The sequence below is a fragment of the Nostoc sp. genome, from assembly GCF_036919815.1.
GTDB lineage: Bacteria > Cyanobacteriota > Cyanobacteriia > Cyanobacteriales > Nostocaceae > Nostoc.
The window spans coordinates 1-57,671 of record NZ_JBALCE010000097.1; the positions used below are offsets into that span (position 1 = coordinate 1).

The 57,671-nt window shown below is 43.3% G+C and carries 44 protein-coding genes and 3 pseudogenes (1 of these 47 running past the window's edge); 28 read left to right on the forward strand and 19 right to left on the reverse strand.

What is annotated here, in order from left to right; translation table 11 throughout:
- Nucleotides 1-21: 21 nt before the first annotated feature.
- From V7K15_RS22975 to V7K15_RS23015, 9 genes and pseudogenes are all read left to right on the forward strand, one after another.
- Complete coding sequence (locus V7K15_RS22975; RefSeq protein WP_334909118.1) at nt 22-4,605, forward strand: PAS domain-containing protein; 4,584 nt, start codon at nt 22-24, stop codon at nt 4,603-4,605.
- A 78-nt stretch (nt 4,606-4,683) separates the two neighbouring features.
- Nucleotides 4,684-5,328 (forward strand): response regulator transcription factor, encoded by a 645-nt coding sequence (locus V7K15_RS22980; RefSeq protein WP_334909121.1) that lies wholly within the window; start codon nt 4,684-4,686, stop codon nt 5,326-5,328.
- 336 nt (nt 5,329-5,664) lie between these two features.
- Nucleotides 5,665-6,204 (forward strand): DsbA family protein, encoded by a 540-nt coding sequence (locus V7K15_RS22985; RefSeq protein ID WP_334909123.1) that lies wholly within the window; start codon nt 5,665-5,667, stop codon nt 6,202-6,204.
- A gap of 267 nt (nt 6,205-6,471) precedes the next feature.
- Nucleotides 6,472-7,410, forward strand: coding sequence for an NAD-dependent epimerase/dehydratase family protein (locus tag V7K15_RS22990; RefSeq protein ID WP_334909125.1), 939 nt, complete (start codon nt 6,472-6,474; stop codon nt 7,408-7,410).
- 52 nt (nt 7,411-7,462) lie between these two features.
- Nucleotides 7,463-9,022 (forward strand): GMC family oxidoreductase, encoded by a 1,560-nt coding sequence (locus V7K15_RS22995; RefSeq protein ID WP_334909210.1) that lies wholly within the window; start codon nt 7,463-7,465, stop codon nt 9,020-9,022.
- A 79-nt stretch (nt 9,023-9,101) separates the two neighbouring features.
- Complete coding sequence (locus V7K15_RS23000) at nt 9,102-9,509, forward strand: hypothetical protein (RefSeq protein WP_334909127.1); 408 nt, start codon at nt 9,102-9,104, stop codon at nt 9,507-9,509.
- Nucleotides 9,510-9,595: 86 nt separating this feature from the next.
- A pseudogene (locus tag V7K15_RS23005) lies at nt 9,596-10,246 on the forward strand (nitroreductase).
- A gap of 33 nt (nt 10,247-10,279) precedes the next feature.
- A complete protein-coding gene (locus V7K15_RS23010; RefSeq protein ID WP_334909129.1) occupies nt 10,280-10,561 on the forward strand; it encodes a hexameric tyrosine-coordinated heme protein in 282 nt (93 codons plus the stop codon).
- 45 nt (nt 10,562-10,606) lie between these two features.
- Nucleotides 10,607-11,065: a hypothetical protein gene (locus V7K15_RS23015; RefSeq protein WP_334909131.1), complete on the forward strand. Its 459-nt coding sequence runs from the start codon at nt 10,607-10,609 to the stop codon at nt 11,063-11,065.
- Nucleotides 11,066-11,087: 22 nt separating this feature from the next.
- Here the strand turns inward: V7K15_RS23015 and V7K15_RS23020 are convergent, their stop codons facing one another.
- The gene (locus tag V7K15_RS23020; RefSeq protein ID WP_334909133.1) at nt 11,088-11,270 is read right to left on the reverse strand and encodes a type I restriction-modification system subunit M N-terminal domain-containing protein; all 183 of its coding nucleotides are present in this window, start codon (nt 11,268-11,270) and stop codon (nt 11,088-11,090) included.
- Between the two features lie 418 nt (nt 11,271-11,688).
- Between V7K15_RS23020 and V7K15_RS23025 the strand changes: the two are divergent.
- Nucleotides 11,689-13,200 (forward strand): annotated as a pseudogene (locus V7K15_RS23025) (IS5 family transposase).
- Nucleotides 13,201-13,241: 41 nt separating this feature from the next.
- Here V7K15_RS23025 and V7K15_RS23030 read toward each other — a convergent pair.
- The 6 genes from V7K15_RS23030 to V7K15_RS23055 all read right to left on the reverse strand — a co-directional run bounded on the left by V7K15_RS23030 (nt 13,242) and on the right by V7K15_RS23055 (nt 19,775).
- On the reverse strand, nt 13,242-13,427 hold the full coding sequence (locus tag V7K15_RS23030; RefSeq protein ID WP_334909135.1) for a hypothetical protein: 186 nt from the start codon (nt 13,425-13,427) through the stop codon (nt 13,242-13,244).
- Nucleotides 13,428-13,429: 2 nt separating this feature from the next.
- A complete protein-coding gene (locus V7K15_RS23035) occupies nt 13,430-13,819 on the reverse strand; it encodes a hypothetical protein (protein WP_334909137.1) in 390 nt (129 codons plus the stop codon).
- A 571-nt stretch (nt 13,820-14,390) separates the two neighbouring features.
- Nucleotides 14,391-15,086 carry a class I SAM-dependent methyltransferase gene (locus V7K15_RS23040; RefSeq protein WP_334909139.1) on the reverse strand — a complete coding sequence of 232 codons (696 nt, stop codon included), beginning with the start codon at nt 15,084-15,086 and terminating at the stop codon, nt 14,391-14,393.
- A gap of 207 nt (nt 15,087-15,293) precedes the next feature.
- Complete coding sequence (locus V7K15_RS23045; protein WP_334909212.1) at nt 15,294-16,409, reverse strand: iron-containing redox enzyme family protein; 1,116 nt, start codon at nt 16,407-16,409, stop codon at nt 15,294-15,296.
- Nucleotides 16,410-16,677: 268 nt separating this feature from the next.
- On the reverse strand, nt 16,678-18,516 hold the full coding sequence (locus V7K15_RS23050) for a peptidoglycan D,D-transpeptidase FtsI family protein (RefSeq protein WP_334909141.1): 1,839 nt from the start codon (nt 18,514-18,516) through the stop codon (nt 16,678-16,680).
- Nucleotides 18,517-19,124: 608 nt separating this feature from the next.
- Nucleotides 19,125-19,775, reverse strand: a complete 651-nt coding sequence (locus V7K15_RS23055; RefSeq protein ID WP_334909143.1) for a hypothetical protein — start codon at nt 19,773-19,775, stop codon at nt 19,125-19,127.
- A gap of 503 nt (nt 19,776-20,278) precedes the next feature.
- Here V7K15_RS23055 and V7K15_RS23060 point away from each other — a divergent pair.
- From V7K15_RS23060 to glgB, 3 genes are all read left to right on the forward strand, one after another.
- On the forward strand, nt 20,279-20,488 hold the full coding sequence (locus tag V7K15_RS23060) for a hypothetical protein (protein WP_334909145.1): 210 nt from the start codon (nt 20,279-20,281) through the stop codon (nt 20,486-20,488).
- A 530-nt stretch (nt 20,489-21,018) separates the two neighbouring features.
- Nucleotides 21,019-21,351 (forward strand): hypothetical protein, encoded by a 333-nt coding sequence (locus tag V7K15_RS23065; RefSeq protein ID WP_334909214.1) that lies wholly within the window; start codon nt 21,019-21,021, stop codon nt 21,349-21,351.
- Between the two features lie 179 nt (nt 21,352-21,530).
- Complete coding sequence (gene glgB, locus V7K15_RS23070) at nt 21,531-23,822, forward strand: 1,4-alpha-glucan branching enzyme (protein WP_334909147.1); 2,292 nt, start codon at nt 21,531-21,533, stop codon at nt 23,820-23,822.
- Nucleotides 23,823-24,424: 602 nt separating this feature from the next.
- On the opposite strand, the gene V7K15_RS23075 is transcribed toward glgB, so the two are convergent.
- The 3 genes from V7K15_RS23075 to hetZ all read right to left on the reverse strand — a co-directional run bounded on the left by V7K15_RS23075 (nt 24,425) and on the right by hetZ (nt 29,231).
- On the reverse strand, nt 24,425-26,737 hold the full coding sequence (locus V7K15_RS23075; protein ID WP_334909149.1) for a transglutaminase TgpA family protein: 2,313 nt from the start codon (nt 26,735-26,737) through the stop codon (nt 24,425-24,427).
- 318 nt (nt 26,738-27,055) lie between these two features.
- Nucleotides 27,056-28,033, reverse strand: a complete 978-nt coding sequence (locus V7K15_RS23080) for a PatU (protein ID WP_334909151.1) — start codon at nt 28,031-28,033, stop codon at nt 27,056-27,058.
- On the reverse strand, nt 28,026-29,231 hold the full coding sequence (hetZ, locus tag V7K15_RS23085) for a heterocyst differentiation protein HetZ (RefSeq protein WP_334909153.1): 1,206 nt from the start codon (nt 29,229-29,231) through the stop codon (nt 28,026-28,028). The genes V7K15_RS23080 and hetZ overlap by 8 nt, the downstream gene beginning before the upstream one ends.
- A 205-nt stretch (nt 29,232-29,436) precedes the next feature.
- On the opposite strand from hetZ, the gene V7K15_RS23090 reads away from it, so the two are divergent.
- Nucleotides 29,437-29,910, forward strand: coding sequence for a hypothetical protein (locus tag V7K15_RS23090; RefSeq protein ID WP_334909155.1), 474 nt, complete (start codon nt 29,437-29,439; stop codon nt 29,908-29,910).
- A 413-nt stretch (nt 29,911-30,323) separates the two neighbouring features.
- On the opposite strand, the gene V7K15_RS23095 is transcribed toward V7K15_RS23090, so the two are convergent.
- Nucleotides 30,324-31,400, reverse strand: a complete 1,077-nt coding sequence (locus tag V7K15_RS23095) for a PIN/TRAM domain-containing protein (protein WP_334909156.1) — start codon at nt 31,398-31,400, stop codon at nt 30,324-30,326.
- A 320-nt stretch (nt 31,401-31,720) separates the two neighbouring features.
- On the opposite strand from V7K15_RS23095, the gene hemW reads away from it, so the two are divergent.
- From hemW to V7K15_RS23110, 3 genes are all read left to right on the forward strand, one after another.
- The gene (hemW, locus tag V7K15_RS23100) at nt 31,721-32,902 is read left to right on the forward strand and encodes a radical SAM family heme chaperone HemW (RefSeq protein WP_334909158.1); all 1,182 of its coding nucleotides are present in this window, start codon (nt 31,721-31,723) and stop codon (nt 32,900-32,902) included.
- A gap of 10 nt (nt 32,903-32,912) precedes the next feature.
- Nucleotides 32,913-33,800, forward strand: a complete 888-nt coding sequence (locus V7K15_RS23105) for a UTP--glucose-1-phosphate uridylyltransferase (protein WP_334909160.1) — start codon at nt 32,913-32,915, stop codon at nt 33,798-33,800.
- Between the two features lie 116 nt (nt 33,801-33,916).
- Nucleotides 33,917-35,038 carry a THUMP domain-containing class I SAM-dependent RNA methyltransferase gene (locus V7K15_RS23110; RefSeq protein ID WP_334909162.1) on the forward strand — a complete coding sequence of 374 codons (1,122 nt, stop codon included), beginning with the start codon at nt 33,917-33,919 and terminating at the stop codon, nt 35,036-35,038.
- Between the two features lie 209 nt (nt 35,039-35,247).
- On the opposite strand, the gene sds is transcribed toward V7K15_RS23110, so the two are convergent.
- The gene (gene sds, locus V7K15_RS23115) at nt 35,248-36,219 is read right to left on the reverse strand and encodes a solanesyl diphosphate synthase (RefSeq protein WP_334909164.1); all 972 of its coding nucleotides are present in this window, start codon (nt 36,217-36,219) and stop codon (nt 35,248-35,250) included.
- Between the two features lie 948 nt (nt 36,220-37,167).
- Here sds and V7K15_RS23120 point away from each other — a divergent pair.
- Nucleotides 37,168-37,362 (forward strand): hypothetical protein, encoded by a 195-nt coding sequence (locus V7K15_RS23120; RefSeq protein ID WP_334909166.1) that lies wholly within the window; start codon nt 37,168-37,170, stop codon nt 37,360-37,362.
- Nucleotides 37,363-37,450: 88 nt separating this feature from the next.
- On the opposite strand, the gene murI is transcribed toward V7K15_RS23120, so the two are convergent.
- The 5 genes from murI to V7K15_RS23145 all read right to left on the reverse strand — a co-directional run bounded on the left by murI (nt 37,451) and on the right by V7K15_RS23145 (nt 45,309).
- Complete coding sequence (murI, locus tag V7K15_RS23125; RefSeq protein WP_334909168.1) at nt 37,451-38,317, reverse strand: glutamate racemase; 867 nt, start codon at nt 38,315-38,317, stop codon at nt 37,451-37,453.
- A gap of 129 nt (nt 38,318-38,446) precedes the next feature.
- Nucleotides 38,447-40,342: an N-acetylmuramoyl-L-alanine amidase gene (locus tag V7K15_RS23130; protein ID WP_334909170.1), complete on the reverse strand. Its 1,896-nt coding sequence runs from the start codon at nt 40,340-40,342 to the stop codon at nt 38,447-38,449.
- A 308-nt stretch (nt 40,343-40,650) separates the two neighbouring features.
- Nucleotides 40,651-42,543, reverse strand: a complete 1,893-nt coding sequence (locus V7K15_RS23135) for an N-acetylmuramoyl-L-alanine amidase (protein WP_334909172.1) — start codon at nt 42,541-42,543, stop codon at nt 40,651-40,653.
- Nucleotides 42,544-43,330: 787 nt separating this feature from the next.
- A complete protein-coding gene (locus V7K15_RS23140) occupies nt 43,331-44,809 on the reverse strand; it encodes a cation:proton antiporter (protein ID WP_334909174.1) in 1,479 nt (492 codons plus the stop codon).
- Nucleotides 44,810-44,895: 86 nt separating this feature from the next.
- Nucleotides 44,896-45,309: an EVE domain-containing protein gene (locus V7K15_RS23145; protein ID WP_334909176.1), complete on the reverse strand. Its 414-nt coding sequence runs from the start codon at nt 45,307-45,309 to the stop codon at nt 44,896-44,898.
- 227 nt (nt 45,310-45,536) lie between these two features.
- On the opposite strand from V7K15_RS23145, the gene V7K15_RS23150 reads away from it, so the two are divergent.
- The gene (locus V7K15_RS23150; protein ID WP_334909216.1) at nt 45,537-46,277 is read left to right on the forward strand and encodes an SIMPL domain-containing protein; all 741 of its coding nucleotides are present in this window, start codon (nt 45,537-45,539) and stop codon (nt 46,275-46,277) included.
- A gap of 73 nt (nt 46,278-46,350) precedes the next feature.
- Here the strand turns inward: V7K15_RS23150 and V7K15_RS23155 are convergent, their stop codons facing one another.
- The gene (locus tag V7K15_RS23155) at nt 46,351-46,713 is read right to left on the reverse strand and encodes a single-stranded DNA-binding protein (protein WP_292793708.1); all 363 of its coding nucleotides are present in this window, start codon (nt 46,711-46,713) and stop codon (nt 46,351-46,353) included.
- Nucleotides 46,714-47,085: 372 nt separating this feature from the next.
- Here V7K15_RS23155 and V7K15_RS23160 point away from each other — a divergent pair, with 372 nt between their 5' ends.
- The 3 genes from V7K15_RS23160 (at nt 47,086) to mreD (ending at nt 49,644) form a co-directional block, all read left to right on the forward strand.
- On the forward strand, nt 47,086-48,093 hold the full coding sequence (locus tag V7K15_RS23160; RefSeq protein WP_292793711.1) for a rod shape-determining protein: 1,008 nt from the start codon (nt 47,086-47,088) through the stop codon (nt 48,091-48,093).
- Between the two features lie 91 nt (nt 48,094-48,184).
- Nucleotides 48,185-48,991, forward strand: coding sequence for a rod shape-determining protein MreC (gene mreC, locus V7K15_RS23165; RefSeq protein WP_334909178.1), 807 nt, complete (start codon nt 48,185-48,187; stop codon nt 48,989-48,991).
- 14 nt (nt 48,992-49,005) lie between these two features.
- Complete coding sequence (gene mreD / locus V7K15_RS23170) at nt 49,006-49,644, forward strand: rod shape-determining protein MreD (protein WP_334909180.1); 639 nt, start codon at nt 49,006-49,008, stop codon at nt 49,642-49,644.
- 814 nt (nt 49,645-50,458) lie between these two features.
- Here the strand turns inward: mreD and msrB are convergent.
- The gene (msrB, locus tag V7K15_RS23175; RefSeq protein ID WP_334909182.1) at nt 50,459-50,953 is read right to left on the reverse strand and encodes a peptide-methionine (R)-S-oxide reductase MsrB; all 495 of its coding nucleotides are present in this window, start codon (nt 50,951-50,953) and stop codon (nt 50,459-50,461) included.
- Nucleotides 50,954-51,787: 834 nt separating this feature from the next.
- Between msrB and ssuD the strand changes: the two genes are divergently transcribed.
- The 6 genes and pseudogenes from ssuD to V7K15_RS23200 form a co-directional block, all read left to right on the forward strand.
- The gene (gene ssuD, locus V7K15_RS23180; RefSeq protein WP_334909184.1) at nt 51,788-52,948 is read left to right on the forward strand and encodes an FMNH2-dependent alkanesulfonate monooxygenase; all 1,161 of its coding nucleotides are present in this window, start codon (nt 51,788-51,790) and stop codon (nt 52,946-52,948) included.
- Between the two features lie 27 nt (nt 52,949-52,975).
- Nucleotides 52,976-53,614, forward strand: coding sequence for a beta-class carbonic anhydrase (locus tag V7K15_RS23185; RefSeq protein WP_334909187.1), 639 nt, complete (start codon nt 52,976-52,978; stop codon nt 53,612-53,614).
- On the forward strand, nt 53,611-54,177 hold the full coding sequence (ssuE, locus tag V7K15_RS23190; RefSeq protein ID WP_334909190.1) for an NADPH-dependent FMN reductase: 567 nt from the start codon (nt 53,611-53,613) through the stop codon (nt 54,175-54,177). The genes V7K15_RS23185 and ssuE overlap by 4 nt, the downstream gene beginning before the upstream one ends.
- 212 nt (nt 54,178-54,389) lie before the next feature.
- Nucleotides 54,390-54,576 (forward strand): annotated as a pseudogene (locus tag V7K15_RS30080) (DUF7219 family protein); the annotation flags it as partial.
- A 421-nt stretch (nt 54,577-54,997) separates the two neighbouring features.
- Nucleotides 54,998-56,374 (forward strand): FAD-binding oxidoreductase, encoded by a 1,377-nt coding sequence (locus tag V7K15_RS23195; RefSeq protein ID WP_334909192.1) that lies wholly within the window; start codon nt 54,998-55,000, stop codon nt 56,372-56,374.
- A gap of 49 nt (nt 56,375-56,423) precedes the next feature.
- A protein-coding gene (locus tag V7K15_RS23200; protein ID WP_334909194.1) for a (Fe-S)-binding protein crosses the window boundary here: on the forward strand, nt 56,424-57,671 show its 5' portion. 108 nt of this gene lie beyond the right edge of the window; only the first 1,248 of its 1,356 coding nucleotides appear in the window; the start codon lies at nt 56,424-56,426; the stop codon falls past the right edge of the window.

Consider the following 57,671-nt stretch of genomic DNA (forward strand, 5'->3'; position numbering starts at 1 on the left):
ATCTTTGGGCAGTTTGTGCGGGTGTTTTGTTCAGAGTCACATCCCCTTGCGATCTTTTTAGATGATTTACAGTGGATAGACTCAGCAACGCTGAAGTTAATTGAGTTGATGCTGCTGGATGAGCAAACCCAATCCCTATTTTTAATTGGAGCTTATCGAAATAATGAAGTAAATCCAACCCATCCGTTGATGTTAACGCTGGAGAGATTACGAAAACAAGGAGCAGTGCTTCAAGAAATTATCCTGACACCCTTAACGTTAGAACCTTTGAGTCAGTTAATTGTCGAGACGCTAGATCACAATACTGACACTGTTCATTCTTTAGCTGAGTTGGTGTTGCATAAAACCGAAGGCAATCCTTTCTTTGTGAATGAATTTTTGAGGACGCTGTATAGCGAAAATCTTTTGATATTTGATGTTGAAAATTTAAGCTGGCAGTGGAATATTGCTCAGATTAAAGCTCAAAATATCACTGATAATGTTGTAGAGTTGATGCTTGGCAAGTTGAAGCAACTACCAGAACAAACACAGCAAATTCTCCGTCTAGCTGCTTGTGTTGGGGCTGAATTTAATTTAGATACGTTATCGATTATTTGTAAGCAATTACCTAAATCAGTTTTTCAGGATTTACTGGTAGCAATCCAAGCAGGATTAATTCAACCTCTCTCTGAATTAGATGAGGAATTGTTAGTTCAAGAGTATAAGTTTTTGCATGATCGCGTACAGCAAGCCGCCTACGCCTTAATTGATGAAGCGCATAAGCAAATTGTTCATTTACAAATTGGTCAGAATCTGCTGGGAAATACTTCACTAGAGCGGATAACAGATAGGCTGTTTAAAATTGTCGATCATCTGAATCAAGGGTTTGAGCTTGTTACCGACCAATTAGAACGCAATGAAGTTGCCAAATTGAATTTGATGGCAGGTCAGAAAGCAAAAACTGCGATCGCCTATAGTATGGCGAAAAAATATTTAGCTACAGCAAGAGTTTTGCTGGCAGCTTCAAGCTGGCAAACAAACTATGAACTGACATTAGATTTATATATAGAAATAACAGAAGTTGCGTATTTGTGTGGCGAGTTTGAGCAAGTAGAATATTGGGTGGCGATCGTTGTCCAAGAAGCTAAAACTATCCTCGACATCGTAAAAATTTACGAAGTCAAAATTCAAACCCACATGGCGCAGAGCCAGCCATTGAAAGCAATTAATACTGCATTACAAGTTTTGCAGCAACTAAGGATCAGTTTTCCCAAAGAGCCAAGTAAGCCAGATATTCAGCTGGAATTAGACACAATTACATTACTTCTGGGTGAGAAGCCGATTGTGGACTTAAGGTATTTACCAGCAATGACCGAGCCGGACAAGTTAGCAGCAATGCGAATCCTATCAAGTATTATGATTGCTGCCCAAATAGCTGCTCCTGATTTGATGCCGCTACTGGCATCGAAACAGGTCAACTTGTCAATTCAGTATGGCAACACGTTTACCTCTGGTTTTGCCTATGCCAACTTTGGGTTAATTCTTTGTGGAATGGTGGGAAACATTGAGTCAGGCTACCAATTTGGGCAGCTTGCTCTCTTGCTGTTGTCACAGTCTAATACTCATTCACTCAGAGCTAAAACATTTTTCATTGTATATGTCTTCATTATTCACTGGAAAGAACATATTAGAGAAACATCTCAGCAATTACCAGAGGGTTATCAAAGTGGGTTAGAAACTGGAGATTTAGAGTTTGCCGCCTATTGCGCTCACACTTACTGCCTGCAATCCTTTATTGCCGGAAAAGAACTCGGGGAACTTGAAAGCGAGTTGAGAACTTATGGTGAAGCAATCCATCAAATCAAACAGGAAACACCACTCGCCTGGAATCAAATATTTCAGCAGTCTGTCTTAAATTTGATGGGATGTTCGGCCAGTCTAACTCATCTAATTGGCGAAGCTTACAATGAGGAGAATAGACTGCCACAGCATGAAACAGATGGAGCTGTAATTTTTCTAGTAAACTTCAACAAACTTTTTCTCTGCTATCTATTTTCTGAGTATTCTCAAGCAGTTGAAAATGCTAGGAAAGCCCAAAGACATTTACTAAAAGCAAGAGGGACAGCCCTTTTTCCTTTATATTACCTCTATGACTCTCTGGCAAAGCTCGCAACCTACCCCGAAAGCAGCGATCAAGCACAGGCGGAAATTCTCAAAAATGTTAGTGTTAGCCAAGAGAAAATAAAGCGATGGGCAGATTACGCGCCAATGAATCACTTGCATAAATATCATTTGCTCCAAGCAGAGATTGCAAGAGTTTTATGTCACTTTTTTGAAGCAGAAGAATTTTACGAACAAGCAATTCTTGGAGCTAGACAAAATAAATATATCCAAGAAGAGGCGTTAGCATACGAATTGGCTGCAAAACATTATTTGGTCAGAGGTCGGGAAAAGTTTGCCCAAACTTACATGAAAGAAGCTCATTACTGTTATGAGCGTTGGGGAGCGATTGCAAAGGTCAAAGCTTTAGAAGCTCGCTATCCACAGCTATTTCCTCAGTCATCAACTGTGGCTTACACGCCAATTTCCAAAGTTTCTAAAACGACTTCTAACAACTCACCTATCGCTTTTGATTTAGCGGCAGTTCTAAAGGCATCTCAGGCGATTTCTAGTGAAATTGAGCTGGAGCAATTACTCAACTCCTTGATGAAAATCTTAATTGAAAATGCTGGTGCACAAACAGGATTTATAATTTTGGAAAATTCAGGAAAATGGTTTATTGAAGCTGCTTGTCAAATAAATGATAGTAATAGTGAGAATTTCTATACTACGCAAGTATTACAATCTATCCCAACTGCAAATTATTTACCCGAATCAATTATTAATTATGTTATTCATACTCATGAATGTGTCATTTTAAATGATGCGATTCGTGAAGGCAATTTTATTAATGAACTATACATTCAACACCATCAACCTCAATCAATCTTATGTATGCCACTGCTGAATCAAGGTAAGCTCGTCGGCGTATTGTATCTAGAAAATCAACTAGCGGCTGGGGCATTTACACCAGAGCGAACGCAAGTTTTAAATCTTTTATCGACACAGGCAGCGATCGCCATTGAAAATGCCAAACTCTACTCAAAGCTTTGCGCTAGCGAAAGTAAAATGGCTCAATTCTTAGAAGCAGTGCCGGTAGGAATTGGAGTCGTGGATACGCTCGGTCGCCCTTACTATGCCAATCAACAGGCAATTCAGCTATTAGGTAAAGGCATTGTTCCTGGTGCGACACCAGAACAACTTGCAGAAATTTATCAACTTTATCTGGCGGGAACAGATCGACCATATCCCATTGAAAACCTTCCAGTGATGCGGGCGTTGAAAGGCGATCGCACAAGAATTGACGATTTAGAAATTCGCCAAAACAATGCAATCATCCCGGTTGAAGGTTGGGGGACACCCATTTTTGACGAACAGGGCAAGGTGATTTATGCGATCGCAGCTTTTCAAGACATCACCAAGCGCAAACAAGCAGAGCAACTGTTAGCCAATTACAACCGCACCTTAGAACAACAGGTAGTAGAAAGAACAGCAGCTTTACAGCAAAGCGAAGGCACACTGCGCGAGAGAGAACAGGAGTTACGTCTGATTACCGATGCTCTACCTGTATGTATCTTTTATACAGACGCTAATCAGTGTTATCGGTTTGTCAACCAGACCTGTGAGGATTGGTTTAGGTGTAGTCGAGATGAAATTATTGGCAAGCATAAGCGCGAAATTTTGGGAGAAGCAGCTTATCAAGTTGTTGAACCGTATGTCAAGCAAGCGCTGGGGGGACAGATCACAACCTATGAGGCAGAACTTTCCTATTCGTCTAGCAAAAAGCATATCAGTGCTACCTATATCCCCGATTTTGATCGCCACGGTCAAGTGAGAGGATACTATGGTTTGGTTGCCGACATTACCGAACAGCACAACACAGCCCTCCGCAAACGCCAACGCGCTGAAGAATCGTCAATTCTACAAGAGCGCAACCGTATGGCGAGAGAAATTCATGATACATTAGCCCAAGCTTTTACTAGTATCATCGTTCACTTAGATGCTGCCTCCCAGCGCCTCACCCTCGATCCAGATGCCGCCCAGTCACACCTAAAAACGGGGCGGATCTTGGCACGTTCTGGGCTGTCGGATGCCCGTCGCTCGGTAGAAGCACTCCGCCCACAGATCCTAGAAGAAGGGGATTTATACAGCGCACTCAATCGTCTCGCTATGCAGATGTTTTCTCTCACCTCAGTAAAGGTCGTCTGCGAAGTGATTGATGAACCATATACTCTGCCGAAAGAGGTAGAAACTAATTTACTTCGCATCGGGCAAGAAGCGTTAACCAATGCATTTAAGTATGCCAAGGCAAGCAACATTAGTGTTGACTTGCGGTATGAGCTAACACATTTCATCTTGCAAATCAAAGACAATGGACAAGGCTTTGAAAGCAGCAGTCTGTCTATCGGTCGGGGCTTTGGCTTACTTGGAATAACCGAACGCGCCCAACGGATTGGGGCAGAATTGACGATTGTGAGTCACATTGGACAAGGGACAGAAATCACAGTGAGGGTACAAATGGTATAGTTCTTCCTTTGCGTTTTTGCGCCTTTGCGTGAGATAAAGGGACAAGGGACAGAAATTCCAGTGAGGGTAGAAAATGCCATGAGACACCCTTCGACACCTGACTCCTCTGTTATCCGCATCTTGATCAGCGACGATCATCCGTTTATGCGCGAAGGTCTAGCAGCCGTACTCGATTATAAATCGGATATGACCGTAGTTGGGCAAGCCTGCAACGGGTACGAAGCCGTAGAATTGTTCCGCCAACGTCAACCCGATGTCACATTGATGGATTTGCGGATGCCAGAGATGGACGGTGTTGGAGCGATCGCTACTATCTGTGGTGAGTTTAACGACGCTCGAATCATCGTGCTGACAACTTACGACAGCGACGAAGACATCTATCGGGGATTGCGCGCAGGTGCGAAGGGCTATGTTTTAAAAGATGCAGAGCCAGATGAACTACTGACAGCAATTCGGGCAGTTCACAACGGTAAACATTATATCCCCCCAGCAGTAGGCGCAAAACTGGCAGAACGGCTACAGAGTCCAGAACTAAGTGAGCGTGAGTTGGAAGTGCTACGCCTAATGGCAACGGGCAAGAGTAACTTAGAGATTAGCACGGTTTTAGCGATCGCTGAGGGAACAGTCAAATTTCATGTGAAAAATATTTTGAGCAAATTGGGAGTGAGCGATCGCACTCAAGCAATGATTGTTGCTCTCAAGCGCGGTATTATTACACTTTAAAAACTTAGTCCTAGAGTTATCACCTGCTCTTGAGGATAGGTTATTTCTGGACTTAAGAGTAAGTTAATTCCTACCCCTATTACTAGTGTAAAAACTTCTCGCAGGGGATGTGACAAAGTGGGGGCAATTTTCATATTCTCAGAACCAAGAAACGATATTGCATTTCTGGCGTTGCATAATTGCGGGATGAAATTAGATGAAATTATTTATTTCAACATTTAAAACTCTTCCTCTTTGCGTGAGAAAAATCATCCTATTAATCAGCAGCACCTAATTTATTATTGTTCTTTCCAGCATTTTCATCGCCAAGATGCTATGCACAGACCGCATAAAAAAATGATGAGTCAGACAAGCGATGGTGAACGGCTGCTCATACCAGTTTCAGAACACGACCATACCCAAGGAGGAATCGATGCATCAGTCATATTAGTTGAATACGGTGACTATCAATGTCTTTCCTGTGGTGAGGTTAACAGGATGATTCAAGAGATTCAGCAACAGATGCCATTGTGCTTTGTATTTCGCCATTTCCCCCGTACACACTTACATCCTCAAGCACAAAAGGCAGCAGAAGCGGTAGAAGCCGCCGCCGCACAAAATAAGTTTTGGCAAATGCACAATATCTTATTTGCGAATCAATCCGCACTTGATAATGGACATCTTCTACAGTATGCCTATGAAATACAGCTTGATATCGACCGATTCCTGCGGGATATGACAGACCATGTTCATGCTAAACGGGTTACTCAAGATATTCAAGGCGGCATCCAAAGCGGAGTTAACAGTGCGCCAGCTTTATTTATCAACGGTATTCGCTATCGAGATGCTTGGGACACAGACAAACTACTGAACGAGAGCGAACTTCAAAACACTTAGTTGAATCAATTGAACTCTTGACGTTGAGCTAGGAGATGAACTGATGAGTAGTAATTTACAATACCTTGACTCCACTTTAATCAACACGTCTGAAGTGTTTTGTCATCGGCATTCCGCTCATTCTCGCTTGAATAATTGCTCGCAACATATCCGCAGAAAAAGGATTTAAACCATGAATCAAATAAGAAAAACAATTGTTCTCATCCACGGATTATGGATGACACCAGGCAGTTGGGATCTGTATATATATTATTCGAGGAGTCAACAATGAAGATTTTTGTGGCAGGCGCAACGGGAGTAATCGGTCGTCCACTAATCGCGCAATTGGTTGCCAAAGGTCACGATGTAGTTGCATTGACCCATTCTTCAGAAAACGCGCAAACTTTAGCCGAACAAGGCGTGGAACCTGCGCTCGCAGATGTATTTGATGCTGATGCTGTCAAAGCGGCTCTAGTTCGCACTCAACCGGAAGTGGTAATCGAACAACTCACCGCACTACCCAAAACCTACACTGGTGAGTCAATGAGTGCAGCAGCAGCACTAAACACTCGTATTCGTAGAGAAGGGGGTGCTAATGTACTGACAGCAGCGCAAGCAGCAGGCGTGCGTCGTTACTTGAGACAGTCGATCGCATTCTGGGGAGTTCCTGGGACGGGATTGGCAAACGAAGAAACTCCCTTAGCTTTTGATGCTTCGCCCGCAGTTGCAGCAGATGCACACACAGTGACTGAGATTGAACGTCGTCTCCTGGAAACGCCGAACATAGAAGGAATTGCTCTGCGTTATGGCTTTTTATACGGGTCTGGCACTTGGTTTGCTGCCGATGGTGACGTTGCTAACCAGGTGCGCCAGCAACAGTTCCCAATCGTGGGGAATGGAGAAGGCGTATGGTCGTGGTTACATATTGAAGATGCAGCGATCGCTACAGTTGCGGCAGCAGAACAAGGCAATCCTGGTATTTATCTAATTACCGACGATCGCCCCTTAGAAGTGCGCGAGTGGCTTTCTGCCTATGCCCGTTGGCTCAATGCTCCACCGCCACCGCAGATATCAGTTGCAGAGGCACTAAAAGTAGGTGGTGCGGATGCCGTCTACTACGGTACTCAGATGCAGGGCGCATCCAATGCTAAGGCAAAACGCGAACTCAATTTTCAGCCGCGATCGCTGGAGTGGCTGGTTGGAGCTACTGTGGCTTATGCCAGTTAGCAATTTTATAAACAAGCAAACTGCAACATACAATCAACAAGCAGAAAGAATCATGACTCAGTATGACTACATTGTGATTGGTGCAGGTTCGGCAGGCTGTGTTGTCGCTAACCGCCTGACCGAAGACCCAGAAACCAGCGTACTGTTACTCGAAGCAGGTAATCCAGATACAAAACCAGAGATTCAAATTCCGTTAGACTGCACAACTCTACTTGGCACTGAGGTGGACTGGGGTTACTTCTCTGAACCAGAGCCGTATCTCGACAATCGCAAAATCTTTTGTCCTCGTGGCAAAGTCTTGGGAGGCAGCAGTTCAATCAATTTCCTGCTGTATGTCCGAGGCAATCATCACGATTACGATCGCTGGCAGTCACTGGGGAATCCCGGTTGGAGTTATCAGGATGTATTGCCCTATTTCAAGAAATTTGAGCATCAGCAACGCGGTGCCTCCGAATACCACGGTGTAGATGGCGAGTTGAGTGTCACCGATCTGATTGCTCCTACCACAATATCCCAACAATTTGTAGAGGCAGCAATAACGCTGGGTTATGACTACAATCCTGATTTCAATGGCATCCAGCAGGAAGGAGTAGGGCCATTTCAATTGACGGTCAAAGATGGGAAACGGCATAGTGCTGCGGCTGCTTTCCTGCTGCCCATTCTCGATCGCCCCAATTTGACTGTGATGACTGGAGCATGGGTAACTCGGTTGTTATTTGAAGGAACTCGCGCCGTTGGAGCAGAATATCTGCACAAAGGAATACTGCACCAGACCAGGGTCGATCGGGAAGTGATTCTTAGTGCAGGTGCATTCGATTCGCCCAAGTTGCTGATGCTTTCTGGCATTGGGGATGCAGCACAATTACAAGCAATGGGGATTTCTGTTGTCGTTGATTTGCCTGGTGTCGGTCAAAATCTACAAGACCACATTGTTGTTCCTTTTCCATACGAAGCAACTGGTGATTTACACACGGCAATTACCAGCAATGGCATCGCCGAAGCTGTATTGTTTTTGCATAGTGAAGGTAATTTGGAAGCTGCACCGGATTTAGAACTGGTCTTCGGCCCGATTCTGTGGGCACCTCCTGGCTATGCCAACTCTGGTTTAGGCTTCACGGGTCTGGTCGTTTTGACTCATCCCCAAAATATTGGCAGTGTAAGTTTGCGTTCGCCGGATGCCAAAGATGCACCAATGATTCGATTGAACTATCTGCAAAGTCAATCCGATGTGAAAAAGCTAATTGACGGAATTAAATTAATGCGCCAATTGTTTCATACCAGTGCCTTCGATCCGTTTCGAGGTCGGGAAGTTGCTCCTGGTGCCGACGTGACTAGTGATGCAGCACTCGAAGCTTATATCCGCAACGTTTGCGGTACGGTGTTTCACCCAATCGGCACCTGCAAAATGGGAACTGACTCTATGGCAGTTGTAGACCCCGAACTACGGGTACATGGAGTTCAGGGGTTGCGTGTCGTCGATGCTTCAATCATGCCAACTGTAATTACGGGACATACGAACGCGGCCACTATGATGATTGGCGAAAAAGCAGCTGCTTTAATTAAAACAGCAGGTAGCTTTTCAAAGCAAGGACAGAAAGTAATTGCCAACTGACTCGCTCAATGACCGGACAATTTAGAAGTTAGCAAGTGACGATTCTTCATGCCAGTTAAAAATTTGAGGTAGAAGAAAAATGAAGATTGCTCAATATGGAACAGCGATCGTGATTCTTCATGCGATCGCTAATGCATTACATGGTTTAGCACATATAGAAATCCCAGTTGCCCTCTCTGTGCTTCAGAGTTCGTTTGTGGGGATTGTGATTTTTCTAATTCCCATCATTGCCGCCGTTTTACTTTGGACACAGTTTTACCGCCTCGGTAGCTGGTTGTTGCTGGGTTCAATGGCAGGATCGCTCCTTTTTGCAATCTACAATCATTTGCTTGTAATTAGTCCGGATCATGTTTCTCAAGTTGCCTTTGCAGGTTGGGGAATGCTATTCCAAGTTACAGCCATCTTGATATTAATTGTGAATGGATTTGGCTGTTGGGTTGGTATAGTGGCATTGAAAACGGCGACTCACCAAGAACAAGTTTTGTAAACTACTCCTCGGTGTGGCGGGAGTCTTCTGAGGCTGCTAGATGAGTATTTGAGTTCACATTTATTTCTCATCAAGGTTGATTGAATATGTTCGATCTCGACCAAACTATTCAAGACCGGTACTCAACACGCAAATTCTTATCTCAACCAGTGCCGCGAAATTTGCTCGATGAAGCTCTCACTTTAGCCCAGTGTGCGCCGTCAAATTCAAACATCCAGCCGTGGCGGATGGTATTTGCTGTTGGTGTCCGTCGCGATCGCCTCCAAGAGGCTTTGCTAAACCAAGCCAACCAACAACTGCCTAACATCCCACCACTTCCAGAAGCCTTCCAGCATTACCGCCAGGAACTAGGTGTGTAAGTCTACGGATCAATGGGCATTGCTCGTGACGATAAAGCGAATAGAACACAAGCCGTTCTTCGCAATTACGAATTTTTTGACGCACCAGTGGTTGGTATTGTTTGTATGCATCAAGACCTTGGCGTTGCGGATGCTTTGAGTGTGGGGATGTATCTACAAACGCTGGTGTTGTGCCTAACTGCTCGCGGACTTGGCACTTGCGTAGAGGTTTCACTAGCAGGTTATCCCGAAATCATCCGTAACGAATTGAACATCCCACCGGAATTATTGATTATTTGTGGTTTAGCCGTTGGCTATTCCGATCCTGATTTCTCCGCTAATCATCTGCATATTAGCCGTGAATCTGTTGACAAAAACGTTACGTTTCTCGACCATTAAAGCCTGTTTTTCCTTATTTTAGGAGATTTTGACATGGATAATGTAATAGCTTCAACCAATTCACCTGTTGTGACACCACCCGAAATTACATTGGTTCCTAATAACTCACTGTTGACTGAGACACCAGAAGCAGGACGACAATTGGCAGTCAAAATGGCACGGCTAATTATTAAACTGACTCAGCCGGATGAAGATAAACGCAACCAACTGCGAGACGTATATGGTAACGATGCCATGATGTTGATTGCCGTTGGACAGACGGTTGCAACAGAGTTTGCCACGATCGCCGCAGCTAATAACTACTGGCGCAAGTAATATCTCGACAGCATCAAATCAGTAATTTGCTCAGAGGTGATTTCCATGACACCCAAAGTAGAGACTCTTGCCAAACTCTACCTGGAAGGAGAATCTGTCGAACTCTCAGACCTAGATCAACAAGAACTCTGTAACTGGCTGATGGGCGAGTTTCAACAACTTCCGATTAATCCGATGTTCTCTGATTATATGCGCTATCGCACGGCTGCCGAAATGTGTGCGGATATTGCCCAAGAGCATCTATGGGTATCGGCTGAGAGTTACGATAGCGAGATTTATCCGAATCCGTTTTATGGTTTTGCATTCCTAGCAATTCACGATTATTACCACTGTGTGGCGAATGCTGACTTTAGCCTGGAAGGAGAAATCACTGCTTACAGCACACTAGCCAATCGAGTCCCCAATTTACAGATGCAAAAAATTATCTACTCCGAAATTGTACTGAAATCGTCTGCTCACATTTACTTAGGTCATTCACCTGAATCGAAACTTGTGTTTCCCTAAACCTTTACTGATTACCTATACTTTAAAGTTCACTGAAGGCATCGGAAATATATTTCAGAAAAATTAGCCCAAGGACGACGTGCTTATATTCGGCTACATCCAAATCACCCCGCAATTGATCAGCAGCTGCCCACAGGGTTTGTTCAAAATTTAATTTCGCTCCGTTACCATTTTTCGGTTCGGCTTTTTTCTGACCACGCGCCACTAAAATCCTACTCCTCTAAATAATCTGCGATCACCTACGGTGGGCGCTTGCGCCATCGCTGCTAAATCTTCAATTGCCCAGAAAAACTATTCAGCTTAGTTTCTGAGAGTAATGCTTTGTCAGTATAGCTTGTGTTGAAAACCACAAAATCAGAAGTCGCTAAAAGAAGAAATAAAGAAATCGTTATTTCGTTTTTTCGCTAAAGAACGAATCTTGACTAGCCATGATTATCTGCCCAGTATTTAGGGGTTGCTGAAAAAGAAAGAAAAGGTGACAGTCTCTAGATTATCAGACCAAAGAAGTATATTCCAGTGCAAGATAAGGAGGTAAAATAGCCCAAAATCCTTGCATGACTGTGGTCAGCCCAGACAAGTGTGTATCCGATGTAACTATGTACTGAAAAGAAGAATCAACTCCAATTCCAGCGTCAAGCTTTGAACTTCCATTTGAGGGAAAGTTATCATCAGATAATCGTTGGGTGACTATGGCTGATTTAATACCTTGGACAGAATTTGAGTCGGAATATTCTTTATCTTTCTCCGCAGAGATGGGGGCACCAGCAAAGTCATTTCGGATGGCGTTAGGTGCATTAATAATTAAAGAGAAACTAGGCATAAGTGACAGGTAAACAGTAGAACAAATCAAGGAAAACCCTTATCTACAGTATTTTATAGGGATGTCATCTTATAGTAATGACGCTGCATTTGATGCATCAATGCTAGTTCACTTCCGAGAAAGAATCAATGCTGAATTAGTCAATAAGATAAATCAACAAATGGTGAAGAAGATGCTAGAGAAAACATCCTCTCAAGTGAAAAAAAAACAGAAGACGCTCACGGACTCGCTAAGGCTGCGCTATCATCCGAAAAAGAGGAAATTTTACCAAAAAATCGAGGAAAATTAATATTAGATGCCACTTGTGCGCCAGGTGACATCAGCTATCCAACAGATTTAGGGCTACTAAATCAAGCGAGAAAGCAGACAGAAAAAATTATAGACCTACTTTATGAACAGGTATTGGGTCAATTAGATAAAAAGCCAAGAACATATCGAGAGGTAGCTAGAAAAGATTATTTAGAAGTAGCTAAAAAACGTCGTGTATCCCAAAAAGACCGGAGAAAAGCGATAAAAAAACAACTTCAATATATCAAAAGAAACTTATCTCATATTGACCAGCTAATTAGATCAGGGGCAACTCTAGAAAAATTAATTAACAGCCAATATAAGATGTTGCTTGTAGTCGGAGAAGTCTATGGTCAACAACTATGGTTGTATGAAAATAAAAAATAGAGTATTGATGATCGTATCGTCAGTTTAACTCAACCACATATCCGTCCCATTGTCCGAGGTAAAGCTGGTAAAGCCGTGGAATTTGGGGCAAAATTGTCGGCTAGTTGCTTTGAGGGATATGTATTTTTAGACCATATTAGTTGGGATAATTTTAACGAATCAGGAGACTTAAAAGCACTTTTTAGTTTCCTTTAAAAGCTATACTGGTTATTATCCAGAATCCCTTCATGTTGATAAAATTTATCGGACACGAGAGAACCGAGCTTGGTGTAAAGAACGAGGTATTTGAATTAGTGGAAACCCTTTAGGCAGACCTCCAGCCAATGTAAGTAAGGAAAAAAAGAAGCAAGCTTTAGAAGATGAAAGAGTTCGTAATTCTATTGAGGGAAAGTTTGGACAAGCTAAAAGAAGATTTAGCCTGGGTAGAGTGATGGCGAAACTGTCTTATACTTCTAAAACTGCAATTGCTATTACTTTTTTAGTAATGAATCTTTCTACTCAACTGTCACGCTCTAAGAGTGCTTTTTTATGTCTATTTTTGAAAACAATACCTTTTTTCGGTTCTAATATTATTCAAAGTTATAGTTTAGCTAATCAAAAACAACAAAAACTTATATTTAGGGCTTGCTTGAATAACTAACCAATCCTGATCTTGCTTTTTTATTACTTTTTCAGCAACCCCTATTTAAAAATTCGCTGCAATAGCTCAACTTGGGTACAACCGTAAGTAGCTGCCGCAATTTTGAAATCCTTTTTAAACTCGGCAGGTACTTTAAAATTTAAGTTGCTTATTTCCCCTGGTTCGGGCTTCTCCAAGTTATCTTTTGTTTCTTTAATACGAGGCGGTGGTGGTGGTTTAGTTGACATAATTAGGACTCTTGCTCACTTAATAGATCAATAATTCCTTGTGCTACTTGTTCTGCCCGTTGCTTCAAGGTAGGAAACGTGACTTCCGAAAGAGCGCGACCGTTATCACTTGCCTGACGATACGCAGTCTTTTCAGGAATTGAGCCAGCCACTGTGTCATAACCAGCCTTATGGATATAGGAGCGGGCTTCCTCAATTTCATTTTCCCGATCGCCGACTCGACATAAAACAAAAATAATTTTATTTGTAGGGATTTTGGCGTTTACCAATTCATGCGCCAAAAGTACAGACGGTTTTAGGTCATCCAGTGACAAGCCTGTCGGCAGGACTACTAAATCACTTGCACGGGCAATTTCTAGAGTGCCTTGCATGGAATGCGGTGGCCCGTCCATAACCATGAGGTCATAAACCGAGGCGTGTTAAAGTGCTTGAGCTACAGTGCGGAATTGTTCAACAGCGATTTCTGGTTGGATACCATTTACTTCCCTGCGCTGTTTCCAGTCCGTGGCTGTGCCTTGAGAAATATCTAGGTCGGCAATCTTTACATCCTAGCCAGCAGCAGCATACTCACGAGCAATCAACCGAGCAATCGTACTTTTTGAAACGCCACCTTTCTGTGAAATGACACCCACAATTACGGTCATCGTGAAATCGTCCTTTCGCTTTATAGCGATTTATTTATATCGTTTTTTCGCCCTTTAGTAAAGAACGATTTCGTTATTTCTTTGAATCGTTTTTCTTGCTATGACGAAATCGTTCTTTCGCTAAAAGCATTTTATGCCGGCTTATAGAACCCATTTGACATCTAAGAAGGTGCAGCAAACCTCCACCCCCGGTTCAAATCCGGGTGCCGCCTTTAGGTTTTTAGCCTTTTAAGGGATATTGCTAAATATCCCCAGGCGGTTGGCATTGATAAAAATTTGCTGGTTTCTAAAGACAGCACTAGTAAGTTGTTTTCCATCTTCACAAATTCGTCATCACCTGAGCTAATTGATTAGATAAATCAATTACAGAATCCTGGCATTTTTTAAATAAAACCCCAGCTAAAAAATAATAATCGCCAGAATAAAATGCCATCTGATTTCTTCGGAGTTTTTCTATGTGTTTCTTTACCTTGGGATCAGAGCTATAGTAGCCGAACTGCAAAGGTAACACCATGAAATTTGAAACACAATATCCATTTTGTTTTGCAAGATTCAGCGTACTTATTGGATTAGAAAAGCTAGATATTAAAACCAAGACATTTTCATAATCTAACGATAAAAGCTCGTTGGTAATTGTGGCTCCATCTACGCCCCCAAATAAGAGTGGCATATAAATATCATTATCTGGTGCGGGGAGATACGGTGGATTGGCTACAAGATAGTCTGCATCTGGTTGAGAAGAATTAAACAAACATGAATTATGGATTATGTATTTATTAGTGAGATCATATTCATCGATGGTTGAATTTGCAACTTTCCATGCAGAACTATTTAATTCAAATCCATGTATCACGCCATCAAACTTATTTCTCAATAATGAATTAATAACAGGGCTGCCATCTCCTGAACCAAATTCTACAACCAACTCAGACTTTTTACAATTTCTAATAACAAAGTTTTCTAAGCAGTTTGAGTAGAAATTAGATTCTTCAGGACAAAAAAATATGTCTTTCATTTGACTGCACTTCCAAATGTATGGTATAATCAATGTGATTCAAGGTTATTTACATACCTTAATCCTAAGGCAATAAATAACCGTTCCTTTAGCAAAGAAGCCCTCACTAAAGAAATTAGGTTGTAAGTGGATTAGCCATAGAATGATTTAAAAATGTCAAATTAGAAACGCCAGAAAAAATTTGCCATTTCTAATTTTTGAGATTTCTTAGATGAGTAAGGCGGCTTGTTCTGCTTCACGTATCGATCGCATCACAGCACCCGCCGCGCGATCGCCCATTAGTTTCTCCTGGTCATATCCAAGCACCAGTTCCCACGCCTGAGCGGGATATCGTTCTGCCAAAGGCAAAGCTACATCATCCAACATCCAACGGCCGTGGCGTTCATCTTCCCTGATGTGCAGTTCCCAATAACCCATCGCCGCTTCTGAGAGTGAGAGTCGTTGCGCCGCCGCCAAATAGTTTTTGTAAGCCGCAGGGCCACCCACCTCAAAATATGTCAACGCGCCACTGTAACGTAGAAAATAGCGTTTGCGATCAGTGGTGAGAAAGTTATGATTATCGCAAGCCAAGACTTCCCAAGGTACCAAATCGAAGTATCCTTCTGGCTCAGTGTTCATCCCAAACTCAGCCAGCATTTGAGCAAAAAATGTCGAGTGCTTGCGGGATAAACGACCATTGCCGTATTCTTCTAGTAATACTCGCACCAGGGTACACTGCACTTCATTAGCAGCACCACCCAATACGTAGCAAAGACGACTACCTTCAACTAAGCCATCAAAGGAAGCGATCGCTAGCAAATGGCGATAGCCAACTTCCGTCATTTCCTCACGGATGTATCGGCTATCGTTTGACAAAGGCGGTTCTAAATCAGCAGATGCACGCTCAATTAAAGCTTGTTTGACATCCAATTGTTGCAGTGCTGTCACATTGATTTGTGCCAGTTCCCACTTTTGCCAAGCAGCTTCAATTTTGTCACGACATGAATACAAGTAAAGCGATCGCTCATTGGTATAGTGCCGCAAATCGTCATACCAAAACAGCTTTAGCCGATTAATTCGATAAAGTATCCGTTGCAGAAAACGGTGAGCCTCTGCATCAGAGCGATCGTCATGATAAGCGGCGCGAATTGCCATAGAGAGCGTCTGTTCAAACTCACTGGCTATTGCAGGTTCTACATCCAGTTGATTGTCCAAATCCTCCATTGCTAGCAGTTCTATAAATTGCTCCTCAGCACGCTCGTACTTGGTAATTGTTCTTTCTTCTGTCTGTCTGCTCTTTTTAGCAGCCCCAGCGTTAGGAAATATAACTAAATTGCTTTGCATGGAATCTTCGGTAGCTTTGGAAGAAAAGTGAGAAATTAGTTTCACCTATAATACTTAACATTCCACACAACGAGCTTTGTGTACCTCTTTCCCTGGTTATAAAGTAAAGATTAAGTCTACAGGAAGACAGGGCATTGGGCATTGGGCATTGGGCATTGGGCATTGGGCATTGGGCATTGGGCATTGGGCATTGGGCATTGGGCATGGGTTATTCCCCTTGTCTCCCTTATCCCCCTCATCTCCCTTATCCCCCCACTTCCCCTGCTCCCTACGGCGCTTCTGTCTCTTCCCCTGTTGCCTTACTTGGCGGAATCTCCTCAAGAGGAATCAGCGCTTCGATCACCGATTTCACAATTGGCGCAGCGACAGTAGAACCATAGGCACTTTCTCCTTTTGGCTCATCTACCAGTGCAAACACTACATACCGAGGAGATTCCACGGGCAAAATAGCTACAAAGCTGGTCATTCTCGCACCCTTGATGTAGCCGCCAGAGGGACTAGCTTTTTGAGCTGTACCAGTTTTACCAGCAATCCGATATCCCGGAATTTGTGCCACTTTGCCCGTGCCTTCAGTAACAACAGTTTCCATCATTTCTACAACCTTTTGCGCTGTTGCGGCAGAGAAAATTTGCCGGGGGATGGTGCGCGTGGGTGAATCATGCATCTGCCCTTTGCTATCAATCAGTCCCCGAACTATATGGGGTGTTACCAACTTACCGCCATTGGCTAAAGCACCGTGCATTTGCACTAGCTGTAACGGTGTCATGGAAAAGCCTTGTCCAAAGGAAGTAGTAGCTGCCTCAATTGGCGAAGCGATAAATTCTTCTTGACTTTTGAGCCGACCGCCAACTTCAAAAGGTAAATCTGTATCAACTTTTTGTCCTAGCCCCAAGCGTTCTAGCCAGTTGTAGTAGATTGAAGGCTTTAAGCGTTGGATAATTTGCACCATGCCAATGTTGCTAGAATGTTGGAGAATTTGAGCGATGTTGATCCGCCCGTAACCATTGTTCTCAGCATTTTTAATGGTGTAATTAGCTACTTGAATAGAGCCGGAGTCATTAAACATATCATCTGCTTTGATCACGCCATTTTCCAGAGCGATCGCCACATTCAAAGGTTTAAAAGTCGATCCCGGTTCATAAAGATCCGCTACCGTCCAGTTTTTAAATAGCGAAATATTAGCTTTAGCATATTCATTAGGATTATAGGTAGGTTCAGAAACCAGGGCGAGTAAGGAACCATCTAACGCATCCATTACAATTACCGCTCCCCGTTTGGCATCAAACTTCTGCATCTGTTGTTTAAGCGCAGTCCGAGCAATTCGTTGCAGACGGCTATCAATAGTTAATTGCAGTCGCAAATCATCAAAATGCAAAAAACCTTCAGGGGCATGATCAGGCATCACAGACCCATTACCCGACCGACTGAGCCGCACCGTTTGCACAGGACGTTCTAGCAACTTCTCTTGAGAGTATTCCACACCTGCTTGACCACGGCGGTCAACATTCACATAGCCCACCACGTCAGCAACCAAATCATCTGACGGGTAATATCGGGAGTATTTTTGAATCCACTCCAAGCCATTTAAGCGCAAAGAGATGACATGATCGATAATTTCTTGCGGTAGGGCAGGGGCAAGTATAATTCCGCTTTTTTTGCTTTGAAAAGTTTTCACCAATTCCGCAGGTTCTTTTGCCAAAATTGGCGCCAATCGCTCTGCCATATCTTCATTAGACTTATCAAACAGCTTGGGATGAGCGTACAAAGTGTATACAGGACGGTCAATTGCCAACAGATTACTATTGCGATCTAACACCGGGCGACGGGGCATAAAAGGTCGCAAACTTACCATTTGCTGGTTTCGTGCCTGCTCTGTTAACTTTATCCCCTTGACAATTTGGAGGTTATACAATTTCACACCCAACCCCAACCCTGATGCCATTAATACGCCCCAGACTATGAACAGTCGAGACTTAGTGTTGAATGTTTTGTCTTGGATATTAGAGGCTAATTTTCCCAAAAACCCTCGCTTATAACCTTTTTGTCCCCTTGTGAATCCTGGATTCCGAAACTTTCTGAATTTTGTTCTGCTTGGTGACTTCTGCATTGGGTTCGTCCTTTGTCATTTGTCATTTGTCATTTGCTACAAGTCGGAGTCCTAATGACAAATGACTAATGACTCTTAGCCTTTTACCAATTCTCCAAAATAAAGCTACAGATTTAAGAGTTAGAAACTCAGATTACAGCCTTTTTCATGTATTTGAACCATAATCTTCGCTAGGGGCGCACAGATGTGATTAGTGTCAGACTTCAGCCAAAACCATTTTAAAAACTCGTTCTGGCTGGAAATGCTGCTCATTGCGCTAGAGCCCCAAGTTAATAGGCAAAGCCTCAATCAGGGGCATTCCCAGTCGGACACTGGGAACAAGATAAACGAGGTAATGTGTCAAAACATTCTTGCTTACTAACTTTCACGTTAACTTCACACCAATGCACATCTGTTGCTCTACAGTATGGTTTAATTACCTGAAAATTGCTGCAAATCTGACTTTCTCAATTACGAATTACGTTAGCGCAGCGTTAGCGAGTCTTCTCCCTTCTCTACGAGACGCTCCGCGTTCGCGGAGCGTCTCGTAGAGAAGGCGCTAGCCTCTCCCTTTGGGAGAAGGGGAGACGCTAAGAGCGAACGAGCGTCATTACGAATTACGAATTAGATTAGTATCCTAATGGCGAGAGTCTTTGCTGTTGCGTTTGAGAATTTGGCGTTGTGTTAGACGATGCCGGTTTAAAACTATGAGATGCTGGAGGCAAAAAAATCATCCCTTGAGGAGTCGGTGATACCAGCCCTGCTGTTGGTTGTTCTGCTTCCTGAGCCATTTTATTTGTCAACGTCGCGTTGGTTGTCATTAGCAACTGCTCATGACGTTGGAGACCTTGCAGTCTGCGATATGACTGACTCCAAAGCTGTTGGGAATATACCGTCCAGCCATAAACAGCAAGTGTCGATGCTACTAACAAAAACGCCAAAACTGTTGAATAACCATGAAAGCTGTACAAGCGCAGCAACCACAAAGGTGCAGCTGCCGAATTAGGCATTGTGGGAAGGTTCCCACTCGACTGCTCATTAAGATTTGGCACTTGTCGTCTACCCAACTCTTTCACCGATTTGGGCATAACTGCCTCATTTGTGGGAGAAAGCGCGAGATTTTTCGAGGAACGCTGTTGTCTTTGAGAGGATACTGGTGTAGAAGCGCTCCCTGCTGTTGACTCCATACGTGCAGAGCGTCGCCTCCCTAAAGAAAGGATAGAATTTTGCCGGAACCAATTACCCCTTGTAGAAACAGCAGATTTACGAGCAACTACCATAATTTTTTTTAGATGGGAAATACTGTACTTTAGATTGACTATCTTGATTGTCTGTTTTTGCTGAGGTTAAAATATCTTCTCTGCAACAAGCACAGATAACAGACTACACCCTTTTAACTGTTATGATAGGTAACTGTACCAATGTTTGCATCCTCTAAATATTGCAATGTTTGCAATCAGCGATTAGCAACTGGACAGCTTCCCCTTTAGCTATCGCCCCTAAAGTATGGCTTCACAGGGCAGCAAAATGCAAGACTCTGTGAAAAAAATAAAATTTTTTGCTATGATAACTCGGATTACTAGAAAACTTAGTAATTTCCGTTTTGCTCCTGAGTTAAGAGAAACTAATCAGATGGCTGTATGAGATGTAATCCCAAAAAGAATACACCAAAGGATTGTTTTTTTAATTATGTAATCTCGCAGCCTTAAAAAAAAGCAATAAATACGGTATCGTATTCAACAGGCGAAAAATTGTACTAGCCACAATTGGTGAAAGAGGAGTTATGAAAACAAAAATCTTTGGTTTGGCTTTAATGTTAAGTCTGGCTGCAATTCTCGGAGCCTGCGATGGTGGTGGTGATGGTGCTGGTGCTGGTACCACTAGTACTCCTGCTGCTACAGGTGAACCAACTGATGCACCTCCTACGGGGTCTAGCCCTGCCGCTACTACAGCACCTACTCCCGCTACTACTCCCACAGTTACTCCTAAATAAGGCATCCTCAGCTTTAGTTTGAATGATGCCCAAAAGAGCTTAGTAACAACGCTCGTCACCACATAGCTAGAATTAATTAGGTTAACGTAATAAACCTGGATCTTTCTATCTCTTGGTGGCTCAGAGCCTAGAGTTTGCTGAAATCTCAGCTAAGTAGGGCAGCAAGTAGAGGACACTGGTGATCAGGGTTACGTCCTCAACCAAGTGTCCGCCTGAAATTCTCGCCTGACCGAACCTTGTTCCAAGTCCAAGGGAGTTGAGTTATATAAATCTAAACCATTTTGTGGGCAAGGCACTTCTCTGGTTTGGTATTTGGAATAGCTTAAATTCCTGAGTTTTCAGAGGATAAAACAATTCATTGCGATCGCTGGCAATTGCTCTTGAGCATTCCCTATAGTCTATTCCGGATCAGGAGAGACCTGGTAATGTCCCTTGATATTGCCAGATTTTTATTAGGAGAATTTGTAACTTTGGGCATAGGGAATGAGAAAAACAGATTTTCATCCGGCGTTGTGAAAGCAGTTGGGCAGATGGGGAGAGTTAAAGCGAGAAAGAATATACAATTACTGTGCTTAATTGTGATTACTACTACGTTAATTCTCTTAAGTAGCTATTGGGGATCAGCAGTAGTAGCTTTACCGCCAGCAGAAGATACACCAGAAGAAATATTACGCACTAAAATTATCATAGAAGCGCGATCGCCTATTGATGGAAAATTCCTCACAGCTGCCGAATATATCCAATTACAAGCGCAGTTGCAAGAAGCACCGCCACCAAAACTAGATCCGAAAATTCGGGAACAGATTTTCTTGCTTCGCTTACGTAAAACATTATTTCAGTTTTTCCCATTTTTAAATTTTTGATAATTACTCAAGGGTCAAATGTCAAGAGCTTTATCCCATCTTCCCCACCCCCCACTCCCCAATGCCCCATTCTGAGGTAGGATAACGGTGACGACAAAATTGCAAATAAATGTAAAGAATATATATAGATATTAAATAAGTAGATTTAGTCAATCACGTTATTTCACTTAGGTAGCTTCATGTCCATGACCACGATCGCCCCTGAACAGGTTAACAGCATCGTTTGGAATCAGCATAACGATCCCTTTGAAATACTAGGTTCTCATCCCATAGAACAAGATGGCAAAACTGTCTGGGCTGTGCGAGCCTATCTACCAAATGCAAGTGCCGCATGGGTGGTTCTTCCTGAACAACGCAAAGAATACCCGATGCAAACAGTGCATCATCCCCAGTTTTTTGAATGCACCATTGAAACCGCAGAACTAGCAAACTACCAGTTACGGATTAAAGAGGGTGAACATGAGCGTGTCATTTATGACCCTTACGCTTTCCGTTCTCCCCACTTGACAGACTTTGACTTGCATTTATTTAAAGAAGGGAACCATCACCGGATATACGAAAAACTGGGAGCGCACCCTACGGAAATAGACGGAGTTAAGGGCGTTTATTTTGCTGTTTGGGCACCCAACGCTCGTAATGTTTCATTGTTGGCAGATTTCAACCTCTGGGATGGGCGTAAAAACCAGATGCGTAAAGGCCGCACCGGGGTTTGGGAATTATTTATTCCTGAAATCGGTGTGGGAGAGCATTACAAATATGAAATCAAAAATTTTGAAGGACACATTTACGAAAAATCCGATCCCTACGGTTTCCAGCAGGAACCCCGCCCGAAAACGGCATCTATTGTCACTGATTTAAATACTTATAGTTGGGCTGATGAAGATTGGATGCAAAAGCGGCGTCGCTCTGATCCCCTGACTCAGCCCGTCTCAGTCTATGAAGTCCATTTAGGCTCTTGGTTACACGCTTCGAGTGCCGAACCAGCGAAACTCCCCAATGGTGAAACTGAACCTGTAGTTATCGTTTCCGAACTGAAGCCAGGCGCACGCTTCCTTACCTACCGGGAATTAGCTGACCGACTTATTCCCTATGTTAAAGAATTAGGATACACCCATCTAGAATTGCTGCCGATTGCGGAGCATCCCTTTGATGGTTCTTGGGGTTATCAAGTAACTGGATACTATGCCCCCACCTCCCGTTTTGGCAGCCCGGAAGATTTCATGTATTTTGTTGACAAATGTCACCAAAATGATCTAGGGGTAATTGTAGATTGGGTTCCCGGTCACTTCCCCAAGGATGGACATGGTTTAGCTTTCTTTGATGGTAGCCACCTCTACGAACACTCTGACCCCCGCAAGGGCGAACACAAAGGATGGGGTACTTTGGTGTTCAACTACGGTCGCCATGAAGTTAGTAATTTCTTAGCAGCAAATGCCCTCTTCTGGTTTGACAAGTACCACATTGACGGGATTCGTGTCGATGCTGTTGCCTCGATGCTCTATAACGACTATTGCCGCGAACCTGGAGAATGGCTGCCCAACAAGTACGGCGGCAGAGAAAACCTCGAAGCAGCAGATTTTCTGCGTCAGGTAAATCACATTATCTTTAGCTATTTCCCCGGTATTCTCTCAATTGCGGAAGAATCTACTTCCTGGCCAATGGTATCTTGGCCTACCTATACAGGCGGGCTGGGCTTTAACTTGAAGTGGGATATGGGGTGGATGCACGATATGCTGGATTACTTCAGCATGGACCCTTGGTTCCGTCAGTTCCACCAAAACAATATCACCTTTAGTATGTGGTACAACCACAGCGAGAACTTCATGCTAGCTCTATCCCACGATGAAGTGGTGCATGGTAAGAGCAATATCATCGGTAAAATGCCGGGGGATACATGGCAGAAGTTAGCGAATGTGCGTTGTTTATTTAGCTATATGTTTGCTCACCCAGGCAAGAAAACCATGTTTATGAGCATGGAGTTTGGGCAGTGGAGTGAATGGAATGATTGGACAGATTTACAGTGGGATTTATTGCAGCATGAAGCCCACCAACGGTTAAAAAGGTTTTTCCAGGATTTGAACCATCTCTACCGTTCTGAACCAGTTTTGTACACCCAGGATTTTGCCCAAGCAGGGTTTGAGTGGATTGACTGTAGCGATAATCGCCATAGTGTAGTTTCCTTCATCCGTCGTGACAAGGATTCTGATGATTTTGCGATCGTGGTTTGCAATTTTACACCGCAACCCCATTCACACTACCGCATTGGTGTACCACAAAAGGGATTTTATACCGAGTTATTCAATAGTGATGCGCGACCCTATGGCGGCAGTAATATGGGCAACTTAGGTGGTAAGTGGGCGGATGATTGGTCTTTGCACAGTCATCCCTATTCGCTAGATTTGTGTTTGCCACCTTTGGGTGTGTTGATTCTTAAGTTGGATAAGAAGAAGACTGCTGAGGTGATGGGATAACAATTTGGGGTGGGTATCGCCCACCCAGTTAAAAGTTGAAAGGGCGGTTAGAAACCACAACTACACAGACAAAACCCACCTCCGTGGGTTACAAGAAGCTTAATTTATCCGAACCGCCATCTCTACAACAGGCTTCTGCCAACGCGCAGCGTCTTGTAGAGAAGAATTCGTAGAGTGTGCATAAGTCCTAGTAACTTTAAACTCAATCAAAGTGCGATAAGTAGGTAGGCGTAATTAAATATAAGATCAAACCTCACCCTCAATCCCTCTCCTTATTAAGGAGAGGGAAGCCGGAGGCAGGGTGAGGTTTTATATTTAATTTGACCGCACGTTGCACATCCTCATGATTATCAGCAGTGGCACGGTCTTTGAGAATCGAGCGCATGTCCGGGTCTTCTTTGAAATTGCTGGCTAATGCTTCGATGGCTGCACCTCGCCCATTCTCATGATTATCAGCAGTGGCGCGGTCTTTGAGAATCGAGCGGGGGTTTTGTGGGATGGGCGTCTCGCCCGTCCATTGTATTTTGGGGCAGGTAAGATACCCACCCCACAAGATTCATCCCTAGATTCAGCAACGGCAGTAATTTATGCGAAGTCTTGAATTACTTAGTCCCCTTTTTCAGTTCTTGCCAGATTTCTCGCAATCGCTTCAAGTTAGGCGTATGACCACCATAACGCCAACTAACATAGGCTTGGCTAATCTCATCAATTACCTCAGCAGTTGCTAGGGCATGATGCTGGTATGAGACTGTGGCATACTCTAAGGGGGTTTGGGCTGGATGTTTGCCTAAACCTTTTTGGGTTGTCCATTGCAGCATTTGTTGATAAAGGCTTTCCATTGCTGGCAATTTCTTTAACCATCGACGGTTGCGCCACTCTCGCCACTGACCCCAACCCAGCCAACCCCAGAAAGCTGCTATAGTTGCCAAGATTAAGCCAGTTAATACGCCAAACCAACCTTGAGAGAATAAAGCTAAAAACCAAGCGATCGCTCTAATTATCCAACTCAATATTGTCTCAAATACATTATTTAACAAACCTGTCACCGGAGAGGGCAACCATCCAGCAACCCAGTGCCACAACTGGCGCAACACACTAAAACTGTGAGTGTCTTCAACAGATGGTGGTATCAGGGGATGATTAGGAATGGGGTCAAAGGCAAACCAACCATATTTAGGAAAATACACTTCCGTCATCGCATAAGCGTCAGTATTACGGACAACATACAGCCCTGTAAATGGATTAAATTCTCCGGCACTAAACCCCGCCACTAACCGCGCTGGAATGCCAATGGAACGCAACATCACCGTCAGAACTGTAGAGAAATGATCTGGATAGCCTCCTTTTTGCTTAAACAAAAAAGTTTCTACCAAGTCTTCTTTTTCATTCAAATAAGGCAATCCAAAGGGATTTTGGGGAACAGAGTAGTGTTGCTTCAGGTATTGAGCTAAGTAGAGAGCCTTTTCATAGGGTGAATCGAGGCTTTTAGAAAACTTTGTAACTCCGTCTTGATTGTAGTTAGCGAGAATTTCTTCAGTCTGTTGCCGGACTTTTTCGGCAATTTCGGGAGGGATTTGTAGATAATACTTTTTAATATGTTTTGGATAATTAGTAGAAGCTTTACCTAATAAAGTGCGATCGCGGTATGGTACTGCGGAAATTACTGTGTAGGTGAGTCCTTCTGATAATTCCACAGGCGATCGCAATCCATCTTCTTGATCAACAGCGATCAATGGTGTCGGAAAGTAAACTTCCTTGGGATAAGTCATCGCTGGAATTAGGTTAGGCAAATCCGACACCATTGTATAAGTTTGGACTACCTCTTGGGTTTTACCAGTAAGCACAGATGGATAAAGAAAAATTTGGTAAGACCAAGGCGATCGCCTGACAGTCGTAACATCTTCATTCCGGGAAACCTCCCATCCCTTACCTGTATAACGGTCAAATCCTAGTACTCGCCAAAAACCCTCAGCTTGCGATCGCACCCGCATTACAACCTTGGGTTTCATCTCACCGCGCAGATTTTGGTTAATTTGGCTATTAAAACCGTAATAAAAGTCATTATCTACTTTTCCGGGTTGACCAGTTTGGTTTTGCCCCGTACCACTACCTTGATTACTACCTTTACCTTGGCGGACATAACCAGGATTAATGATACTACGTCCTGTAAAATTACCTTTTACTTGAATTGCAGAACTTACCGGAAAATTCCGTAATTGATAGCCAGGGAATCGGGGTAAAATAGCAAAAATTGCCAGCCCCAGACCGACAATTAGTAAAAAATTCAGAATTAAAAATTTAAAATTAAGAGTTGAGGAATTCTTCTGATGGGATTTTTCTTTTTGAGTTTTTAATGGCTGCAAACCCAAACGTGAGCGATAATCTAATACTAAAGTTGGGAGAGCGATCGCTAAAAATAACAGCAACACAGGTGCAAATGCTAAAGTCTGACTTAGGGTTGCCGCCACACCTAATAAAATCACTCCTATAACAATCGAATAGCCCAAATCTTTGCGGCGGGGTGTATCAAAGCTGTGTAACACCTGTAGTTGAATTAATAACTCTGCCAAACTCAACCGCGTATCATTCAACTCCCCCACTACCCGCCCAAACAAAGCACCCAGTGCTACTAACATTCCGATGGCGATGCAGAATTTAACTGCAACATTAGCATCGCGGCGACGATAATAACTCCAAATCGCACCTATTGCACTCAGGGGTAACGCCCAAAAACTGAATGAAGTCTGGGCGGCGATATCTGTCGCCACAATTCCCAAAATAACCAACGCTAGCACCAGCACCCGCAAGAAAATTGAATCTTCCACTTCTATCAAACGCGACCCGTGCGGATTTCGCCGCCAGAAATTACCTACAGGCAGAGGCCAAAACCGATTTATTCTGGATAAGTTAAACATTTGAGTTTAAAGGAAGCAATGATGTAGATGCAACGGACACAATACCGGAGACGTAATTGCCTACCTTACTACTGTGTCAAATAAAAAATGAAATGATTGATCGGGGGAGACACGGTGAGAAAACAAGACGCCAGAACGCGGAGAAATTATCAAATACTCTCTCCGTGTCCTCGCGTCTTTGTGTCTTTGTAATAACTGCTTCTCGTAGACACCCTAATGACCGCCTGTTGAAAAATAAGATAAGCTTCAAAAGCAGGAAAATCCTCTTAATATATATTGGCGTTGATCGACGTAGTGTGCTAGCGGTGGCGATTTAAACTAAATCGTGAGACTAATGACAAACAACAACGACTGTTGGTCTATTTCTGGAAACTCAACTTCCAGGGTATAACTTGGGTGAAGTTGTTCACAGCCTAACTCTACACTTAAGTATCCCGAAGTCGAAGATGTTGTCATTGCTAAGGTGCCACTTCCCCGCAACGTCAAAGTTCCTTTAACGGGTAACTCAGCTTGAACAAGTAACTTCGTAAGTTTACCTAGAGACTGGTATTCTACTTTGATGTTCAAAGTACCAACACTCGTTAGCCATTGTCTTTCTACCACTGGGCTGGTTGCTGAAACTGGTAGAGTCAAATTTTCCAGCAGTTGTTTAGCTGCTAGCAACGACAAAGCCATCTGTTGGCGCGGTTGTAAATCTGAGTAATCGCTCTGAAGATTGGGCAGTGTCTCCAAAGTATTTACAGACCGATAGGTGCTTCTTAGCACCAATCCAGCTATATCGTTTAGTGCTTGAGAGTCGTTGGGAAAAAAGTTCTCCACCGCTTGAACTAATTTTGCCCCCAGAGGCACTGAAGATGTAACCAACGCCTGACACTGTTCTAGCAATTGCCGGAAAACTCTCTCCGGTAAGGGACGCGGTAGGTTCAACTTCGATTGTTGTACCATCCACCCCCAGGTAGGGACGAGTGTCATTGACGGCTCATCAATAAAATCGGGATACTCGATTAAGTGTGTTTCCCAAGGAAACAACGGAGGGTGGTCTTGGACTTGGATTTGTAACCGACGCTTAAGGACGGCTTGGAAACGATCTTGCACAGTAGGAATTTCTCCCAATTGAAAGGTCTGGGGCTTTCCTCCCAATTCTGGCTCACTGCTTTTTGAAGCAGTGGCTTCCTTGAGGAGGTTTTTTACCCCGTCATTTTCCTCACATTCTACCGATTCCTCGTTAGTTTTGACATTATCTGTCAATAACCAATCGAGACACTGGTGTTGTAAGGATTCTGAGTCACTATTCATGAGTAGATGCACCTGATCCGGATACTAATGAGTTACGAATTTCCCAAGCTTGTTCAAGAATCTTAAACCACCGTTTTTGAAGTTGTGCCATTGACAGCCCTAAAGTTTTTGCTATTTTTTCATCGGCTTGTCCTTGTTGCTTCAACTCTAGTAAAGACCGTTGCTTATTGTCCAGCTGTGCTGTGTATACTTGCCATTGCTGGGGAGTTAAGCCCAAATTGGTGTGCAAAGAAGCTTCCAGCCATTCGTGAACTAATTCCCAACGGTGCAACAAGGCAAACCGAATTAAATGATACTTAAAGCGCTGTTGCAAATAATCTCTCTGACGAGGGGTTAAACCTAAAACCGACTCAATTTCCTGTGCTGATAAATCCTGGAGGCGCAGAGAAAAGTAATCAGCGCAGTCAGATTGTTGCCGTTGTTCGAGATAAGTCATTAATTCTGTAACGACAACGGAGCGCAAGGTGTCTTCTTCGGGTTCGGGTTCGACTTGCGTTGCCATTGTGGAGCGCAATTGGTAAACTGCTGGTTCTTCCCAAGAACCGTCGGCTTCACTATTGCTACCTTCTGCGGCTTGTTCTATATCTACGCTGGTTTCTGGGGGCTGGTGTTGGGAAAAAGTTTGCGCCCGCAGAATAATTAGCTGCTGCTGACGGCCTGGTAAGGGAATGCGTCGCTTGCCGTAGCGCTCGGTGAATGCCATATACTCAGACAATTCTAAAAGTGTCTGAGGGCGATAAGTGGCATCGAGTTGATTTTCTCGCCGGAAAGCGTTCAATGCCTCTAGATAAAAACTCTGGAGGAAATCTTCAATTATAGTCAGCCGCCCTTGATAGCTCAATTGCTTCTGAGGGGGATTAATGTATCGATAAACGATCGCACTCAGAGTACTGTGTAATTCTACCCTGCCCCGATTTGAACCCAATTGATAGTACCTGAGACACTGTTGCAGCCGATGCCGAGCTAGAGTCATCGCCGAGCTTTCTACAGTTCCAGAAGCTTGGATACGTTTGCTTTCATGACAAATCCGATAGACTTCGGTGGTAATACGTGTTGCGACATCGTGGCAATTTTGTGCCGAAGCTTTGGTTGACTGCTGAAACTCCCTGGACAGGAGTTGAAAGATCACCTCCACGCCTTTAGAATTTTCTCCCAGAATATTTGCAGATGGAATAGTTGCGGTTGCGGCTAAATTCATAGTCTCAGTTTTCAAAAGACCCTAACGTTTTTAAATACAACCTGTACGACTGTGGGTATTGGCTTTTTTGGTTTTACGTATAAGCTAAACGCAGACCAATCCTATATTTAGGATGTGGCTGATTTTATTATTCCCAACTTTGATGGGATTGTTCACACTTTGATAGATGTTATTGCCATTACCCAGGAGCCGTATACAAGTCATTATGGATTTAGAAGCACAAATTCAATTGCTGATTGACAATGCACCCCGCGATGGTATGACACCACATCTTGTTCAAGCAATTGCTCCTGCTCTTAGAGCGATCGCTCAAAAATTACGCTACTCCCACTACTATATTCTCCAAAATTCGGAGGCAAGTTGGGTTTTAACTACATTAAGCAATCGTGCTAATCCAGGATTGGAAAAGCGTGTTATCTACGCTTTCCCTACCATACAGGATGTCTCTCTAATTTCCCCTGCTGGGCTTGACCCTCAAATGCTAGCTGAAATTGTTCCTGTAACCCATATTTTGTTCCAAATGGTGGCATTAGAACCCGTAGATAGTATTGTTTTTTTGGAAACGCCGGGTCAGACCACCCATACCGTTGAAGTTCGGCGAACTGAACTAGAAAAACTCATGCAACAAGAGTTGCGACAACAGCGATCGCCTAAACAGATACCCCCTGATATTGCATAGAAAAATTTTGGATGTAGGATTTTTTAGATACAATCCCACATCCAAAATCTTAAATCTCAAATTACTTTAAAAAAGTTTTCTAAATCAAGGAAAAAATAAATTTTTTCTTTCACTTACACCACACGACTGGCTCAATTCTTGATGAAACCTAAAATTTCTTAAAAAACAGTTCTCAGTGAACATTTTTCCGTTTTAAAATTTTAGTTTCCCAGTGAACAGAGTCTCAGACTTAAGAACTTCTAAATAAAATAGGACTTACGCAAGAGGTAGGGAATAACGTAGACGCTTCGGCTTGCCGCAGGCTACCACAGAGGCGCAGAGAACACGGAGAAATCAAAGGCAAAGAGATATTTGGCGTAAGTCCTATAAAATAATCTCTCTCCTCTTAGGAAAGAGATTATAATTTTCTTTTCTCATGCCAATGCTGAAGCTTGGGGTTTAGCAAAAATCATCCGTCCTGCTGTAGTTTGTAAAGCACTAGTGACTACTACCCGCAGTTCACCACCCACATAATTGCTACCTTCTTCGACAACAACCATTGTGCCGTCATCTAGGTAGCCAATGCCTTGACTGGGTTCTTTACCTTCCTTGAGAATTTTCAAATCAAGGTTGTCACCAGGTAAATAACTGGGACGGACGGCATTCACTAAGTCATTTACATTCAAAACAGGTACTTTCTGGACACTGGCAACTTTGGATAAGTTGTAGTCGTTGGTTAGCAGTGTGCCGCTAATTTCTTGGGCAAAGCGCACTAACTTGGCATCGACTGTGGGAATATCTTCGTAGTCAACTGTATTAATCAGGATGCGATCGGGATACTCTTCCTTAATGCGGTTGAGAATTTCTAGTCCTCGTCTTCCCCGCACCCGCTTTTGGTCTTTGCTAGCATCCGCTACTTGTTGCAGTTCTTGTAAGACAAACTGCGGCACGAGAATTTGTCCTTCCAAAAACCCTGTTTCTAGTAAAGCTTCAATGCGACCATCAATAATGCAACTGGTATCTAAAACTTTGGTATTGGCGGGTTTTAGCGTTCCTTCTGCTACCATCGATTCGACAGTGTTGGGATTAATGAACCGCAATAAGCCTCGCCCGTGGGTATCTGCCAAATTCATCCCAGTAACGGAGAGGATAATACTGCCGACAACTGCCACCAGTGGCTTAATAAATCCAAAATTTGCTGGTATAGGTAGTAAAAAGAGTGGGGCTAGCATCAGGTTAGCTAGCAATAGCCCAATCACTAAGCCAATGGCACGAGTTAAGATCACTTCCAGAGGCATTTCTTTGATTTGTGATTCTAGGCGACGATATGTCGTCTGGAAACTCAGCCCGATCGCACCACCAATAATCGCGGCAAAGACGGCAACAACTAAGCGTAAAGCTTCAAGATTTGTTACCTGATCTAGCGTGCTATTGGGTAGTAGTTCAATGCTGTAGAACCCTATTCCCGACGCTGCTAGGATAAATGAGAGAATAATAATGGCGTCAAGCATGGTTGTCTTGTTTTCCTACAACTGTGTTTACCGATAAAGTTAAGTATTTTTTATTTCATCGGTAAGATAAACTAATCAATATTGACCCTTCGGCTTCTCTACGAGACGCTACGCGAACCCTCAGGGTCAACAGTTCGGCTTCGCTCACTGTTGACTTACACTAAGGGTTTAGTAGGGCAATATCTGCAATTATTATAACGAAAGGCTTTTATCTTAATATTTTTGATCATCTTATTGTAAAAGGACAAAAACTTGTAAATAAACGACTCATTTTCATTGTCTCTAATTCGCAGTTGGGTTAACTTAAAAATTTTCTCAAAATGAGTCAAAAATTTAGTATTTCGGGAATTGCGAGTTCTGCTTATGTGCATATTCCCTTTTGCAGACGGCGGTGTTTTTATTGTGATTTCCCGGTGTCTGTTGTGGGCGATCGCTTGCGGGGCGAAACATCTGGTACTATCTCCCAATATGTTGAGGTGCTATGTAAAGAAATTGCCATGACACCAGCATTTGGTCAACCCCTGAAGACAATTTTCTTTGGTGGTGGTACTCCTTCGCTGCTATCAATAGAGCAGTTACAAGGTATAGTGACAGAGCTAGAGAAGCATTTTGGGATTGCGTCTGGGGCAGAAATTTCTATGGAAATCGACCCAGGCACCTTTGATTTAGCACATATAGCAGGCTATCGCAGTGCAGGCGTGAACCGGGTAAGTTTAGGTCTACAAGCCTTTCAAGCAGAATTATTGCAAACGGCGGGGCGATCGCACTCAGTCGAAGATATATTTGCAGCAGTGGAACTAATCCACCAAGTCGAGATTCCCGAATTTAGTTTAGACTTAATTTCCGGGTTGCCGCATCAGTCTTTGGCTCAATGGCAAGATTCCCTAGCAAAAGCGGTGGCGCTTGTACCAACTCACATTTCCATCTATGATCTTACCATTGAGCCAGGTACAGCCTTTGGTCGTTATTACAAACCTGGTGATACTCCTTTGCCCACGGATGAAGTCACAGTCAAAATGTACCAGATAGGGCAGCAGGTTTTGACTGATGCAGGTTACGAACATTATGAAATTTCCAATTATGCCCAACCTGGCCATCAGTGTCGGCATAATCGAGTTTATTGGGAAAACCGCCCTTATTATGGCTTTGGTATGGGTGCAGCGAGTTATGTTAACGGGAAACGCTTTACTCGTCCGCGTAAAACTAGGGAGTATTACCAGTGGGTACAAGCTGGCGGTGTGATTGATTGTGATGTGACTCCCCCAAAGGAAGTATTGTTAGAAACGTTAATGTTGGGGTTGCGTTTGGCGGAGGGTGTGAATTTGGCGGCGTTGGCGGAAGCTTATGGGAAAGAGAAAGTGGAGGAAATTTGCAGATGTTTGCAACCATACGTTGATCAAGGTTGGGTGGAAATTGGTGGGGGAAGGTTGCGTTTGATTGATCCACAAGGTTTTTTGTTTTCTAATGTGGTGTTGGCGGAGTTGTTTGAAAAGTTGGGGTGACGATCCATTTATGCAGAAAAATAAAGTTAGAAAAGCTGTGATTCCGGTGGCTGGTTTTGGGACTCGGTTATTTCCAGCTACCAAAGTTGTCAAAAAAGAACTTTTCCCGATTATTGATCGAGATGGTAGGGCAAAACCTGTGATTATCGCAATTATTGAAGAGGCAATCAGTGCTGGAATTGCAGAAGTAGCGATCGTGGTACAGCCAGATGACAAAGAAATATTTGAAGATTTATTGAAAAATCCACCCAAAAAAGAACTTTTAAATAAACTTTCACCACAAAATCAAGAATATAGCCAATATTTGCAAGATTTAGGCAAGAGAATTACCATTTTATTGCAAGAGGAGCAATTAGGCTATGGTCATGCGGTATTTTGTGCCCAGGATTGGGTACAAAATGAGCCGTTTCTATTAATGTTGGGCGACCACATTTATGCATCTGACATTGAAAAATCTTGTGCTCATCAAGTTTTAGATGTTTACGAACAAGTTAATCAAAGCGTTGTGAGTTTAACTACAATGCCAGCAGAGATTATTCATAAAGCTGGGTGTGTAACGGGAGTTTGGCTAGAGTTAAACTCGATTTTGTCAGTTACACAACTCTATGAAAAACCTACCATTGAGTATGCACAACAGCATTTGCGTGTAGAGGGAATGGCAGAAAATGACTTTTTAGGTATATTTGGCTTATATTTACTAACTCCGAAAATTTTTGACTTTCTCGCAGAACACATCAATATAAATTTCCGAGAACGAGGTGAATTTCAGTTAACATCCTGTCTGGAAAGATTGCGTAAAGAAGAGGGAATGACCGGATATGTTGTTAAAGGTAAGTGTTTTGATACAGGTTTGCCAGATGCTTATCGCCAAACAATGATTGATTTTAGAAATTTCTAAATTAATCTTAGTTCAAAAAGTCGCTTGCTCTGAAAAAGGAATAATGTTTTTTAGACATCTCCACCAATAAATTGAGTTACTAGTAGCCATTAATTACGAATTACGAATTACAAATTATGAATTATTTTGCAACGGTTGCTCGCGGATTAGAAACCCTTGCGGCTCAAGAGTTAGAGCAACTGGGTGCCCATTCCGTAGAGCCAGGGTTTTGCGGTGTAGCCTTTGAGGGCGATCGCACTCTACTTTATCGCGTCAACCTCTGGGCTAGGCTACCATTCCGAATCTTGGTGAATATCCATGACTTTCCATGCCTTGATGCTGAGGATCTCTATCGCGGTATCCAGAGCATCGATTGGCAAAACTATCTTACGCCAGACATGACCCTGGCGGTAACTACCACAGGCAAAAACGATCGCCTCAATCACACCCACTTCACATCTCTCCAGATCAAAAATGCGATCGTTGACCAGCAGCAGGAAAATCTGGGCGAACGTTCAAATGTAGAGCTTCATGACCCAGATGTGCGGATCAATGTTCATATTGAACGCGATTTTTGTACCGTCAAACTCGACAGTTCTGGAAATAGTTTACACCGCCGAGGCTACCGTCCTGCGGTTGGAGTAGCCCCTCTCAAGGAATCTCTGGCTGCTGCTCTAATTCAGCTTTCGGGCTGGCAGCCAGACCAGATGTTCTATGATCCTCTCTGTGGATCTGGCACCTTACCCCTGGAAGCTAGCTTAAAGGCACTTAACATCGCACCAGGGCTATTTCGGGATTGCTTTGGATTTGAAAATTGGCTCGATTTTGACCTGCCCCTTTTAGAAAAACTGCTCCAAGAAGCTAAAGACAGCCAACTGGATACCCTAACTGCGCCTATTTGGGGAAGCGATCGCGATGAAAATATAATTGAGCAAGCGATTAACAATGCCCAAAACTGCGGCGTTGATAACCATGTCTGGTTTTCTCAAATGGAACTTGCCGATGTTGTCGCCCCCGCAGACAGTGGGGTTTTATTCTGCAATCCACCCTATGGTGAACGGCTGGGGCGAGATAGTGATTTAGGGGCGTTCTATAAACTTTTGGGCGATGTCCTAAAACAACGCTTCAAAGGCTGGACTGCGTTTGTGCTGAGTGGCAACAAAGAACTATCTCAATCGATTGGACTAAAATCATCCCAGAGGATTGCGGTGTACAACGGAACGTTGCCCTGTCAGTTAATGAAATATGATCTGTACTAAGGCAATCCTAAAAAATAAATTCTTCAATATTAGTAGGGTGGAATGTCACTTACTAAATCGCTGGATCTAGGCAGCAACTTTTGCTTAAGTAAGTACCATTTCACCCTACACTTACAACTGAGAGATTTTTTTAATTGCAAGTCCCTAAGTAAGTGCCATTCCACCCTACACCTAAATCCCCGCTTTCGACCTGAGAACTGATAACTGACTTAATAGAGGCGACTCAGTGTGTACTCAGCTATGTTAATTAATGCCTGATGGGATTCTGAGGGTGGGAGAACTGCAAGATGTTCAATTGCTAACTTAGCATGGTCAGCAGCTAACTCTCGCGCCTGCTGTATACCTTCACTATCTTTAATTAGTTCCAGTGCTTGCTCTAAATCCCCATCTTGGGCAAACTCTCGATCAATCAGCACTTCCAAAGATGGTTTTTGGGCTAAAGCAAATAAAACGGGTGCAGTCAGATTACCACTTTTGAGATCCGACCCCACTGGTTTACCCAAGGCATCTGTTGTACTAGTGAAATCTAGAATGTCATCAACAATTTGAAATGCTATACCAAAATGACGACCGTAGCTATACATATGCTCAACAGTTTCTCGTGAAACTTCACTGAGTAACCCAGCAGCTTTAGAACTGTTGGCGATTAACGAAGCTGTTTTGTAATAACTCTTCTGGAGGTAAGTTTCAATAGAGATACTAACATCAAAACGATTCAGTCCCTGCTGGATCTCCCCAGTAGCCAGATCCATAATCACTTCTGAGAGCAGTTTCACCACCTCCAAATTGTCCAAGTTTGCTAAATACCAAGACGATTGGGCAAAGAGAAAATCTCCTGCTAATATCGCAATGCGGTTCCCGAACAAACTATGAACGGTGGGAACGCCTCGCCGCACGTCTGATTCATCTAGCACATCGTCATGTACCAAGCTGGCTGTGTGAATCATTTCTGTAATCTCAGCAAGGCGGCGGTGACGCGGCGTAATGTCTTGTTCTAACATTGTTGCCCGCGACATTAACAGGACAATTGCTGGTCTAATACGCTTTCCCCCAGCTCCGAATAAATGTTCGGCTGCTGCAAACAAAATGGGGTGGCGATTTCCAACTAGCTGTTTTAGGTTATCTGCTAGTAGTCGCAGGTCTGTTTCCACAGGGGTAAACAGGGAGGTGGCTGGGGTCATGGATGGGCGGACTCTGGCTTAGGTTACGAAAGTTTACATATCCTACACTCATTTTAAGATAACGCTGTGCCAGTGCAAAGTTTTCATAAAGTAATCCCATATTTATGAGTATATGGGTGATAATTAAGCTTGATAGTGGTTATGTCAATAAGCAATTATGCTTTATTATTGGAAATTTCGGTTTTAAACTAATTTAAAACAGGAATTCTCAGTAGATGGAAATAAATATAAGCTTAAATTGTGTTAAGTAATTTCCTAGTCCACGTTTCCCCCCACAGATTAAAACGTAATTTAAGCAATATTACTTATTGACAAAATGGATACAATTTAAATTTTTCGGCAATGGGTAAGACTAAATTTCTCCAAGACTGAAGTGCAGCTATTCAAAAAATTTGAAATTTAGCATCAAACTGGGCTTAAAATTCCGAGTCCTTGTGTTAGGCTAAAATATAGGAATTTTAAATTTTTCAGATATTCACACACCAAAGTCAAGTCAGCTAATAGTTGATTTTACTAGCTTGGTGATGTAAGTCTAAAATAACTACTCGTAGCTTAGATTAAGGAAATAATTCCTTTTATTTTTCCTACGATCAGCGAAACTCCTGATTTGGAGCTATGCGATATGCCTATGGAAAGCCGCTACACGTCTTCAGCGCACGTTTAGCGCAAGCATTGCTCTTTTCACATCAGTTTGAGCAAAAATAAAACAGATAAAGTAGACACCTGAGAATCGGAGTTTTAGATTGCCAAATGGCAAGCTAACTACTATGGTATCTATGGTCTGCAAGAAGTCGCATTAGATAATAAATTCTCTGCCCGTAGATAATTTTATCTCTATAGGTAATTTTACCATAGTCAGCTAGAGCCATCAAGAATGTACTTGGTTGGCTGAGGTTCTACTAATTTTATGCAATTTTATATTCGTTTGAAAAGGTACTGGTAGAACTAATGATTTACGGAAGTATGTCTATGATGATTTTTATTTTAGCGTCTGGATATTTGTTCACAGTGTACCTGTTATTAGCACTGGCAAAGCGAACGGGCACAAAGACTATTCCTACAAGTTTGCCTTCATCTGCCAAAGGGAAACACAAGCAGGAGATATCAGTAAGGACAAAGGTAAGTGAAGTAGTTAATAGTTAGGAGTTTGTAGAGACGCGATTAATCGCGTCTCTACAGGAGTTAGGAGTTAATAATTTCAAACTCCTAACTTATGATTTTTTAAGTAGTTTTATTGTAGTTGAGAAATAGCAGTATTAGTGAAGCAAACCTCTTCAACCATTGGGGTATAACCTAGCCACTGCAATCCTGACTGGGAAAACTGCTGCGGACAACCGCTCACGGCGAAGCGAGTTGGCAGTGGTGAGTGGGTGTTTTTTAAGCCGAGTAAGTCTAGCTCTTGGGCACAAGCTGCGACAACATGAACGGCTGGATCAATCAACTGGACTTGAGAGGGGAGGAGCGATCGCAGTACTGGTGTGAGGTGGGGATAATGGGTACAGCCGTGAACTAAGGTGTCAATTTCCTTCTCTAATAAAGGCTCTAAGTAGGCTCGTGCTACTTCAGCAGTATAAGGATCGTGAATGCGATTTTGCTCAATGAGTGGCACAAACTCTGGACATCCAACTTGCCAAACTTCGACATTAGGATCAATTTCGAGTATGGCGTGCTTATAAGCATTACTCTTAGCCGTAGCTGGAGTGGCAATCACACCAATGCGCTTTCCTTGCTGTACTGCTGCCCTTGCCCCTGGTAGAATCACTCCCAAAATGGGTATGTTGAATTCTTGACGCACGGTTTCTAGCGCTAGGGCGGAACTGGTGTTGCAAGCCATAATCACCATTTTTACCTGCTGCTGCTGTAGCCAAGTAATAATTTCACGCGTAAATTGTAAAATTTCTGCTTGTGAACGAATTCCGTAAGGAAGTCGAGCTGTATCCCCAAAGTAAACAATTGATTCATTGGGGAGTTGCCGATATAGTTGTCGCAGTACTGTCAGTCCACCCACACCACTATCAAAGATGCCAATTGGTGCGCGTTGGGGTTCTTGATCTGAAAAATTGCCAAGATTTCCTTCAAAGATGGAAGATGAATACACAGGCAGATATTGATTTAGGTTTTTGGATATAAAATACAGAATCTAGCAGAGAATTCACTAATTTACCACTAAATTCTGCACAGAAAAGAAGTTTAAATACCACCTCTTTAATTAGTAATTTGTACTATCTTAGCGCTGTAAGTATTTGAGAATACCACGAGCGATCGCTTCTGCCATGCGATTTTGATACTCTCGCGTTCCCAATCTCGGATTATCCTCGTAACCAGTCATATAGCCTGTTTCCACTAAAATAGAAGGTATGGAGTTTTTCCTGAGGACGTAGAATCTGGCTTTGCGGGTTCCCCGGTTTTTAATAGTACCGATGTCCTGAAGGATGGTATTGCGAACTACTTCCGCCAGAGCATAACCACTGTCGTAATAATATACTTCTAACCCATTGACATCAGGGCGATTATCAACCGAATTAGCGTGAATGCTGACAAACAAAGTCGCGTTAACTCGTTTGGCAATCTCTACCCGTCCCTGAAGTTCTACGAAAAAGTCAGCATCCCGCGTTAGTACCGCTTGTACACCATTTTGCTCTAAAATTGCTGCTACCCTTTTACCAATAGGCAGGATTACATCCTTTTCTAAAAGTCCACCCAGACCAGGGGCACCTGAGTCTTTTCCACCATGTCCTGGGTCAATAACTACTAGCAATTTCCCTCTGGGAACCGAGGAGTGTGTCCGTGGGTGGGAAATTGTCCGGGGATTATCTGTGGGGTTTGGGAATTGTCCTGAGTTTACTGATGGCAGGGGAGGTAAAGCAATGGGCGGTGTGATGCTACCAGAGCGTTGTAATTGTAGAGCTAAAAGCTGGTCGCCAATCTGGTTGAGTTCCCCAATTTGCACATCTGCAGCTGGTTGAACCAAAACGATGACAGTATTGGATTCTTCTGGTTGGAGGCGTACCCGCAAGATCGGGCTATTAGCATTAAAAGTAGGGCCTATGACTTTGGGAGCTAATTTAGCATTGTTAATAGTGATGCGGAACAGACCAGAGGTTCTATCCCAGCCGCCTGTAGCAGATAAAGTTTGGTCGGCTCTAATCAGCAGTTGTGTGCCATTATTAACCAGTTCCACAGACTGAATATTCGCTGTTGAGTTGTTAGCGGGTTGTATAGGGCGTAGACTGTTACCTCCAGGCAACTGGGCAACGCCATTATTGGGTAGAACCACAAAACCACTACTGCTAGTAGTTGCTCGCCAATTTGGACTATTTTCATCCACCTGTAAAGTCAGGCGAACAATAGATGGGCTTGTTTGCAGTTGGTTGAACTGGATACGGCTGACACCATAGCGATTAATCACCAAATCTCGCTGCTCTAGATTTGGTGATAAAGTTGCGCCAGTGATGTCGATATTGATTGCTTTCTGATCGTTGCTACGATTTACCTGAATCTGAGGATTACCACCAGTTGTAGTGATGAAAAACCCATCACCTGTTACCCGTAAGTTCTCAATTTGAGTAACTCTAGCGACAAGCATTCTGTTGTTAGGTGGATTGAGAATGCCGGTTCTCACCACATTGTAAATATTCCTTGGGGAGAACGTTGGTGTAGATGTTCTCGGTGAAGTTTCTCTGGCTATAACTTCTCCTTGTTGCCCATCAGTATTTTTTGCGGGGACATTTTCGGCTTCTGGCGTAGGTAATTGCACTGTCCAGCGATCGCCAGTTGTGGCCAAAAATTGGACTCGTTTGGGGTCAAGAGTATAACCAGCAGTCAATTCAACGACTATCCGCGTTGTTTGTTCGTCAAACTGCCCAACCCGAATCGAACGAATTCCCCCGCCCACCTGTTGGGTTAGCTGCGGACGTCCAAATGTGGTTCCCGGCAAATCAATTACCAAACGAGTAGGGTTAAAAATTAATTGTGCTTGGGGTTGAACATTCCCTAAAGTATTAATTTCCAGCCTGTTTTGATTGCCATCAAAACGCCAAGATTCAAGTTTCGCGGCCATTGCCGGCGACGATAGCATGAAGATAGTTCCAATAGTACTGGATAGTAACCAGTGTAATTTCACAGTCCTTTCTCCTAATTCACATTCATGGCAGCCGTCAACATATTGGCAAATCCTCACACCATCACCGCACACACTTTAGTTTTGCGCTGTTATTAAGACACAGCTAATGGCGTAGAATATAGCACGCTCCTCTGATTTTGCCATGCTATTCATTAGTCCATATAAATTTGACTTGTAAAGCATCAGATGAGAATAACAAAGAAGCTATTCTTGCTTTGCAGGAAGAATACTTAAATTGTTTTACTACTAAAATTGGATAAAAATGGTAAAGATTAGATGTATTTACTCAATAATTTCGACTAAATTACTTATCTTCTCTTTAGATACTGAAGGACGCCACGAGCGATCGCTTCTGCCATTTGATTTTGGTAAGCTGAAGTTCTCAGCCTAGCCATATCCTCTCGACCAGTCATATAACCAGTTTCCACTAGAATGGAGGGCATAGAACTTTTTCTCAGAACATAAAATCTGGCTCGCCGCACTCCCCTGTCTTTGAGAGTACCAATACTTTGGAGAATGCTACTGCGGACAATGCGAGCTAGATCAAGACCACTGTCGTAATAATAGACTTCCAAGCCATTAACATCTGGACGACTCGCACCTGCTGAATTAGCGTGGATGCTAACAAACACATCAGCGTTAGCTCGCTCTGCTAATAGCACTCGTCCCGGAAGGGTAACAAAATAATCAGAATCCCGCGTCAGAATTACTTGTATCCCATTTTGTTGCAAAATCTGACCAAGTTTCTTACCAATAGGCAAGATAACATCCTTTTCGCGTGCCCCTCCAATCCCAAGCGCTCCTGAGTCTTTACCACCATGTCCGGGGTCAATAATCACTACGACTCGCCCATTGGTAACTCGGCGCTGTGGTTGTAATAGGGGCTGGGGACTGGGATTGTTTAGGTCTGGGAATGGCCCCCGGTTGGGCGGTGGTAGCCCAGGTAAAGCAAAGGGGGGTCTTCCGGGGAGGGAGACAACTCGCCGAGAGCCTTGTATTGGTAGAGACAAAAGTTGGTCGCCGATTTGCTTGGGTTGCCCAATTTGGACTCCGGCTGCTGGTTGAACTAAGACAATGACAGTGTTGGGTTCTTGGGGTTGCAGACGTACCCGGAGAATTGGGCTATTGGCAGCAAAGGTAGGGCCTGTGACTCTCTTAGCTAATTTGGCATTGGGAATTGTGACGCGGAACAGACCAGATGATCTATCCCAGGTTCCGGTGGCAGATAAAGTTTGATCGCCTCTAATTAGCAGTTGTGTGCCATTATCAGCCAGTTGCACAGACTCAATTGTAGCTGGCGAGTTGTTGGCAGATGGTCTGCTGGGAAGGAAAACGGGTTGTGATTGATTGTCCAGTAGGTTGTTTGAATTACTACTTTCCGGCAATCTGACAACACGACTAGGTAGAATTACCAAACCACTACCGTTACTATTAGTTACTTGCCAGTCTGGGCTATTTTTATCTACCCGCAAAGTCAAACGGACACCAGAAGGTTGGGTTTTTAGTTGGGTCAATTCGACGCGGCTAAGACCATATTTGTTAACGGGTATATTATTCTGTTTCGCCAGACGTGGTGATAAAGATGCATCAGAGATATCCATGAAGATGCTAGCGCGATCGCGGCTGCGAATTACCTGAATCCGAGGATTACCACCACTGGTACGAATGAACAACCCATCGCCTGTTACTTGTAAGTTCTCAAGTTGAATCGCCCCTGGTGTAGTAGTGGCAACCCTTGAAATCCCAAGTTGAGGCTCAGAGTTTGGGGTAATAACACTGTAAGCACTTCTGGGATATGAGGCAACTTTATCGACTTCTAGTCTAGGTAATTGCACAGTCCAGCGATCGCCAGTTGTACCAACAAATTGGACTCGTTTGGGGTCAAGAGTATAACCAGGAGTCAGTTCAACAACTATGCGTGTTGTGTCTGTATCAAACTGCCCAACACGGATCGAACGAATTCCACCGCCCACCTGCTGGGTTAGCTGAGGACGCCCAAATGTAGTTCCTGGCAAATCAATTACCAGCCGAGTCGGGTTGAAAATTAGTTGTGCCTGGGGTTGAACTGCTCCTACAGTATTAATTTCCAGCCTGTTTTGATTGGCATCAAAGCGCCAAGATTCAAGTCTCGCGGCCATTGCTGGCGACGATAGCATGAAGATAGTTCCAATAGTGCTGGGTAGTAACCAGTGTAATTTCACAGTCCTTTCTCCTAATTCACGTTCATGGGAGCCGTTAATATATCAACTTATTGGTAAATCATCACACTGTCACCACCTAAACTTGATCTCTGATGCCTTTTCTGATTTTTAAGCTGTGTATTACAGCACTCCTTACTCCCCACTCCCAACTCCCCGTCTCAGTAGTACTCTAAATAGCTGAAAACTGCTGTAAGACAAACTTAAATCAGTTATCAGGTTTCATATTGAGTCTAAATCCCCATGTGAGACCTTCCACCTGTAGAGGTGGGGGACTCTGACTTTCAATCAAGCTAGAAAACTGATAACTGATAGCTGTTCACTGATAAGTGTTTGTTCTTTGTTGCGATTGATGCACTGAGTAAATTATTCCCATTACTGTCAGATGATCTAGCAAAATCTATGGGTGTTACTCCTAATTAGCTGGAAAATATTTATGGGACTTACGCACAAGAGATCCCCCAACCCCCTTAAAAAGTTGGCTCTTTAAGATCCCCCCTTTTTAAGGGGGATCGAGGTTTCAGGTTTTCAATGCGTAAGTCCTGTATTTAGATAAAGTTCCACAAGCCGAGGACTGACACCTGAGACGGAAATAACTAACATTCTGAATGCTGGTAGAAATTATAAACAAACGATTATTCTACAATCACACGGGACGGAGATTTGGGGAGAGAAGTTTCCACTGGACAATAGCAAAATCTTCAAAGCACTGTCACAGTAATCAATTCAGAGTCCTGAGTTCTGAGTGATTTTCGCTCAGGACTCAGCAAGAATTTACCCAAGACTTTGATTAAATATCCCCAGATTCTTTTGTTGTTTCTAGGTTCCCACTGTCATTTGATGCTGGCACCCTCGACTGAGGTGGTTCAATTACTAACGAAGTCCCAGAGGAACCGTCTAAAATTAGTTGCTCTGAGCCTGCATCCACAGTTTTTGGATCTGGAAATACCAATCGTAACAAAGGAGGAGCTAAAAAAGTTGTCAAGATAACCATCACGATAATTGCCGCCCCTAATGGTTTCGAGAGAGTGCCACTAGCAGCGCCGACGCTAGCAAACACCAACCCAACTTCGCCTCTGGGAATCATCCCCACACCGATCGCTAAACGGTTGATTTCCGGTTTACCAAACACGCTTAAACCTGTGATTACTTTACCGAGAATGGCTACTGTGATCAGGAAAGTTGCCATAATTAGACCTTCACGATTGTCGGGAATTGCTGGGTTTAACACTCCCAAATCGGTTTTTGCCCCAACAGCCACAAAGAAAATTGGCACTAACATATCAGCAATGGGACAGACTTGCTTTTGTAGTTCTTTGCGCTTATCTGTCTCTTCTAAGACTAAACCCGCTGCAAAAGCTCCCAGAATTGCTTCTAAGTGGATAACGGCGGCAAGGTATGCCATAGCAAAAGCGAAAATGAATGCTGGGATTACCAATTCACCGCGAGTCTTGAGTTTATCAGCGATCGCTACAAAGGACTTATTGAAAAGATTGCCTAGTAGGATTGCTCCCAAAATAAAACCAGTGGCGCTGATGATCAAATAAATGACTTTGTTTACATCCACGACGCCATCTTTAGCTAAACTCGCAACTACCGCTAAAACGATAATTCCCAAAACGTCGTCAATTACGGCAGCACCCAAAATAATCTGCCCTTCTTTAGAATTGAGTCGCCCCAATTCTGACAGCACTTTGGAAGTAATACCAATACTAGTGGCAGTCAAAGCCGCCCCGGCAAAAATTGCGGGTATAGCATCGATACCAAACAAAGTCATCAGTCCTACAGTACCAGCAGCAAAGGGTACTATTACCCCCACGACTGCGACGACGGTGGCTTGGATACCAACTGCGATTAAGTCTTTTAAGTTCGACTCCAAGCCGATTTCAAAGAGCAGGATGATCACACCCAATTCTGCCAAAACCGAAACGACCTCAGACTGCGCTGCAAACACCCCTGGAGTGGCTTCAGGGGTTAAACCAGCAGTGATTTGAAGGAAGGACATGATTAAAGAACTAGAACTGTCTGTGCTGCCTTCTGGAAAAACTAAAAGGTGGAAAGCAGAGATGCCAACTACCACACCACCTACAAGTTCTCCTAAGACAGGCGGAAAACCCACTTGGTTTGATAACTCTCCACCAACTTTGCTGGCAAGATAAATGACTACTAAGCTTAGTAGCACTGCTGCGACTACCATTGAACTGTCTGCGGTTTGTGTTGCGCTGGCCAGCAGAGGAAAAGAGAAGCTGATTGGATCTAACAAATGCATGAGTTCTGTGAAAATCCTTCTCTTTGATTCTGACGCGTTTCTGATAAACATCTATCTATCGAGACGCAGTTGGCAGCTTTAAAAGCTTAATTTGTGTTATTTGTCAACTCAAACAAGCGTTGCCAGTAGACTTCCCAAACCGGGACTACAGACAGTCTTGGAAGTCGCAGCAAGTCAAAATCTGTGAATTTATTGTCCTGTTTAATTTGAGCTAGGGTGACGGGTTGGTTTACTTTTCGTAATGCCCGGACATCTACAACTGCTCGTTTGCTGTCATTGAGTGCTGGATCGATATAGGGTTGACTAACTATCTCTGCTAAACCGATGATTTGCCGTTCTTTGCCTGTGTGATAAATTAACGCCAAGTCACCAAGGAACATAGTACGTAGATGTTTCAGCGCTAGGGAATTGTTGACTCCATCCCAAACTGTACTGCCGTCCCGTTCCAAATCGAAGTAGGAATAATTTTCCGGTTCAGTTTTCAGCAGCCAATACGCCACGACAAAATCTCCAAAAAAGCTAGTGTAATTTTTTTAGTATCCAAAAATGTAACCATTTCAGCTTTTGACGATCGCAGTGTCAAAGTAAGAACATAGAAATCGGATAAGTGCGATCGCACTTAAATTGTGAAAAACTTGTGGTAGCCGTTGACTCTCAACGACCACCAAAAGATTGTTACATCCGGTTGTTCAAAACATCTGTGGATACTTTGAGGAGTGAAAATCTGATGACTAGAGCCGCTTTACCCGGTTTTCAGTTTCCAAATGGGAACTTGTGGAAAATACTGCCTTTTGCAATGCTTTTATGTGCAGCTTTTCTACTACCTGCGTTGGCACAAGAAAAGGATAAATTGTTACGAACCCTTACTGTCAGTGGTCGCGGAGTGGAAACAACTCCTGCAACCCTGGCGCAAGTCAGTTTAGGAGTGGAGATTCAAGGGAAAACAGCCCAGGAGGTACAGCAAGAAGCCGCTCGGAGGTCATCTGCTGTGGTTGCGTTTCTTAAGAGCCAAAATGTTGAAAAATTACAAACTACTGGTATCAGTCTCAACCCAGTTTACAGCTACACTAATAATGTGCAACGGATTACAGGCTATGCTGCCAATAACACCGTAAGTTTTCGCATTCCTACCGAGCAAGCTGGTACATTATTGGATGATGCAGTGAAAGCTGGTGCAACACAAATTAACGGCATTAGTTTTGTTGCGAATGATCAAGCGATCGCCTTAGCGCAAAAACAAGCATTAAAAGAAGCTACCCAAGACGCCCAGCAGCAAGCTGATGCTGTTTTTAGTGCCTTGGGTTTTAAATCTAAAGAAATAGTCAGCATTCAAGTTAATAATGCCAGTCCACCTCGACCACCCATGTTTTTACGGGCTGAGGCTGCCAAGTCAGCTGATACTTCCACGCCTGTAATTGGCGGTGAACAGCAAGTAGAAGCATCGGTGACGTTGCAAATTAGTTATTAGTCATTTGTCATTAGTCCTTTGTCATTTGTGAGGGTAAAGGACTAATAATCAATGCCCAATGCCCAATGCCCAATTAGAAATGTTCTGAAGACGTATCTGCTGTTCCGCCCTCCCCATCTCGCTTAGAGCCTAATAAATCTAGTTGGTCTACTCTAATAATCGGTGTAGAACGGTTTGCTCCTGTTTGGCGATCGCTCCATGTGTCAAACTTCAAGGAACCTTTGATGCCAATTAAGCTTCCCTTACGGACATAATTACCTGCTACCTCAGCCGTCTTATCCCATAATTCCAGCGTGAACCAGTCAGGTTCATCACTGTTGCGCGATCGCCTTTTTACAGCTAGTGTCAATCTACACTTAACACTACCAGATTCAAAATATTTTATATCAGGGTCGCTGCCTACACGACCAACAAGGGTGACAATATTGATACTCATCTGCTTTACCTTTAAGTACAAGTGTACTGATTAATTCTGACTTTCATCATAGCGAATTGTGAAACACTTGAAAATAATGTGTTAAACAGTTAACAATATAATTGAATTGAAAAATTATACATACTACTTGGAGAAACACATAAAAGTATATGGATATACTTAGTTAACCAGAGAACATCAAAAAATACAGGATTCAGACATAGTAAATATTCCTGGGAATCATCTAAAAATATAGTCTAGTTTACTCAACTCAGGATACAAACTTCATCAAAGCTGGCACGATTAACTCTTACCGTTGTAGTCAAAAAGTATCGCACATAGGGGGCTTAGACACGCGTGGGTCTTTTTAGGAACTTTCGCACATCATGGGATATGGGTATCGACCTCGGTACCGCTAACACTCTGGTTTATGTATCTGGTAAAGGTATTGTACTACAAGAACCTTCTGTAGTTGCGATCGATGTCAACGAAAAGGTAGCACTAGCAGTCGGAGAAGAAGCCAAAAAAATGCTCGGTCGTACACCGGGAAATGTGATTGCCCTCCGCCCTTTGCGGGATGGTGTAATCGCTGATTTCGATATAGCCGAGCTGATGCTGAAAAGCTTTATTCAGCGTGTAAATGAAGGCAGATCCCTAATCTTACCCCGGATTGTCATTGGTATTCCCAGTGGTGTCACAGGAGTAGAAAGGCGAGCTGTGATGGATGCAGCTCATCAAGCAGGAGCAAGAAAAGTGTATTTAATCGATGAACCGATAGCTGCGGCAATTGGTGCCGGACTACCGGTTGCCGAACCGACTGGCAACATGATCATCGATATTGGTGGTGGCACAACAGAAGTTGCGGTGCTAAGTCTTCAGGGTACAGTAATCAGCGAATCAGTACGCATTGCTGGAGATGAACTAACTGAAGCGATCATTCAGTATATCAAGAAAGTTCATAACTTAGTGATTGGTGAACGCACTGCCGAAGATATCAAGATTCGGCTTGGTTCTGCCTATCCTACTCATGATGATAATGAAGCGATGATGGAAGTCCGAGGCTTACACCTGCTTTCTGGTCTACCGCGAACTGTCACAATCAAAGCCCCAGAAATCCGTGAAAGTATGTTGGAACCACTATCAGTAATTATAGAAGCTGTGAAGCGAACACTGGAACGCACACCTCCAGAACTGGCAGCAGACATTATTGACAGAGGTATTATGTTAGCTGGTGGCGGTGCTTTGCTCAAAGGTATAGATACCCTGATTAGTCATGAAACAGGGATTATTACCCACATTGCTGCCGATCCCTTGTGCTGTGTTGTGTTGGGAACAGGCCGTGTGTTAGAAAACTTTAAACAGTTGGAACGAGTTGTCACCGAAAGCTCTCGCAATATGTAGCAAAAAAAAATATCATATTTGAGTTCTATTTGGGTTCTATATAAATAGAATCCAAGTAGAACTTAATTTTTATAAGTATGTGAAGGTATGTATGGTTACAATACGGCATTGGTGGGATCGTAAAGGGTTACAAATCGCATTGTTAGCTCTAGTAGTTGGTAGCGGTTGGATATTGCGACAGACTCAAGGTGAGCTGGTGTTTGAAACATACCAGGCAATTACCCGTCCGTTAGAGATGTTGCAGTCAGGGCCAACTCCAGAAGAACGTCTCAGAGATGCCCGGATATTGGAATTGCAAACCAGGATAGTAGATTTGGAAAGTCAAAAGGCAAAGCTACAAGATTTATTGGGCTATGTGGAAAAAGAGCCACTGGCATCACGGCCAATTCCAGCACGGGTGATAGGACGTAGTGCTGACCAGTGGTGGCAACAAGTTACCCTGAATCGCGGTGCGAATCTGGGGATTGGTGAAGGCTTCGTAGTCAAGGCAGATGGCGGATTGGTGGGTCTGGTGGAGAGTGTAACTCCCAATACTAGCCGCGTATTGTTAATCAGTGACCTCAATAGTCAAGTGGGTGTATCAGTTAGCCGCACGGCAGCTAAAGGCGTTTTGCGAGGAGATTCTTCGGCTGAAGCTGTGCTGGAGTTTTATGAAAAAGTCCCAAATGTCAAGGTAGGAGATTTAGTTTCCACATCTACTTATAGTCAGAAATTTCCATCTGGCTTGGCAGTAGGACGAATCAAATCGCTGGATTTAAAGAAACTTCCCGCATCAGTGGCGAAAATTGAGCTTTTTCCGCCAATCCGCTCTCTCGATTGGGTAGCTGTTTATCCAAAGCCAGAAAACCAAGAATCGGAAAATCAAGTGCCACAAAAGTCTAAGAAAATTCTTCCTTGAAAATTTATAGAAATATGAAGATTCCTGCATTTGGTAACAGCAGGCAGAAAAAGCCAAAATCCTCAGAGCTAAAATCGAAATTCCAAATCCTGCCGCTTTCTCGTTGGCATCCCGGTATACGTCAGCTGTTGGGTTGGATAGTGACGGTTGGATCTGTACTGTTATGTTTACTATTATTGCCAACCCGCTTGCCAGGTATGGAATTATTGGGAATTGGCCCTAACTGGCTGTTAATTTGGGTGGTAGCTTGGAGTGTGAAGCGCCCAGTGTTTTCTGGAGCATTTGCAGGTATAGTTCTGGGGTTACTTCAAGATTCAATGACATCACCTAACCCTACTCATGCCCTCAGTTTAGCTATAGTGGGAATTTTAACTGGTCTGCTCAAAAAACAGCGTTTTATCGAAGAAGATTTTATTTCGATTGCTGTGATTGTCTTTGGTATGGCAGTTTTGGCAGAAACTATCTTTGGGTTGCAATTAACTTTGATCAGTGATGATCGCAAAATAACAGATATTTGGACATATTACCAGCGTGTCGCCCTAGCTTCTGCCATTCTTAGTAGTCTGTGGGCACCTGTGGTCTATTATCCTCTAAATCGTTGGTGGCAGAGGATGAAAGTGTTAGAGGAATTAGTAAAGGGAGTTAGGAGTTAAGAAGGGGATAGATTACAGGTAACAGGAAAGAAAATTATCACTCTGTAGCTTGTAAGCTAAATCTTTATGGAATTTGTGCAACCTCTGGCAATATGGATTCAAGCGACAGTGAATAAAACAACACCGTATGATGGTAGTTAGTAGTATTCATGTCCGATACTTTCTTTTTTGCCTTAAAAAAATATCAGGAAAGTCATCTCCTGATTTCCTGACGGCAGAATGTGGAAGTTTTAACTGATTAACCTAGTTGGAGAACGCTGATGTCAAAGGAAAGAAAAAGTAATAAAGAAGCTAAAAAACCTAAAAAAGATCCCAAAGACAAAAAGGATAAAAAAGACCCAAACAATAAGACGATTTAGGTAAATAGCTCTAGCGAAGACCAAGAGTTGCATTTACCTAAATTAACAATACTTCCTCTAGTAGGATTGAGTAGGAGAAGTTATTGTCAAAAATTTATTCACCCTTGGTCAAGCCTCAAAAGTTGTTTCAACAGTGTTGAGTCACCGAAGTTCAGATAGTCTACCGAACTTCGGTGACTCAGCACTGTGTGGGGAAATTAGTCGCTTTAGATGCGCTAACTCTAGCAGGACTTAGGCAAAAAAGTTCCCAAGTAGCGGTAATTCATGAATTACCGCTACGACAAGTCAGGTTTTTGAGAGAATTTTACGTAAGTGCTATCTAGCTCAACATTTTCTGAGTCTGAATATGGAGTTTACCTAAAGCCAGATCACGACCAGGTTTGAAGTCTACATTTGATACTTTAGCTTGCCAGCGTGCGCGATATCTACGCGAACGCTATCAGTGACGCAATTTCTCAAGCAGGAATAAACTTCAGCGAAACACCGTTCATGCAGTAGCGCTTACCAGTGGGTGCAGGTCCATCATCAAAAACATGACCCAGATGACCACCACAGCGACTACAATGTACTTCAGTTCTGGTCATAAACAACGACTTATCTACAGTTAAAGCGATCGCACCTTCAATTGGATTAAAAAAGCTAGGCCAGCCAGTACCACTGTTAAATTTGGTATCAGCCGTAAACAGTGGCTGTTCACACGCAGCACAAAAATAAGTACCATTGTCGTATTCCTTATCCAATGGGCTGGTGTGAGGGCGTTCAGTCCCATGTTTACGCAATACACTAAACTGTTCTGGCGTTAAAATCGTGCGCCACTCTGACTCTGGTTTGGTAATTTCAAATCCACTCTGAGAAGTTGTCATCGCCTCTGACTCCCAATTGATATACTTTGATAAGAATGCTGTGCCGACTATTGCTGCACTAGCCTGTAAAAAATACCGTTTGTCCATATATCTATTATTTTCTATTTTCCGGTTAACTGGCCAATCAACTCCAGTACGGGATTCACTACTTCATGACTATAATCAGCGATCGCCCTGAATTACCCCTGATAAACTCATTAAAATTAGCTAAGAAATAACAAAATACTGCACAAAAATCAAATCAACTTGACAACACTCAGTCCTGAGTGCTGTTAGCGGATAGCTATGGTTTAGCCCGTGCTGAGTTGAGTCAAGTAAGAAAAACTACTCAGCACTTATGTACTTGGTACAAGCCCCGCCCCTTGTGGGCGGAATCTTCTTGACTCAAGAGGTAGGTTGATACCCCACAAGAAAGCGGGTGGTCTTTTATAGCAGTCGCCAAAGCCGTTAGGACAAGTTGGCGGTAGATGCCTTCAACAGAATACATTGTGAATTTATCGTTGTCCTAAGCTTGCTGTCCGTTGCTATAACTCAGCACGGGCTAAACCATAGCTATCCGCTAACAGCACTCGGAACTCAGCACTGTTCATCTGATTTTGCACACTACACCTGGATCTTGTGCATAGATTGCCGAGAATAACGCATTCTCCCCGGATTTATCCGGGGGCTTTTCGCAGAGAAAGAAAAATAGCGGTTTGCTTACTGTGCAGGTTGCGAAACACTATCCCCGAACCATGCCCAATACCCAATTTTTCCGATCGCTACCCTATTGAACACAGCTTAATATACATTGGTCTGATAGGAATACCGTAGTTTTCTGAAAACTTCTTGCTTAATTAAGTAGAATATGTGCTACTTTCAGAACTATAAATAAAACACGGTATTTATATCGATTTATCGTAGTTTAAAAGGACAGGACTCATGCAGCTACTATGGTTCATCCCAACCCACGGCGACGGACGTTACCTCGCAACTGCTACAGGCGGACGGGCAGTAAGCTTTCCTTATCTGCGGCAGATTGCCCAAGCGGTGGATGACCTTGGTTATACAGGGGCATTGTTGCCCACGGGTCGGTCTTGCGAAGATGCTTGGATTGTCGCCTCAACGCTGCTATCACTGACGCGACAGATGCGTTTTTTAGTGGCGATTCGTCCCGGCTTGGTATCACCTGGAGTGGCAGCGCGGATGGCGGCGACCTTTGATCGCCTCTCTGGGGGACGCTTGCTAATTAATGTCGTGACAGGGGGCGATCCTGTGGAGTTAGCGGGAGATGGCTTGCATTTGGATCACGATCAACGCTATGAATTAACAGATGAATTTTTGACAGTATGGCGAGCGATCGCTAGTGGTGAACCAGCCAATTTTCAGGGCGACTATCTCAACATTCAGGATGGTAAACTGCTGTTTCCACCCGTTCAGAAGCCATATCCGCCCTTGTGGTTTGGCGGTTCTTCTCCCGTCGCTCAAAAAATTGCTGCCAAGCATATAGATGTCTATTTAACTTGGGGCGAACCGCCACAGCAAGTAGCCGAGAAGATTGCATCAGTTCGCAGACTTGCAGAATCAGAAGGCCGGACTTTGCGGTTTGGGATTCGGCTACATGTGATTGTGCGAGAAACCGAGAGTGAAGCTTGGGATGCAGCGAATGATTTAATTCGGTATGTGGATGACGAAGCGATCGCTAAAGCTCAAAAAGCTTATGCGCGAATGGATTCAGAAGGACAACGCCGGATGACTCAATTACACCACGGTAATCGTGAGGCATTAGAGATTAGCCCGAACCTGTGGGCGGGAGTTGGTTTGGTGCGAGGTGGTGCGGGAACTGCCTTAGTAGGCGATGCCCAAACCGTTGCCGCCAGAATGTCGGAATATGCTGCTTTGGGTATTGAGTCCTTTATCCTCTCTGGCTATCCCCACCTAGAGGAAGCTTATCGAGTTGCAGAACTTCTATTTCCGCATTTGCCCTTAGAGAATCTACCCGCAGTGGAGAAACAACATGTTTTAAGTCCATTTGGCGAGATTGTGGCAAATGAAGATTTCCCTAAGCAACAGCATCAGCAAAGAGCAACGTCCATATCCTAGTAATTAAGAACTAGTAGATTACCAGCCATGTTGCACCAACAAATTGACCAAAAAATCTCAGAAAAAGAAGCGTGGGTATTGCGTCGTCAGGTGGGGATACCTAACAATAAACGCTTGTGGGTGCTAGCTTGCATGGACGAACGTTTACCTGTGGAGAAAGCATTAGGAATTGGTGAAGGAGATGCTCATATTTTCCGTAATGCCGGGGGGTTAGTTACAGATGATGCTATTCGGTCAGCGATGTTAACTACACACTTTTTTGGCACAAAAGAAATCATCGTTATTAATCATACCGAATGTGGCATGATGACAGCATCAGGAGACTTTCTCAGTGAGGTATTGCGAAATCAAGGTATTGACGTGGATCAAGTTAGTGTCGATCCGGCTTTGCCAGAGTTGAAGCTACCAAAAGGCGTTTTTTCCAAATGGATCAAAACGTTTACCGATGTGGATGAAATCTGCATACAGCAGGTGGAATTGTTGCGTAATTCTGCTTTAATTCCCCAGGATGTAGTTATTCATGGCTACATCTGGGAAGTAGAGACTATGAGCTTGCGCCGTCCCTACAAACGTCTGAGTGAGAAGGTTAACACAGCATCAGCTATGAAGACCAAAACCACAAAACATACTGAACCCATTTTAGAAATTGGGAGTTTAATTGAATGACAAATATTTTAGCGATCGCTGGTAGTCCAACCCATCCATCTAGAACCTATGGTGTTGTCGAATACACTGTCAAGCTTTTACAACAAGAAGGCTTGCATGTAGACATTATTTCAGTTCGGGATTTGCCTGCTGAAGATTTAATTTTTGGACGATATGACAGCCCTGCTTTAGAACAGCCAAAAGCTTTATTAGCAAAGGCAGATGGTGTGATTATTGCCACCCCAATCTACAAAGCTGCTTATACAGGAGTACTGAAAACATTTCTAGATTTGCTGCCACAAAAATCATTGACAGGTAAACCCGTGTTACCAATTGCTCTGGGTGGGACGATCGCTCACTTATTGGCAATTGAATATGCCCTGAAACCTGTATTATCGGAATTAGGAGCGCGGCATATCCTAGCTACTATTTATGCAGTAGACAAACAAATTCAACGGCAAGCTGATAATAGCGTCTTGTTAGATGAGGAAATTGAGCAAAGACTCAAAGACGTTCTCAAAGAATTTGTTAAAGCTGTAGAATATGACGCCGCAGCGCCTCAAGAATTGGTTCATGCCAATTAAATAATCAAGTTTATACCTCCGTTTGTTGTAGCAGATGAGTGATTTTCACTCATCTGCTACCTTTCTTTAAAAGTTAATCAGAACAACTTAACAATTCAAAATTGTTCGCGTGGTAACAGAGCAGTTCAACAGGCTCACTGTGCCACCTTGCCGAAAGTGCAGCATCTCGTAGAGAAGAGAGTTTCAGACTCTTATTTAAACCCTGACTAAAATATTATGGGCAGTTTAACCCAGAGTATTTCGTATTTAACGATAATCTCCAAGAGTTTTCTCAAGGTGTGAACTACATCTGTAACCTACAAACTGGCGGTAAACTTTCTCCAGAAGAGGCTGTACAAATAAATTCACATTCTCTGTAAACAGTTGAAACACGCCAAAAAGCTATTAGAAATTGAATGAATTATTTTTTACAGCAATTTTCAGGTATTTAGACTACGACTGAGAAGGGGAATAGGGAGTGGGGAGTGAAAAGATAAAAATATAAGTATTATATAACATCAGTAATTTCTTGTGAGCAAAAAGCAGATGTGATTACTAGTGATGGCGAAGCGATCGCGATCGCTAAGGAACGTGGATTAAATAAAATGCAAAACTTCATTCTGTCTCTAACTTCCCTCTCCAATATATCGGAGAGGGATTGAGGGTGAGGTAAGCCAGGGACATAAATTTTATGTTATTTAATTCTTATTCCTAAGGAACTAGCAGCTCAATCCCCTACAATCGCGCTGTTTTGTGATTACTGACGGTAATAATCCGCTTTTTTGGTCAGGTTAGCCAGTAAATTAGATGTAGGGCGTAAAAAATAAACTGAATCAAAGCGATGTCTAACGACAAGCCGCAAGGCGTGTGCGCTGATTATTTTGCATCTATTGTCGGCGAAGAAAATGCTGTTTGCCTTTGGGAAAATATCGAACTTGACCAGCAAAAACGTATCCAACAGGCGATCTCTAACGAGAAGCCGCAAGGCGTCTACGCTTCTGGAAATTCTCCCAGTTGTATTGTCTATCCCGGCAGTCAAAAACAGCTAGCTGCTGTCATCGCCACAGCTTACACAAACAACTGGCGCGTCCTCCCCTGTGGTAGTGGCAGTAAACTCAGCTGGGGCGGTTTAGTTAAGGGCGTTGATGTCGTAGTTAGTACAGAACAGATTAACCAACTGATTGAACACGCTGTTGGGGATTTCACAGTCACGGTAGAAGCTGGGATGAAATTCTCTGATCTCCAAGCACTTTTAGCAAAGTCACGGCAATTTCTTGCCATTGACCCCACAGCACCAGAGTCCGCAACTATTGGCGGTATTGTCGCCACAGGTGATACAGGTTCCCTGCGACAACGTTATGGTAGTGTGCGCGACCAGTTACTAGGTATTACCTTTGTGCGTGCTGATGGACAAGTCGCCAAAGCTGGGGGAAGAGTAGTTAAAAATGTTGCCGGATATGACTTGATGAAGTTGTTTACTGGGTCTTACGGCACATTAGGAGTTATTAGTCAACTAACTTTTCGTCTGTATCCGCTACCAGAGGCATCGGAAACAGTAGTACTAACGGGCAGTCCTGAGGCTATATCCCAAGCGGCTAATATCCTTCGAGGTTCGGCGTTAACACCAGTACAGGCTGATTTGCTATCAACTAAACTGGTGTCTAGCTTAGGTTTGGGTCAAGGACTGGGATTAATTGCTCGCTTTCAAAGTATTAGCGAGAGTGTTAAGGAACAGTCCAACCGAGTTTTGGAAGTAGGGCAAAAGTTGGGTTTAGATGGGGCAATTTTTGCAGATGGTAATGAAGCCAGTTTATGGCAGAGATTGCAAAAACGAATACATACTAGTGCCACAGAATCTGTAATTACCTGCAAAATAGGAGTGTTACCTACTGCTGCCGTGGAGATTTTGACTCAGGTGGAGTTAGGTTTAATTCATATAAGTAGTGGTTTAGGTTTGTTACAATTAGAGGATAAAAATCAGGTTTTGAAAGTGCGCGATGAGCTACGCTCCGCCGGAGGCGATGCCTCCGGCGGGCTGCGCCTACGCACTCAAGGTCATAGAGGTTTTTTAACAATTCTGAAAGCACCAATGGCGGTTAAAGAAGAAATAGATGTCTGGGGCTACACGGGGAATGCTTTGCCGTTGATGCGCGGTATTAAAGAACAGTTTGATAGTAAGAATATTTTAAGTCCTGGTCGGTTTGTGGGTGGAATTTAATTTTAACGAACCGCCAAGGACACTAAGGAAGAGGGGAAAAGAATTAATTATGCAAGTTTCAGAAAATTCTGTTAATAATACGGCTAGTTTAAAGAATTTGAAGGGGTTTGATGAGAGTCATCCGCCTGACCCGAAGTTGATTGATAGTTGTGTACATTGTGGGTTTTGTCTTTCGACTTGTCCGAGTTATCGGGTACTTGGGAAGGAGATGGATTCTCCTAGAGGACGTATCTATTTAATGGATGCGATTAATGAGGGTGAGATTGCCCTAAATACCGCAACGGTAGAACATTTTGATTCTTGTTTGGGCTGTCTTGCTTGTGTGAGTACTTGTCCTTCTGGTGTGCAGTATGACAAATTGATTTCTGCAACTCGTCACCAAATTGAACGCAATTATCCCCGCAGTTTACCAGATCAATTTTTTCGTCAACTGATATTTTCTTTGTTTCCTTATCCCAACCTTTTACGGATTTTACTAGTTCCGTTATTGGTTTATCAAAAGTTGGGGTTTGCAAAATTCTTTCGCGCTACGGGTTTACTCAATAAAATATCGCCCCGTTTGGCAGCAATGGAATCTATTCTGCCAGAAATTACTCTCAAATCTTTTCAAGATAATTTACCTACTATTATTCGCGCCCAAGGTGAGAAGCGTTATCGCGTTGGCGTGATTTTGGGTTGCGTGCAACGGCTGTTTTTCTCCCCAGTGAATGAAGCAACAGTGCGGGTTTTAACAGCGAATGGTTGTGAAGTTGTGATTCCGAAATCTCAAGGTTGTTGTGCCGCGCTTCCCGAACACCAAGGACAAACAGAACAGGCGAAAGCTTTAGCAAGGCAGATGATTGATAGTTTTGCCAAGACAGATGTTGATTTTGTAATTATCAATGCTGCTGGGTGTGGTCATACTTTAAAAGAATACGGTCACATTTTAGAAAGTGACCCAGAATACCGGGAAAAGGCAAAGGATTTTGCGGCTAAGGTTAAAGATGCTCAAGAATTTTTGGCAACTGTTGGATTAACAGCAAAACTTTCGCCGCTAACTGATAAACCCTTGAATTTAGTTTATCAAGATGCTTGTCATTTATTGCATGGACAAAAGATTAGCGTCCAACCGCGTCAGGTGTTGCGGCAAATTCCAGGGGTGAAGTTGAGAGAACCAATAGATGCAGCTTTGTGTTGTGGCAGCGCTGGGGTTTATAATATGCTGCAACCTGAAGTTTCTGAGGAATTGGGTCAGCAAAAAGTGCAGAATTTGTTGAATACTGGTGCTGAGTTAATTGCTTCTGCTAATCCGGGGTGT

Bases quoted from the DNA above. Each gene is read 5' to 3' on its own strand.
- V7K15_RS22980 (WP_334909121.1), top strand. From the start codon at position 4,684: ATGAGACACCCTTCGACACCTGACTCCTCTGTTATCCGCATCTTGATC.
- V7K15_RS22985 (WP_334909123.1), top strand. From the start codon at position 5,665: ATGATGAGTCAGACAAGCGATGGTGAACGGCTGCTCATACCAGTTTCA.
- V7K15_RS22990 (WP_334909125.1), top strand. From the start codon at position 6,472: ATGAAGATTTTTGTGGCAGGCGCAACGGGAGTAATCGGTCGTCCACTA.
- V7K15_RS22995 (WP_334909210.1), top strand. From the start codon at position 7,463: ATGACTCAGTATGACTACATTGTGATTGGTGCAGGTTCGGCAGGCTGT.
- V7K15_RS23000 (WP_334909127.1), top strand. From the start codon at position 9,102: ATGAAGATTGCTCAATATGGAACAGCGATCGTGATTCTTCATGCGATC.
- V7K15_RS23010 (WP_334909129.1), top strand. From the start codon at position 10,280: ATGGATAATGTAATAGCTTCAACCAATTCACCTGTTGTGACACCACCC.
- V7K15_RS23015 (WP_334909131.1), top strand. From the start codon at position 10,607: ATGACACCCAAAGTAGAGACTCTTGCCAAACTCTACCTGGAAGGAGAA.
- V7K15_RS23030 (WP_334909135.1), bottom strand. From the start codon at position 13,427: ATGTCAACTAAACCACCACCACCGCCTCGTATTAAAGAAACAAAAGAT.
- V7K15_RS23035 (WP_334909137.1), bottom strand. From the start codon at position 13,819: ATGGACGGGCCACCGCATTCCATGCAAGGCACTCTAGAAATTGCCCGT.
- V7K15_RS23040 (WP_334909139.1), bottom strand. From the start codon at position 15,086: ATGAAAGACATATTTTTTTGTCCTGAAGAATCTAATTTCTACTCAAAC.
- V7K15_RS23045 (WP_334909212.1), bottom strand. From the start codon at position 16,409: ATGCAAAGCAATTTAGTTATATTTCCTAACGCTGGGGCTGCTAAAAAG.
- V7K15_RS23050 (WP_334909141.1), bottom strand. From the start codon at position 18,516: ATGCAGAAGTCACCAAGCAGAACAAAATTCAGAAAGTTTCGGAATCCA.
- V7K15_RS23055 (WP_334909143.1), bottom strand. From the start codon at position 19,775: ATGGTAGTTGCTCGTAAATCTGCTGTTTCTACAAGGGGTAATTGGTTC.
- V7K15_RS23060 (WP_334909145.1), top strand. From the start codon at position 20,279: ATGAAAACAAAAATCTTTGGTTTGGCTTTAATGTTAAGTCTGGCTGCA.
- V7K15_RS23065 (WP_334909214.1), top strand. From the start codon at position 21,019: ATGGGGAGAGTTAAAGCGAGAAAGAATATACAATTACTGTGCTTAATT.
- glgB (WP_334909147.1), top strand. From the start codon at position 21,531: ATGTCCATGACCACGATCGCCCCTGAACAGGTTAACAGCATCGTTTGG.
- V7K15_RS23075 (WP_334909149.1), bottom strand. From the start codon at position 26,737: ATGTTTAACTTATCCAGAATAAATCGGTTTTGGCCTCTGCCTGTAGGT.
- V7K15_RS23080 (WP_334909151.1), bottom strand. From the start codon at position 28,033: ATGAATAGTGACTCAGAATCCTTACAACACCAGTGTCTCGATTGGTTA.
- hetZ (WP_334909153.1), bottom strand. From the start codon at position 29,231: ATGAATTTAGCCGCAACCGCAACTATTCCATCTGCAAATATTCTGGGA.
- V7K15_RS23090 (WP_334909155.1), top strand. From the start codon at position 29,437: ATGGATTTAGAAGCACAAATTCAATTGCTGATTGACAATGCACCCCGC.
- V7K15_RS23095 (WP_334909156.1), bottom strand. From the start codon at position 31,400: ATGCTTGACGCCATTATTATTCTCTCATTTATCCTAGCAGCGTCGGGA.
- hemW (WP_334909158.1), top strand. From the start codon at position 31,721: ATGAGTCAAAAATTTAGTATTTCGGGAATTGCGAGTTCTGCTTATGTG.
- V7K15_RS23105 (WP_334909160.1), top strand. From the start codon at position 32,913: ATGCAGAAAAATAAAGTTAGAAAAGCTGTGATTCCGGTGGCTGGTTTT.
- V7K15_RS23110 (WP_334909162.1), top strand. From the start codon at position 33,917: ATGAATTATTTTGCAACGGTTGCTCGCGGATTAGAAACCCTTGCGGCT.
- sds (WP_334909164.1), bottom strand. From the start codon at position 36,219: ATGACCCCAGCCACCTCCCTGTTTACCCCTGTGGAAACAGACCTGCGA.
- V7K15_RS23120 (WP_334909166.1), top strand. From the start codon at position 37,168: ATGATTTACGGAAGTATGTCTATGATGATTTTTATTTTAGCGTCTGGA.
- V7K15_RS23140 (WP_334909174.1), bottom strand. From the start codon at position 44,809: ATGCATTTGTTAGATCCAATCAGCTTCTCTTTTCCTCTGCTGGCCAGC.
- V7K15_RS23150 (WP_334909216.1), top strand. From the start codon at position 45,537: ATGACTAGAGCCGCTTTACCCGGTTTTCAGTTTCCAAATGGGAACTTG.
- V7K15_RS23155 (WP_292793708.1), bottom strand. From the start codon at position 46,713: ATGAGTATCAATATTGTCACCCTTGTTGGTCGTGTAGGCAGCGACCCT.
- V7K15_RS23160 (WP_292793711.1), top strand. From the start codon at position 47,086: ATGGGTATCGACCTCGGTACCGCTAACACTCTGGTTTATGTATCTGGT.
- mreC (WP_334909178.1), top strand. From the start codon at position 48,185: ATGGTTACAATACGGCATTGGTGGGATCGTAAAGGGTTACAAATCGCA.
- mreD (WP_334909180.1), top strand. From the start codon at position 49,006: ATGAAGATTCCTGCATTTGGTAACAGCAGGCAGAAAAAGCCAAAATCC.
- msrB (WP_334909182.1), bottom strand. From the start codon at position 50,953: ATGGACAAACGGTATTTTTTACAGGCTAGTGCAGCAATAGTCGGCACA.
- ssuD (WP_334909184.1), top strand. From the start codon at position 51,788: ATGCAGCTACTATGGTTCATCCCAACCCACGGCGACGGACGTTACCTC.
- V7K15_RS23185 (WP_334909187.1), top strand. From the start codon at position 52,976: ATGTTGCACCAACAAATTGACCAAAAAATCTCAGAAAAAGAAGCGTGG.
- ssuE (WP_334909190.1), top strand. From the start codon at position 53,611: ATGACAAATATTTTAGCGATCGCTGGTAGTCCAACCCATCCATCTAGA.
- V7K15_RS23195 (WP_334909192.1), top strand. From the start codon at position 54,998: ATGTCTAACGACAAGCCGCAAGGCGTGTGCGCTGATTATTTTGCATCT.